The organism is Polaromonas sp., assembly GCF_030680935.1.
In the GTDB taxonomy this organism is placed as follows: domain Bacteria; phylum Pseudomonadota; class Gammaproteobacteria; order Burkholderiales; family Burkholderiaceae_C; genus Polaromonas.
Genome location: NZ_JAUXUP010000047.1, coordinates 56711 through 113724, shown reverse-complemented (window position 1 = coordinate 113724; position 57014 = coordinate 56711). Strand labels below are relative to the sequence as shown.

Sequence of the window (57014 nt, the reverse complement as noted above, 5' to 3'; positions counted from 1 at the left end):
CAGGCGCCAGGTATTGGCACTGAAGCAGTTTTTTGCCAGCCGCGCATGCACCGTGATGATGTTGGACGATCGCACGGCTGCCGGTATCGATTTACAGGTCCGGAGCATCGCGCATGGTGTGATCACACTGGAGCAATCGGTCAAGGAATATGGGGCGGAACGGCGCAGGGTGCGTGTCGTGAAGTACCGCGGCGCCGCTTTTCGCGGCGGCATGCATGACTACGACATCCACTATGGGGGGCTCTGTGTTTACCCGCGGCTGGTGGCAGCCGAGTCGCGGGTTATGGAAAAGCGGGAACAGCTTAGAAGCGGCCTGGCAGCGCTTGATTCGCTGCTGGGCGGGGGGCTGGAGGAGGGAACCAGTACGCTGATTGCCGGTCCGCCTGGCACCGGAAAGTCCTCGCTGGCCGCCCAATTTGTTGCCGCCGCTGCAGAGCGCGGCCAGAGCAGCGCCATGTTCCTGTTCGAGGAAGCTGCCAACAACCTGCTGAATCGGGCCGATGGGCTTGCCATGCGCGTGCGTGATCCCTACAACGAGGGCTTGTTGACCATCCAGCAGATTGATCCTGCCGAGTTGTCGCCCGGAGAGTTTGCAACCGCTGTGTGTGCGGCGGCCGACATGGGTGCAAAGGTGATTGTGATTGACAGCATCAACGGCTACCTCAACGCCATGCCGGACGAACGCTTTTTGACCACCCACCTGCACGAGCTGCTGACCTACCTTGGCCAGCGCGGCGTGGTCACCATTCTGGTGGGCGTCCAGCAGGGCATGTTGGGCGGCAACATGTCCACCACGGTGGACGCCAGCTACCTGGCCGACAACGTCCTGATGCTGCGTTATTTTGAGCACGACGGGGAGGTCAAGCAGGCGGTCTCGGTATTCAAGAAACGGGGCAGCCTGCACGAGCGGACGATTCGCCAGTTTTCAATATCCGCCAGGGGCATCCAGGTGGGCGAGGTGTTGCGCGGTTTCCGTGGCATTCTGACCGGTGTGCCGGTCTATCTGGGTTCTACCGATAGAGCTGGCACCGAATCCGAGGTGAGGTAAGTGGAACGGCGCATTGTCATCTGTACCCCCACGGGGCAGGATGCGGACCTGACTTCCAGGGTTTTTCACTCCGTGAACATCGGCAGCATGGTGTGTCGAGACGCCGGTGAGTTGGTGGAGCAGTTGCCCCGCGGCGCAGGTGCCCTGCTGCTGGCCGAGGAAGTGATCAGCGGCTCCGCGATGCTGCCGCTGGCGGAGTATGTTGCCAGGCAGCCCACGTGGTCGGACATACCGATTCTTCTTTTGACCCGCAGTGGTGCTGACTCACTGGACGTGCGGCGGGCCGTGGGCCGTTTGGGCAATGTCACCTTGATGGAGCGGCCAGTGCGCACGACGGCACTTATCTCCGCAGCGCGTTCGGCGATCCGGGCGCGTGAGCGCCAGTACCAGGTCAGGGATGCGGATCGGCGCAAAGATGAATTTCTGGCCACACTGGCGCATGAACTGCGCAATCCGCTGGCGCCCATCCGTACATCCATGGGCATTCTCAAAAACCTGCACTCTGATTCGGACCCGGTGACAAGGCTGCGCAATGTGGTGGACCGGCAGGTGACACACCTCACCCGGCTGGTGGACGATCTGCTCGATGTGGCACGCATTACCAGCGGCAAGGTGGTGCTCAAGAAGAACCGAATCACCCTGCGTTCGGTGGTCAACCATGCCGTGGAGATATCCAGTTCAGCCATGGAAGTCAAAAAGCACCGGCTCGATGTGAACGAACTGGAAAGCGACTACCTGCTCGACGCGGATCACGCGCGGCTGGTCCAGAGCGTGGCAAACCTGCTGGTCAATGCAGCCAAGTTCACGCCAACCGAAGGTCACATTGTTCTGGGTATCCATGTGGAGGGCGATACCGTGAAATTCAGTGTGCGGGACAACGGCATTGGGCTGGAGCCGTCCTCACTGAGCCGGATCTTTGACCTGTTCGCGCAGACGCCCGTGCCGGGAGAGGTGCCGAGTGGTTTGGGCATCGGCTTGAGCCTGGCCAGGCAGTTTGCAGAAATGCACGGTGGCAATCTGCGCGCCTTCAGCGACGGCCTCGGTCGTGGCAGTGAATTTGTATTGACCCTGCCTGTGGTGGTCGAGCAAAAAGAAAGCCCGCCGCGCAAAGAGGTGGCGGTCACACCGCCAGCGGTCTGCGGGCGTTTTAGAAAAGTCCTGGTGGTTGACGACAACGTCGACGCGGCTGACACCCTGGAGGCGCTGTTGGGCATGGATGGTTTTGCCGTGACCACCGTCTATAACGGCGTGGCGGCTGTGGACCAGGTCAAGGTCGCCACGCCCGATGTGGTTGTGATGGATATCGGCATGCCCGGCATGGATGGTTATGACGCCGCGCGCCTGATCCGCCAGCACCCGGGCGGAGAAAAAATCCTGCTCATCGCCCTGACGGGCTGGGGCCAGTTCAACGACAGGAAACGCGCCAGCGAGGCCGGCTTTGACCACCATCTGGTCAAGCCCGTCGACTATGACATGCTGATGAGGTGCCTGCAACCGACCTCTGAGGAGCGTGTAGGGCAACGTGCGTGAAGAGCGGGCGGGGATAAGTGCTCCGACGCCCCACCACCCTTCACACTGCGAGGTTTTTTATTTCAGAACTGCTGCAGCGCGAAGGGCTGCAGCCTTGTCTGTTTTGCATCTTCAGCACGGGCCTTTGCCCTTGACTTCGCTTTGCGAAGTGAGCCTGCGCTGAAAGCCTGGCAAGCCCTCCTCGCTTGGGGCCTTACAGGCCCGCAGCCGCGCGCAGCGCAGCTGCCTTGTCTGTCTTTTCCCACGTGAATTCCGGCTCGTCGCGGCCGAAGTGGCCGTAGGCGGCGGTTTTCTCGTAGATCGGACGTAACAGGTCCAGCATCTGGATGATGCCCTTCGGACGCAGGTCGAAATGTTCGTTGACCAAGGCCGAGAGTTTTTCGTCGGACATCACGCCGGTGCCTTCGGTGTACACCGTCACGTTCATCGGGTGGGCCACCCCGATGGCGTAGGCCACCTGAATCTGGCACTGCTTGGCGAGGCCGGCGGCCACGATGTTTTTCGCGACATAACGTGCGGCGTAAGCGGCTGAACGGTCCACTTTCGAAGGGTCCTTGCCGCTGAACGCGCCGCCGCCGTGCGGGCAGGCGCCGCCGTAGGTGTCCACAATGATCTTGCGGCCGGTCAGGCCGCAATCGCCCTGCGGGCCACCGATGACAAAACGGCCGGTCGGGTTGATCAAATACTTGGTGTCCTTGGTCAGCATGCCTTTTGGCAGCACCGGCTTGATGATCTCCTCGATGATGGCCTCCACAAACGAAGCCTTCATCTTGTGCTGGGTTTCGCTCTGGTCAGGGCTGTGCTGCGTGGACAACACCACCGTGTCGATGCTGTGCGGCTTGCCGTCCACGTAGCGCATGGTGACCTGGCTCTTGGCGTCCGGGCGCAGGAAAGGCAGGCGGCCATCTTTACGCAACTGGGCCTGGCGCTCGACCAAGCGGTGGGCGTAATAAATTGGCGCGGGCATCAGCTCGGGTGTCTCGTCGCAGGCATAGCCGAACATCAGGCCCTGGTCGCCGGCGCCAGTGTTCAGGTGGTCGTCGGACGCATGGTCCACGCCCTGGGCAATGTCATTGGACTGCTTGTCGTAACAAACCATGACGGCGCAACCCTTGTAGTCGATGCCGTATTCGGTGTTGTCGTAACCAATACGCTTGATGGTGTCGCGCGCGACCTGGATGTAATCCACGTGGGCGTTGGTGGTGATCTCACCCGCTAGCACAACCAGGCCGGTGTTGGTCAGGGTTTCGGCCGCGACGCGGGACAGCGGGTCCTGCTTGAAGATGGCATCGAGGATGGCATCGGAAATCTGGTCGGCAACCTTGTCAGGATGGCCTTCGGAGACGGATTCGGAAGTAAAGAGAAAATCGTTCGCCATTGCGTACACTCCATGAAGTTAGTCGGCGCGTTGCCGGCTTGGGGTGCCTCGGCGAACGCTTTAGCAGTTTGGTTTAATGTCGCCCTGCAAGTTGTTCAGTAACTCGGCGACAACTGGCATTATATCGCTTCCATCTGTCCTCGCTGTCCGCTGTCCTTTTCCCCCTTTCTTCTTCATGATTTTCCTGTTCCGTTTCCTTTCCCATTGGCCGTTGCGCGCCCTGCATGGTGTGGGCGCTGCCCTGGGCTGGTTGGTCTGGTGCTTGAGCCCGGCCTACCGGGCACACTTTCGGGCCAACGTGGCGCAGGCAGGTCTGGCCTTTGAGGTGGCGCGCCCCGCAATTGCCGAGGCCGGGCGCTTTGTGGCCGAGTTGCCAAAACTCTGGATGCGACCGCCTTCGGTTTCCTGTTTGGGCAACGTCAGGGTTGAGGGCCAGGAACACGTTGAGCGGGCATTGGCGCTGGGACGGGGGCTTGTTTTTTTTGGCCCCCACTGCGGTAGTTTTGAATTGGGGCCGCAGGCATTGGCCGAGTTGTACGGCCCGATCACCGCAATTTACCGCCCGGCCCGCAAAACCTGGCTGGCCCGGCTGGAGCGTATTGCCCGCGACCGTGCGAATCTGACGGTGGTGCCCGCGTCTCTCAGCGGTATCCGCCTGTTGCACAAGACGCTGAAGGCCAATCAGGCTGTGGCCTTGTTGACCGATCAGGTTCCCCCTGAAGGGCTGGGGGTCTGGGCGCCTTTCTTTGGAAAACCGGCCTACACCATGACCTTGGCTGCCCGCCTGGCGCTGCAAAGTGGCGCCACCCTGTTGCCGGTCAGTTGTGAGCGGCTGGCCCGGGGCCAGGGCTATTTCCTGAAAATATGGCCGGCGGTGCAGGGGCTGGAAGCGGCCGGAAAGTCTGACCTGCTGCAGGCGGTCACGCAGATCAACCGGGCGATTGAGGCGATTGTGCTGAGCCAGCCCGGCCAATATCTGTGGGGCTATGCGCGCTACAAGACGCCGCGCGAGGACGCACTTTGAGGACGCCGCGCCAGCTGCTTGGTCGCATCGTCACCCGGTCAGGCATCGCTTTCATGCAGTCGCTGGCGCTCTTGCCGCTGCGCTGGACGCGCGCGCTGGGCGTGCTGCTGGGCTTCTTGTTGTACTTGCTGGTGGGTTCCCGCCGGCGTGTGGTCCAGACCAATCTGGCGCTGTGTTTTCCCGAGCTTCCCGAGGCCGGGCGCAACCAGCTGACGCGCCAGACCTTTGTCTATTTCGCCCAGGCCTGGCTGGACCGCGCCTGGTTGTGGCATGCGCCCAGGGCGTGGGTGCAGCGGCGGGTACAACTGACCGGCTCGCTGGATGAACTGGTGGGCGACGACCCCACCGTGATTTTTTTGCCGCATTTTGTCGGGCTGGATGCCGCATGGGCCGGCGTAGCCTTGCAGATGCCCCGGCCCTCCACCACGATTTATACCGACCAGTCGAACAAGCTTGTCGACCGTTGGATACTGCGGGGCCGCAGGCGTTTTGGCAACCTGCGCCTGTTTGGGCGGGCAGAAGGCGTCAAACCCATCGTCACCGCTTTGCGCGAGGGGCAGCCACTGTACCTGTTGCCAGACATGGACTTTGGCCCTGACGACTCGGTGTTTGTGCCGTTTTACGGTACACCTGCCGCCACAGTCGCCTCGCTGTCACGTTTTGCCCGGCTGGGACGCGCCAAAATTGTGCCCTTGCTGCCGCGCCTGACAGCGACGGGTTACACCGTCGAAGTGTTGCCGGCCTGGCCCAATTTTCCGAGCGATGACCCGGTGGCCGACACCGCGCTGATGAACACGCGCCTGCAGGAGTACATCCGCACCATGCCGGCGCAGTACTACTGGGTGCACAAACGATTTAAAACCCGGCCAGAAGGTGAGCCCTCGCTTTATTGAACGATGCATGGGGCGTTTTGTGCCTCCAGCCCTTATGCAGTATACGTACGCAGCTATAAAAAAAATAGCTATTCGGCTTGACCCAGAAAATCGCGCAGGTAGCCAATGACACGTTCCGGCTGCTCATGCACGATCCAGTGGGTGGCACCAGCGACGGTTTGCAGCTGCATGGCCGGCACGTAGTCGGCCAGGCCGTCTATCAATGCCGGCGGCAGGGCGATATCGTCCAGCGCCCACACCACCAGGGTAGGCAGCAGCACCGTCAGCCGCTCGCGTGCCAAGCTGACTCCTGCGGCGGCGGGATCTTCGGGCCGTGGCGGGCGCAGCGGAGAGGCGCGGTACAGGTTGCAACCGCCGGTCAGCCCGGCGCGCCAGACTTCCCGATATTGGTTTTTGACGCTCTCGGTCAGCCAGGCAGGCTGGCCGTTGCTGCCGTTGGTCAAAAACTGCCACAGACGGCGGAAATCGTCGGCCGCCAGCAGCGCCTCGGCGTCCGGACGGATCAGGAAATTCATGTAGGCGCTGGCGGCCTGCTGCGCCGGTGAGTGCTGCAGCTCGCGCAAAAAAGTACCGGGATGTGGGGAATTGACGATGGCCAGCTTTTTCATCAGCTGCGGCATCGCCGCCGCGAGGTTCCAGGCAATTGCGCCGCCCCAGTCGTGGGCCACCAAACATTCCAACTGCGGGGAGGCGCCCGGGGGACAGACCGCGGCACTCAGCGCCGAGATGTCCTGCATCAGGTGTTTGGGCCGGTAGGCGTCGGGGTCGGTGGGCGCGCTCGACTGCTCAAAGCCGCGCAGGTTGGGTGCAATGCAAAAATAACCACCGTTTTCAGGCCGGGCGAAATGCGCCAGCAGGGTGTCCCAGACAAAAGCCGCCTCCGGAAAGCCGTGCAGAAACATCAGCACTGGCCTGCCAGCCTGGCCCGCCATGCGGCAGGACAGGGTGATGCCGTGGGGCAGTTTGATCAGGTGGGTCTCAATCATTTGCTATACATTCAGGAGCTGCTTGCGCCCGTCGTATTAGGGCTGCAGGCAGATTTGGCTTCATAAAATGCACAAGCGGCAGAGATCGGCTCGGTCTGCCACAAAAGACTCAGGGCGCGCCGGAGTCCTTTTCGGCTGGTGCTGCGGCGGTTGCCTTGACCGGCTTTTCAGGCTTGACCGGCGGATGTGCCCATTGCCACAAATGCTGGGCGACTTCCTCCACCCCCTGCCGTTTGAGCGCTGAAAAGAGTTTGACATCCCCGCCTCCGGCCTGCAGTCGCACAATGGACAGTGCCTTGGCGGCCTCGGTCTTGTTGAGCTTGTCGGATTTGGTCAGCAAGACCAGAAACTTCAGGCCTTCCTCGACCCGCGGACGGATCACGTCGAGCAATATTTCGTCGAGTTCGGTCAAGCCCAGGCGCGGGTCGCACAGCAGCACCACGCCCTTGAGGTTGTCGCGTGTTTGCAGGTAGTTGCCCATCACCTGTTGCCAGCGGTACTTGGCTGCTTTGGGCACGGCCGCATAACCATAACCCGGCAGGTCGGCCAGCACCGCGTCGGTGATACCCTGTTTGCCCAACGAGAACAAATTGATGCTTTGCGTGCGTCCCGGAGTTTTGGAGGCAAACGCCAGCCGGTTGATCTGGGTCAGTGTGTTGATGCAGGTGGACTTGCCGGCATTGGAGCGGCCGACAAAGGCAATCTCCGGAAACTCCATCATCGGCAGGTGCTTGAGCTCGGGCGCCGTGGTCAAAAACTTGGCTGTGTGCAACCAGCCCATGGCAATTTTGGCCTCTGCCGACTGGGGCGGCTGGGCGGCCAGTGCTGCCGCCATGTTAGCCGCCGCTATTTTGGGCGGGGCTCGTTTGGCAGTCGGCTTCTGGGTTTTAACGGGGGTGGATCGCGGGGATATGCTCATATATTGGGATTGTCCCCCAAGCCATTGTAAAATCGTGGAGTTTTGCGTGAAGTAGTGCTCAGGCGGGCTGCACAAGCAGCTGAAGTCTTTGCGCCTGGCGCCTTGTCCACCTTAGAGTCAACCATTAAACCCCCGATATGAAGCTTGTTTCCACTTCGTTGATGTCCTATTTGCTGGCTGCTGTTCTGGCCGTGCCCCTTGTTTCGCAGGCAGCCGGCGAGGCCGCACCTGCCAAGGCGGCCAAGCCCGACCTGGTTCGCGGCGAAAAGAGTTTCGCCGTCTGCGTTGCCTGCCATGCAGCCGACGGCAATTCGGGCACCCCGGTCAACCCCAAACTGGCCCAGCAGCATCCCGAATACCTGGTCAAGCAGTTGCAGGAGTTCAAGTCGGGCAAGCGCAAAAATGCCGTCATGCAGGGCTTCGCAGCAGCACTGTCTGAAGACGACATGAAAAACATCGCCTTCTGGGTCAGCAGCCAGAAATCCAAACCCGGTTTTGCCAAAGACAAAGAGCTGGTGACCCTGGGTGAGCGGATTTACCGCGGCGGCATCGCCGACCGCCAGGTGCCCGCCTGTGCTGGTTGCCACAACCCGACCGGCGCCGGTATTCCTGCGCAGTACCCGCGCCTGGGTGGTCAGCATGCCGAGTACACCGCCTCCCAATTGACGGGTTTTCGTGACGGCGTGCGTGGCAATAGCCTGCAAATGAGCCAGGTGGCTGCCAAATTGAATGACCGGGAGATCCGCGCGGTAGCCGACTACATTGCCGGATTGCGCTGATTACCCTGAAAACCTGAGGCTTGAAGGGGCTTGGTCTGTGATCAGGCAGATTGTGGGGAAAATGCAGCGGCCAACCCGATTTGTAGGGAACCCCTGCCAAATTCAGCACTCCATACAGGGCGGGTCTTCAAGAAGACCCGCCTTTTTTTTGTTGCCTCTCTCAACCAGCACCACGCATGACCGTTACCAGCCACGCAGTTTCCACCCACGGGCTTCGGCTCAAGTCGGGTTCGCATGCTTTGCGATCGGTGGTGGAGTTGCTGTCGTCGATGCGGTTTTCTATTTCGCTGTTGACCGTCATCTGTATCGCTTCGGTGATCGGAACCGTTCTCAAGCAGCAGGAGCCGTTTGGCAACTACGTCAACCAGTTCGGCCCGTTCTGGGCGCAGGTGTTTGCCGCGGTAAGCCTGTACACCGTGTACAGCGCCTGGTGGTTCATGCTGATTCTGGCGTTTCTGGTGATCTCCACATCGCTGTGCATCAGCCGCAACACACCGAAGATCCTGGCCGATCTGAACCAGCTCAAGGAAAACATCCGTGAGCAAAGCCTCAAGGCGTTTGGGCATCGGGCCGAGCTGAGTTTGGCCGAGGCGCCGGAAGTGGCGGCAAGGCGCATCGGGCAGACACTGGTCAAGAGCGGCTGGAAAGTGAAGTTGCAGCAACGAAACACTGCGGGCGGTACCGGCTGGATGGTCGCTGCCAAGGCGGGTGCGGCCAACAAGCTGGGCTACATTGCCACGCACAGCGCGATTGTGCTGGTGTGCGTGGGGGGCCTGCTTGATGGCGACTTGATGGTGCGGGCCCAGACCTGGTTCAACAACAAGACCATCTATACCGGTGGCGGGCTGATTGCCGATGTGCCGGCGCAGCACCGCCTGAGCGAACGCAACCCGACTTTCCGTGCCAATTTGCTGGTGGCAGAAGGCACGCAGTCCAGCACGGCCATCCTGAACCAGCCGGGCGGCGTCTTGCTGCAGGACCTGCCTTTTGCCGTGGAACTGAAAAAATTCATTGTGGAGTACTACTCGACCGGCATGCCCAAGCTGTTTGCCAGCGAGATCGTTATTCACGACAAGGAAACCGGCGAAAAAATTCCGGCCCGTGTTGAAGTGAACCACCCGGCGCGTCACAAAGGCATAGAGATTTACCAGTCCAGCTTTGACGATGGCGGCTCCAGCGTCACTCTCCAGGCGGTTTCCATGGCGGTCGGCGCTCAAGTGCCCAGCAAGCCGTTTGAGCTTCAGGGCACGATCGGGGGCTCCAGCAGCCTGAGCAGCGGGCGGGGTGAAGGCGCAGAAAAGATGACGCTGGAATACACCGCGTTGCGTGTCATCAACGTTGAAAATTTTTCCAGCTCTGGCAGCATGGGCGCTACCTCGGGGGCGGATGTGCGTAAAGTTGACTTGCGTCAGGCCATCGATTCGCGTCTGGGTGCAGCCAACAAAACGCGGGAGAATAAAGAGCTGCGCAACGTCGGCCCCAGTGTCACCTACAAGTTGCGCGACGCCGCTGGCCAGGCCAGGGAGTTTCACAACTACATGCTGCCAGTCAAGATGGATTCGGCCGAGTCCAGCCCGGCGCTTTTCCTGCTGGGCGTGCGTGAGACCACTTCCGGTCCTTTCCAGTACCTGCGTATTCCTGCTGACGATCAGGGCAGCATGGACGGATTCCTGCGCCTGCGCCGCGCACTGGCAGACCCGGCGCAGCGCGAACGTGCTGTGAAGCGTTATGTGCGCCAGGCCATTGCCGCAGACCGTCCTGAGTTGGCGCAGCAGTTGTCGGCTTCTGCATCGCAGGCTCTGGCGCTTTTTGCCGGTCCCGACCAGGCCCCGGACGGCGCCCAGGCTACAGCACCGGCGGGCCTTCAAGCAGTGTCCGACTTCATAGAGGCCAGGGTGCCTGAGGCCGAACGCGACCGCGCGGGCGAGGTGCTGGTGCGTATTCTCAACGGAGTTCTGTTTGAGCTGGCCCAGTTGACGCGCGAACAGGCGGGCTTGGCGCCCATGCCCAGCGACGGCGCCACTCAGGCTTACATGGCCCAGTCGGTGCTGTCGCTCAGTGATGCCCACTTTTACCCGGCGCCAATGGCATTTAAACTGAAAGACTTCACCCAGCTGCAGGCGAGTGTGTTCCAGGTGGCACGCACGCCCGGAAAAAACATTGTTTACCTCGGCTGCGCTTTGCTGATTCTGGGTATCTTTGCGATGCTCTATGTGCGGGAGCGTCGTTTGTGGGTGTGGCTGGCGCCGGGTGCCGGGCAGGATCCGGAATCGGGCGAAAAATCAGAAACGGGCAGCCGCGCCACCATGGCCATGTCAACCAACCGCCAGACCATGGACGGCGGGCAGGAGTTTGAAATGCTGAAGACAAAACTTTTACAGGCGCCACGATGAACACCACAACCCTGAATTCCAGCGGCACGGACGCGGCCACCATCAGCCTGCACGAAGGCTATTTTGCAAAACGCAATCTGTTCGACTGGATTTTTGCGGCCCTGGTTTTGGGTGGAGGCTTGTATGCCTTTTTCCAGTACAGCGGGTTTATGGACGTTTATGAAAAAGGCATCTTGCTGGGGGCCATTCCTGCCGTGGTCGCAATGGCCTGGTTCTGGCGGCCATTGCGCGTGCTGGGGCTGCTGGTGGCGGGTTTTTCGTTGCTCGGCATCGTTGCCTATCAGGGTGATCTGGCGCGGGCCGAGCAGGTGTTCTGGCTCAAGTACTTCCTGTCCAGCCAGTCCGCGATTCTCTGGATGAGCATGCTGTTTTTCATGAGCACCGTGTTTTACTGGCTCGGCATGTTCATCAAGGGGCAGGGCGACACGATGGAGTCCCTGGGTTCCAGAATTGCGTGGGTGGCGGTCGGCATGGCACTCGTGGGTACCATGGTGCGCTGGTACGAAAGTTACCTGATTGGCGCCGATGTGGGGCACATTCCGGTCAGCAACCTCTACGAAGTGTTTGTGCTGTTCAGCTGGATGACAGCGGCGTTTTATCTTTACTTCGAAGACCAGTACAAAACCCGTGCCATGGGGGCATTTGTCATGCTGGTGGTCAGCGCGGCGGTGGGTTTTCTGCTGTGGTACACGGTCGTGCGTGGGGCGCATGAAATCCAGCCTCTGGTGCCAGCCCTCAAAAGCTGGTGGATGAAGCTGCATGTGCCGGCCAACTTCATTGGTTATGGCATGTTTTCACTGGCAGCCATGGTGTCTCTGGCCTACCTGATCAAACAACAGGCACTGGAAACCCGTTGGTACAAACTGACACCGTTGTGGCTGCTGGGCGTTGTGCTTTGTTTTGTGCCGATCGTGTTCCGGAAATCTTCCGAGGTCGGCAGCAGCGGCTACTGGCTCGGATATCTGGCGGTGTCGGGCCTGATCGCCGCCGGCATTTTGCTGGGCCGCAAGCGAATTGCCGCGCGGCTGCCCAGCGCGGAAGTGCTCGACGACGTGATGTACAAGGCGATTGCGGTGGGGTTTGCATTTTTCACCATCGCCACGGTGCTCGGCGCGCTGTGGGCGGCCGAGGCCTGGGGCGGCTACTGGAGCTGGGACCCGAAGGAGACCTGGGCATTGATCGTCTGGCTGAATTACGCGGCCTGGCTGCACATGCGCCTCATGAAGGGCTTGCGCGGTACGGTGGCCGCCTGGTGGGCACTGGTGGGGCTGGCCGTGACCACCTTCGCTTTTCTGGGTGTCAACATGTTCCTGTCGGGGTTGCACAGCTACGGCACCTTGTAATGTGTTTTGAATCCTTGTAAGAACCTGCTGCGTACTCAGACTAACTTCCAACGACCCAGCTTCAAGGACACAACATGTTGATCAAAACCGGTAACAGCGGCTTTACGCACTCCATTCCCAGCGACATCACGCCGCAGGGTGTTTACCAGCAGCGGCGCGAGCTGATGAAGTTGCTGGCAGGTGGCGCGGCTGGTGCTGCCCTTGCTTCCTGGGCTGGCCGTGAGGCCCTGGCCCAGGGCGCCGGCAAACCGGGCAAGCTGGCGGCCTTACCCGGCGCGAAATCGGCCGTGGCTGGCGCTGTGACCATGGAGAAAGTCACAGATTACAAAGACGCCTCGACGTACAACAACTTTTATGAGTTTGGCACCGACAAGGGCGACCCCGCAAAAAATGCCCACACGCTGGTCACCAAGCCGTGGACCGTGGCAGTTGAAGGTCTGGTCAAGCAGCCAAGAACCTATGCGATTGAGGATTTGATCAAGCTCAGCGCCCAGGAAGAGCGTATCTACCGGCTGCGCTGTGTGGAAGGCTGGTCCATGGTCATCCCTTGGGTCGGCTATTCGCTGGCTGATCTGATCAAGAAGGTAGAGCCCCTGGGCAATGCAAAATACGTGGAGTTCATCACCCAGGCCGATCCGAAGACCATGCCATTTGTCGGCTCGCGTGTGCTGGATTGGCCTTATGTCGAAGCGCTGCGCATGGACGAAGCGATGAACCCGCTGACACTGCTGACCTTTGGCATGTATGGCGAAGTGCTGCCAAATCAGAGCGGCGCACCGGTGCGGCTTGTGGTGCCCTGGAAGTACGGGTTCAAAAGCGGCAAAAGTATCGTCAAGATACGCTTCACCGACAAGGAACCGCGTACCGCGTGGAACAAGGCGGCGGCCAACGAGTACGGCTTTTACTCGAACGTCAATCCGGCTGTGGACCATCCGCGATGGAGCCAAGCCACCGAGCGCCGTATTGGCGAAGACGGCTTGTTCGCCAAGAAGCGCAAAACCCTGATGTTCAACGGGTATGAGGCGCAGGTCGGCCAGTTGTATGCGGGGATGGATCTCAAAAAGTTCTTTTGATGGCCTCGCGCCAAAACTTGCTGCTGCACCCGGCGGCCAAGCCCCTCCTGTTTGCCTGCTGCCTGCTGCCTTTTGTCTGGCTGTTCTACGGCGCGCTGACGAACCAGCTGGGTGCCAATCCGGCCGAGGCGCTGATACGCGCAACCGGCGACTGGACTTTGCGCTTTCTCTGTATTGTGCTGGCAATCACGCCGCTGCGGGTCATCAGCAATACCCCGGCACTGGCGCGTTTCAGGCGCATGCTGGGCCTGTTTGTCTATTTTTACGTGGTCATTCACCTGCTGAGCTACAGCTGGTTTGACATGGGTTTTGATGTGCCGGAAATCGTCAAGGACATCATCAAGCGGCCATTCATCCTGGTGGGCTTTTCCGCATTCTTGCTGTTGACCCCGCTGGCGGCAACCTCGTTCAACGCGGCCATCAAGAAACTCGGCGCGCGGCGCTGGCAGCTGTTGCACAAGCTGGTGTATGTGATTGCCGGGCTGGGGCTGCTGCACTTTTTCTGGATGCGGTCTGGTAAAAACGATTTTGCCGAAGTCTTTGTATACGCGGCCATCATTGCCGTGCTGCTGGGCTGGCGCTTGCAGAAGTTGTTCAGTAAAAAGCGGCTTCAACCCATGCCGGTCGTGCGTAAGCAGCTATAAGAAAAGTAGCAAACGAGGAGAACAAACGCCTGCGGCGGATCAGCTCGCAAGCAGTCGTTCGTTGCGCATCTGGTCGGCTGGCGTTTCCCGACTGCGAATCAGCTGCGCATGCTGTCCATCGACCAGCACTTCCGCCGCGCGGCCGCGCGTGTTGTAGTTGCTGGCCATGCTCATGCAATATGCGCCCGCAGACAACACCGCCAGACGATCGCCGCTTTGCACGGCCAGCGCGCGGTCGCGGCCAATCCAGTCACCACTTTCGCAGACAGGACCGACCACGTCGTAGTTCACCGCCGGTAGATCTCGTCCTTTGGCAAGCGGCACGATGGCGTGAAAGGCCTGGTACATCGCCGGTCGAGGCAAATCGTTCATGGCCGCGTCAATCACGCAGAAGTTCTTTTGCTCGCCCGGTTTGAGATAAAGCACCTCGGTCAGGCAGACCCCTGCATTGCCGATCAGCGAGCGACCGGGTTCCAGCATGATTTTTCTGTTGCCGTAGCCGCGCGCATCCAGTTTGGCGAGCAGGGCACGCCACAGGGCGTCAGCAGCGGGGGGCGTGTCGTGGTTGTAGTCGATACCCAGTCCGCCGCCAAAATCAATGTGTTCAATCGGAATGCCCGCAGTTTCAATGCTGGCCACGAGGTCCAGCACCCGGTCCATGGCGTCGAGGTAGGGGGTGGTGTCGGTGATTTGCGAGCCGATGTGGCAATCGATGCCGACCACCCGCAAGCCAGGCAGGGTTGCCGCATGGCGGTAGATGCGCAGCGCATCCTCATGTGCCACGCCGAACTTGTTGCCCTTCAGCCCGGTGGAAATATAGGGGTGGGTTTTGGCGTCCACATTGGGGTTGACACGTATGCTCACCGGCGCGATCAGCTGCATCCCTGCGGCGATACCGGACAACACGTCGAGCTCTGCCTCGCTTTCCACATTGAAACAGGCAATGCCGGCCAGAAGCGCCTGGCGCATCTCAGTGCGGGTTTTACCGACGCCCGAAAAAATCACTTTGCGCACATCGCCACCGGCGGCAATCACGCGGTCAAGCTCCCCGCCAGAGACGATGTCGAAACCACAACCGGCTTGTGCAAAAACCTGAAGCACGCCGAGCGATGAATTGGCTTTCATGGCGTAACAAATCTGCGCATCGCGCCCGGCCAGGCCAGACTGGTAAGCGGCGAGCGCGGCCAGCATGGCAGCTTTGGAATAGACAAACAGCGGGGTGCCGTACCGGTCGGCCAGTTGATCAAGTGCAACTTCCTCCAGCTGCAGGTTTTCCTCGCGGTAGGCCAGATGCGGCGCGCCGGGGAGGGGAAATGAAGCAGTAGCGATCATGTCGGCGCGCTCATCGCGGAAGCAAGATGGCAGGCCCCGAGGCCGGAGGTGGTTCCGGAAGATTGCCGGTGGTCGCTGAGCTTGCCGGCGCGCTGGCCGGCCGAGCCGGTGCGCCAGCAGCCTGGCCAGTGGCTGGCACCCGGGGCGGAGGTGGCAGGAACAGAGGGCCTTTCTGGCCACAGCCAGCCAGGCTTGCCAGACCGACGGCACCGATTGCAGCCAGTGCCAGGCCGGAAAGGCCACGCAGGCAGGAGATATGGGCGGAGCGGCCTAAAATTCGAAGCGACATTTGAATTCGTGCAAACATGGTGGGATTGTAATGACCGAGCTTGACTATCTGGACAAGGCCGAGGCTGCGCTCAGTGCCATAGAAGTGGCGTGTGACCGGATCAATGATGCGACCGACGCAGATGTAGACAACCAGCGGACGGGCGGCATGATCACGCTGACATTTGCCAATCGCAGCCAGATCATCGTCAATCTGCAAAAACCGCTACAGGAAATCTGGCTGGCTGCGCGGGCGGGTGGCTTTCACTACCGGCTCTCACAAGGGCAGTGGACGGACACCAAAGACGGCAGCGAGTTGTTTGCGTGTTTGTCGCGTTGTGCCAGCGAGCAGGCGGGGCAGGCGCTGGTGTTCAATCCACTTTAAGGCCTGCGGGCCGTCGTTCCCCTTGGCGGCGGGCCTTCTTCAGTTCTTGAAGAGGTCCAGAATCCGTCGTCGCTCGTCTCCGGGTGGTGGAGTTTGAACCGTGGCGCCTGGCGGTACCGGTTGTCCACTAACAGGGTTGTCGGCAACTGCGCCTGCTGCGGGCCGATCAGCCAACCCCACGCTGCTGACCCCAGAGCCCCTCGCGTACTCGTCGTAAAACCACTCGCCGCCAATGTTCACGATTCCTTCCGGCGTCGGGTACTCACTGACCGGCACACCTTTGAGCGCGTACTCCATGAAGTTGATCCAGATGGGCAGGCTCAGACCACCGCCGGTTTCACGGTCCCCCAGTTTTTTGGGCGTGTCGTAACCCATCCAGACGGCTGCCGTCAGTGTTGGCTGATAGCCGACGAACCAGGTGTCAATCGAGTCGTTGGTTGTACCGGTTTTGCCGTACAGGTCGTTGCGTTTCAGGGTGGCCTGGGCCTTGGCTGCCGTACCACTGCGCGTGACCTCCTGCAAAAGGCTGGACATGATGAAGGCGTTGCGCGCGGCAATGCCGCGCGAGGACTCATCGAGTCCGGGCACCGGACTTTCAACCACAGTCTTGCCCTTCTGGTCGGTGATGCGGGTAATCAGATAGGGGTTGATGCGGTAGCCACCGTTTGCGAACACCGAATAGCCAATGGCCATTTGCAGGGGGGTCACCGAACCGGCGCCCAGCGCCATGGTCAGGTAGGCGGGGTGTTTCTCGGCATCGAAACCAAAATGAGTGACCCATTCCTGCGCATTTTTGACGCCCACTGCCTGCAAAATACGAATGGAAATCATGTTTTTGGACTTGGCCAGCCCACGGCGCAGGCTCATGGGGCCGTCAAACGTGCCGTCGTAATTTTTCGGTTCCCAGGGCTGACCGCCGGTCACGCCTGCGTCGAAAAAAAGTGGCGCGTCGTTGACGACCGTGGCCGGAGTAAAACCTTTTTCCAGCGCTGCCGAATATATAAAGGGCTTGAAGCTGGAGCCGGGTTGCCGCCAGGCTTGCGTCACATGGTTGAACTTGTTTTTCTCATAATCAAACCCCCCTACCAGTGCCCTTATCGCGCCATTTCGCGGGTCCAGCGCGACAAACGCGCCCTCCACTTCCGGCAGTTGCGTGATTTCCCAGGTGTTTTTGGGTGTTTTGGTGACCCGGATCAAGGCGCCACGGCGCAGTCTGATGTTGGGGGCCGCTTTGTCCGATAAACCTGACTGCGCTGGCTTGAGACCGTCGCCGGTGATCTCTATGGTTTCGCTGTTTTGCCGAACCGCCACGATTTTTTTGGGCCCGGCTTCCAGTACCACGGCCGACATGACGTCGTCGTTGTCCGGGCTTTCGGCGAGGGCATCGTCAATGGCATCTTCCGCGTCCTTTGCATCGCTGGGCAGGTCGATGAAACGCTCAGGACCGCGGTAGATCTGCCGACGCTCATAGTCCATGATTCCCTTGCGAAGTGCCTTGTAAGCCACCGTCTGGTCGGTCGCGCGCAAGGTGGTGAAAACATTGAGGCCGCGGGTATACGTCTCATCGCCATATTGGCTGAAGACCAGCTGACGCACGGTTTCAGCCACAAATTCCGCGTGTACCCGGCTGGAGTCTGGCCCCGATTTGACCTTGAGCTGTTCATTTTTGGCGTCCACCGCCTGTGCCGCCGTGATGAAGCCGTTCTCTTCCATGCGCTCGATGATGTGAAGTTGCCTTGCTCTGGCGCGTTTGGGGTTGCTGACCGGGTTGTAGGCAGAGGGCGCCTTGGGCAGCCCCGCCAACATGGCGGCCTCTGCAATGCTGACGTCTTTCAGGGGTTTGCCGAAATAGGCCTCAGAAGCGGCAGCAAAACCGTATGCGCGCTGACCCAGAAAGATCTGATTCATGTAGATCTCCAGAATCTGATCCTTGGTGAGCAGGTGTTCCAGTTTGAAAGTCAGCAAGATTTCGTAGATTTTGCGGGTATAACTTTTTTCGGCGGACAGATAGACATTGCGCGCCACCTGCATGGTGATGGTGGAGGCTCCCTGGCTTTTGGCGCGGCCCACATTGGCCAGCCCGGCCCGAATGACCCCGATGTAGTCCACACCGCCGTGCGAAAAAAACCGGGCATCCTCAATCGCCAGGACCGCGTCCTTCATCACCTGCGGGATGTTGCGTATGGGCGTCAGGTTGCGTCGTTCTTCGCCGAACTCGCCAATCAGCACTGCGTCGGCGGAGTACACCCGTAGCGGCAGCTTGGGGCGATAGTCGAGCAGGTCGGATATATCCGGCAGATTGGGATATGCCACCGCCAGCGCCACGGCGACCAACAGCAAAATCGAGAGCAGTCCGGCCAGTGCCAGGCCCCCAACCCAGGCTGCGGCCTTGAAGAGCATGGGTAACCAGGTCGGTCCGCCAGTCAATGGACTGTGGGATTCGGGAGAATTTGACGGCATGGGGTTCATCCTAAGTTCGCGCCAGCATTGTGAAAAACCGCTTTTGCGCGAAGACCTGTCAACTTGTGAAGGATTTCACATTTTGCATTTATTGCCAGGGCGACAGGCTGACGCCGATTCGGGCACGCGCCTGAAAGCGTCGGCTTTTGACAACGGTGATGGTAAGCGAAAATAGAAAAATCCTTTGTCGTACAACGGTCTTACTGATAGCATTGAAGTGATTTCTTAAGTTTGCAGGGCTACATATTAGCCATCATCTGGGGACCGTCTTGATCTCTTTGGGATCGTTATTCAGCCGTCAATCGTCGGCATTGCTCGGTCTGGACATCAGTTCGTCCAGCGTCAAGCTGGTCGAGTTAAGCCGAGACAAGGCTGGCAACCTCGTGCTTGACAGGTGCGCGATCGAGCCCCTGGAGCGGGGGTGGATCACGGACGGCAATGTGGAAAAGTTCGATGAGGTCGCAGAGGCGGTGCGTCGTCTGGTCAAAAAAAGTGGAACCCGTACTAAAAATGTCGCCATGGCGCTGCCCGCTTCGGCAGTGATCACCAAAAAAATCATACTCCCAGGCGGTTTGAGCGAGCAGGAGCTTGAAATTCAGGTGGAAGCGGAAGCCAATCAGTACATCCCCTTTTCGCTGGATGAAGTCAGTCTGGATTTTTGTGTGGTTGGCCCCAGTACCAGCTCTGTGGGCGATGTGGAGGTGTTGATTGCAGCATCGCGCAGGGAAAAGGTCAACGACAGGCAGGGGCTGGCAGAGGCTGCAGGGCTCAAGCCAGTGGTGATTGATGTTGAATCCTATGCCTCGCGCCTGGCCACAGCCCGGCTGATCGAAGGCCTTCCAAACCAGGGCCTGGACACGATGGTGGCGCTTTTCGAGGTCGGAGCGCTGACCACCAGCATGCAGGTGATCAAGAACGATGAGGTGCTGTATGAGCGTGACCAGGCTTTCGGCGGCGCACAGCTGACCCAGCTGATCGTGCGTCAATACGGGTTTTCGCCGGAAGAGGCGGAAAGCAAAAAACGCAGCGGTGAATTGCCCGATGACTACGAGGCCAGCGTGCTAAAACCCTTTGTGGACAGCATGGCGCAGGAAATTGGACGCGCGCTGCAGTTCTTTTTCACGAGCACACCCCATAACAAGGTTGATTACGTGATGTTGGCGGGCGGCTCATCGGCACTGCCGGGGCTGACGGACGCGGTGACCCAGCAGACCTCTTTTGCGAGCATGGTGGCCAATCCTTTTGAAGGCATGACGCTTGGCAGCGATGTTCGCGAGAAAAAGATGAAGCGCGAGGCTGCTTCATACCTGACCTCCTGTGGTCTGGCACTTCGGAGATTTCTCCAGTGATTCTGGTCAACCTACTTCCTCACCGCGAGGCGGCGCGTAAACGCAGGCGTGAAGCTTTTTTTGTTGCCCTGGGGATTGCGGTCATGATAGGCGGCCTGATGGGCGGCGCGGTCTTTTCCTGGTATCAGGCTCAAATTTCGGAGCAGCAAGGGAAGAACAGTTTTCTCACGGTCGAAATCAAGCGTCTGGAAAGTCAAATCAAGGAAATTGCTGGCCTGCAGCAGGAGATTACCGCTCTGCGAGCCCGCCAGAATGCGGTGGAAGACTTGCAGGGCAATCGCAATTTACCCGTCTATCTACTGGACGAATTGGTCAAGCAATTACCCGATGGCGTGTACATCACCAGCATGAAGCAGGACAACCAGGTGGTGCTGATCAGCGGCGTGGCCCAATCCAACGAGCGGGTTTCAGAGTTGCTGCGTAATTTGGGCAATAACAGCCCTTGGCTGACTCGTCCGGAACTGATAGAGATCACGGGAAAATCCATCACTCTTGGTGCCAGAGACCAGCGACGGGTGTCCAATTTCTCCATGCGCGTGGCGCTCAGGCGTGCCACCGATGTGCAAAAGGCGGCTTCAACAACCTCTGGCAAGCCTGTCTCCGGGGTGAAACCCCCTGCTGCGGCAAAGAGCTGATATCCGGGTACCGAACAGGCACTGACCATGGCAAGTATCGCGACTTTCAAACCAGATTTTCCCGCACTTCTACAAGCGCTCAAGGGGCAGTTTGTCGGGCTCAATCCCAACGACCCGCCGTCCTGGCCAGCGTTTCCGCGGTACGTCTTGTGCATGTGTGTGACCGCCGTCGTTGTCGTGGCGCTCTGGTTTGTATGGTTGAGCTCATCAGACGATGAACTTAAGGCCGAACAAGCCAAGGAATTGCAGCTGCGCGAGGATTACAAGAAAAAATTGACGCAGGCGGTTAGCCTGGATGCCCTGAAAAAGCAGCGCGAGCAGGTACAGCAGTATGTAACCCAGCTGGAAAAGCAGCTGCCCAGCAAGGCCGAGATGGACGCTTTGTTGTCGGATATCAATCAGGCTGGCTTGGGTCGCAGCCTGCAGTTTGAACTGTTCAGACCAGGTCAGGTCAGCGTGAGGGAGTATTACGCCGAATTGCCGATATCCATCAAGGTGACAGGGCGCTACCACGACATGGGCGCCTTTGCCGCAGACATCGCGAATCTCTCGCGCATCGTGACGCTGAACAACATCTCGATTGCCCCGGTCAAGGATGGCTCGATGAGCATGGAGACTACCGCTAAAACTTTCCGGTACCTCGATCCTGAGGAAGTCATCCTGCAGCGCAAAACCACAGCGCCCGGGAAAGAGGCCAAGAAATGACTTCCCTTTGCTTCGGTCCGTTGCGGGCATTTATTTTGGCGACCGGCTTGTGCGCGGGGTTGGCGGCTTGCGGTTCTGGCGAGCAGGCAGAGCTGCAGCAGTGGATGACTGAGCAACGCGCGCAGACAAAAGCACGTATCGAGCCGTTGCCCGAGCCCACCAAATTTTCCCCTCAAGCCTATACGCAGGAGGGCGCGATAGAGCCGTTCAGTAGCCAGAAACTCACCCAGGCGCTGAGCCGCGACTCCAATAAGGCCACTGCCAATGCGGCACTGATTGCGCCCGAGTTGAATCGGCGCAAAGAGGCGCTGGAGGCCATGCCCCTGGACGCGGTGTCCATGGTGGGGAGCCTTGTTAAACAGGGGCAACCGGTGGCATTGGTGAGGGTGGACAATTTGCTGTATCAGGTGCGTGTTGGCAACTATCTGGGTCAAAACTATGGCCGGATTACCAAAATATCTGAAACTGAGGTCGCGCTGCGTGAAATCGTGCAGGACGCTGGGGGCGAGTGGTTAGAGCGAGCGGTGACGATACAGCTTCAAGAAGGGTCGAAATGAACAAGAATCCATGGATGATGCATGCGGGCCCCGTTGACTGGGTATCGCCGTTGACCTCGGCTTGCAGGACCCTGGTGGCTGCCCTGCTGACCGCGGCGCTGGCCTTGCCCACCTGGGCGCAGACGCCGAATGCCATCGAGTCGGTTACCGGGTCTGTTCAAGGCGGCTCGGAAGTGATCCGCATTGACCTCAAAGAGGCATTGACGGCGGTTCCTACCGGATTCACGATTCAAACGCCAGCAAGAATAGCGCTTGATTTTCCGGGGGTCAGCAATTCCATGGGGCGTTCCGCACTGGAGTTGAATCTGGGCAATCTCCGGTCCGCCAATGTGGTCCAGGCGGGCGAAAGGACGCGAGTGGTCTTGAACCTCAAGGCATCAACCGCTTACACCGCGCAGATCCAGGGCAAGTCCTTGTTGATTACGCTGGAGCCGGTTGCGGTCGCTGCACCTTCTCCCGTCGCAGCCCCGGTTTTTGCGGAAAATCGCAACCGCGACACCCTGCCTTTGAAGGACATCGATTTTCGCCGTGGCATAGATGCTTCCGGACGGATCGTTGTTGATCTGGCGAACAACCAGGTCGGCGTTGACATCCGGCAGCAAGGGCAGACCCTGGTCGTGGAGTTTCTGAAAACCGCGCTTCCCGAAGGTTTGCGTCGGCGGCTCGACGTCTCCGACTTTGGCACCCCGGTGCAGAGTGTGAGCACCTCTCAGATAGGCGACAAGGTGCGTATGGTGATTGAGCCCAAGGGCGCATGGGAGCACAGTGCTTATCAGAGCGACAACCAGTTTGTGCTGGAGGTGCGCCAGCAAAAAATCGACGAGTCCAAGCTGTCGCAAGGCCCAGGGTATACCGGCGAAAAGCTGTCACTGAATTTCCAGAATATCGAAACGCGGTCCTTGCTGCAGGTGATTGCGGACTTCACCAACTTCAATATCGTGACTTCTGACAGTGTCACGGGTGCAGTCACCCTGAGGCTGAAGGATGTGCCGTGGGATCAGGCACTGGACATCATTTTGCAGGCCAAAGGTCTGGGCATGCGTAAAACCGGCAATGTGCTGCTGATCGCGCCCAAAGATGAGTTGGCCGCCAAGGACAAGCTCGATCTTGAATCGCGCAACGCCATTCAAACGCTGGAATCGGTACGCACGCAATCCTTCCAGATCAATTACGCCAAAGCTGCGGAGATCGCCGCCCAAATCACAGCCGGTGGTACCGGCCCAACCAGCGCCCGGATATTGTCGAATCGAGGCAGCGCAATTGCCGAGGCCAGGACCAACCAGTTGTTTGTGACCGATATTCCGTCCAAGCTGGAGCAGGTTCAGAGCTTTATTGCAAAGATTGACATTCCGGTACGGCAGGTGTTGATTGAAGCGCGCATCGTGGAGGCCTCTGACACTTTTGGCAAGTCGTTGGGTGTGCGACTGGGAGGGCGACCGTTTTCCCTCGATGGGGGGCGTAATGTCTCGTTCGGGCCGACCTATATCAATCCGCCAACCACACCCGCAGCTCCAGTGCTGGGCAGTAATTTTGGAACGACAACTGGAGACTTCATCAATTTGCCTGGTGTCGGTCAAAACGGGTTTCAGGCAGGTACTTTTGCAATTTCCCTATTTACCTCCTCGGTGACAAGGCTTCTGAATCTTGAAATTTCAGCCATGGAAGCCGATGGAAAGGGCAAAATTGTGTCCAGTCCCCGCATTGTGACGGCCGACCAGGTCAAGGCTCTGATTGAGCAGGGCACCGAGTTGCCCTATCAGCAGGCAACCTCCAGTGGCGCCACATCGATCGCTTTCCGCAAGGCCAACCTCAAGCTCGAAGTGACGCCGCAGATCACGCCAGAGGGCAATATCATTCTCCAGGTGGACGTGAACAAAGACAGCGTCGGCAGGGCAACGGCCAATGGATTTGCAATCGACACCAAACATATCCAGACCCAGGTTCTGGTTGAAAACGGGGGCACGGTAGTGATAGGGGGAATTTTTGAGCAGAACGAGCGCGAGGATGTGACCAAAGTGCCCTTGCTTGGTGACTTGCCCGCCGTAGGCAACTTGTTCAAGACCCGTACCCGCACGGCCAACAAGTCGGAGTTGCTGGTTTTCATTTCGCCGAAAATGATTTCCAACGGAGCTGCCCTGCGTTGAGTACCGGCGCGTTAGCGCTGGATGCTTGTCCTGCGTCCGCTCCTGTGAGTTTTTTGTGACGCCTGCCCATATCGCGTTTGTCGGACTACCCGGTTCGGGAAAGTCCACCGTGGGTCGGCACTTGGCCAGACGCCTGGACCGTCCCTTCGTCGACAGCGATCAGGTGATCGAAAGGCGCATCGGGGCGTCCATCCGGGAATTTTTTGAGCAAAACGGCGAAGAGGCTTTTCGCGACCTGGAACAGGATGTCATCAACGAGTTGACGCTGGGAGAGCCCTGTGTGTTGGCCAGCGGTGGCGGGGCCGTGTTGCGCTTGGCCAATCGACAGCATTTCCAGCAGCGTACCCAGGGGATTTACCTCCATTCCGCGCCGGAAGAGGTTTTTCGGCGCCTGCGGCATGACAGAAATCGACCCCTTCTGCAGGTAGCTGATCCCCTCGGTCGCTTGCGCGAGCTGTATGCGTTGCGCGACCCTTTGTACCGCGAGAGTGCAAGATTCACCGTGGAAACCGGGAAACCGTCGGTCGCGGCGCTGGTAAATGCCGTGGTCCTCCTGCTTGAGCAGGGCGGTGTTGTTTCGCTCACGGAGGCGAGGCCGATAGTGGCTGCTGGCCCCAGCGCCGCCTGATCGACACCGCTGCGTTCACGCCCCCTTCGTCAGGAGATCGACGCTGCGGGCCAGCCAGTGAAGCCTCTACACTTGGGTCCCATGCGAGCACACACACCCCAAGCGGCGCAACAGGTACATATCGACCTGGGCGTACGCAGTTACCCCATTGTCATAGGCGCAGGTTTGCTGGGAGATCCAGCAAGTTATGGAGGGCTGCCGTCTGCCAGCACCGCACTGATTGTTTCCAATACCCGGGTGGCGCCGCTGTATGGGCCGACCTTGCGGCGGGCCCTTGAAGCGCACTATCAAAGAGTCATGCTGGTGGTTTTGCCCGATGGGGAAGTCCACAAGGACTGGGCCACGCTGCAGCTCATTTTTGACGCTTTACTGGCCAAGGCCTGCGACCGCAAAACCGTGTTGTATGCACTGGGCGGTGGGGTGATTGGCGACATGACGGGGTTTGCCGCGGCCTGCTACATGCGGGGAGTGCCTTTTGTGCAGATTCCCACGACGCTGCTCGCCCAAGTGGATTCGTCGGTGGGGGGAAAAACCGCCATCAATCACCCATTGGGGAAAAACATGGTGGGAGCTTTCTACCAGCCGCAGCGCGTGATCTGCGATCTCGACGTGCTTCAGAGTCTTGCACCGCGCGAGCTCAGCGCTGGTCTGGCAGAGGTCATCAAATACGGCCCCATCGCCGACATGGCATTTTTCGAGTGGATAGAAGACAACCTGGACGCCTTGCTGGCACGCGCGCCTGACGCTCTGGCGCACGCGATCCGGCGCAGCTGCGAGATCAAGGCGGCAGTGGTCAGCCAGGACGAACGCGAAACCGGTCTGCGCGCCATATTGAATTTTGGACATACCTTTGGCCATGCCATCGAGTCAGGGCTGGGTTATGGGCAGTGGCTGCACGGTGAGGGGGTTGGCTGTGGCATGGTGATGGCGGCGCGCCTGTCGCACCGCCTGGGGCTCGTAGATGGCGCTTTTGTCGAACGCTTGCGAGCACTCGTCGCGCGCGCCGGGTTGCCGGTCACCGGACCGCGGCTGTCACCGACCGACAGTGCCGGGCGTTACCTGGAACTGATGCGCGTGGACAAAAAAGCGGAAGCTGGCGAAATTAAATTCGTGGTGATTGATACACCGGGCAGTGCCGTGGTTCGCGGTGCCCCGGACGCACTGGTGCGCGAAGTCATTGATGCCAGTTGCGACTGAAAGCGATTCACGATCGCTATCGAAATAATAGCTTCATGCGCTTGTTGGTTATGGGCTGGAGGCCGATTTAATGCATAGACCATGACCATGCTGGCCTCCTGCGCCTGCGACCCTGCCGACTCCCGTGGCCGACGCCATCCGGAGCCAGACGCCCCCACGCGCTCCGCATTTCAGCGTGATCGCGACCGCATTGTGCATTCCACCGCGTTCCGCCGGCTGGTCTACAAGACCCAGGTGTTCCTGAACCACGAAGGCGACCTGTTCCGCACCCGCCTGACGCATTCGCTCGAAGTTGCCCAGCTCGGCCGCTCCATTGCCCGTACCTTGCGCCTGAACGAGGATCTGGTTGAAGCGATTGCGCTGGCGCATGACCTGGGGCACACGCCTTTTGGCCATGCCGGGCAGGATGCGCTCAATGCCTGCCTCAAAACCCACAACCCTGACAGCGCCGGTTTTGAGCACAACCTGCAGAGCCTGCGCGTGGTGGACACGCTGGAGGAGCGGTACCCCGACTACAACGGCTTGAACCTGTCATTTGAAACAAGAGAAGGGATCCTCAAGCACTGCTCTCGCCGAAACGCCAGACGCATCGAAGCGCGCGAGCCCGGCGGTGTGGCGCGGCGCTTTCTGGCTGCGGACCAGGGGCAGCCGGCGCAGCAGCCCAGCCTGGAGGCCCAGCTCGCCAACCTGGCCGACGAGATCGCCTACAACGCCCATGACATCGACGACGGCGTGCGCTCTGGCTTGCTGAGTCTGGAGCAACTGGCGGAAGTGCCACTTTTTGACCAGCATTGCCGCGAAACGCAGGCGCAGTATCCCGGTCTTCAGGGGCGCCGGCTGCTGTTTGAAACCATACGCCGCATGCTCAGCGCCCAGGTGTATGACGTGATGGATGCCACGCGCGCCGCACTGGCCGCCGCCGCCGTGGACAGCGTGCAGGCCGCGCGGCTGAGTCCGCCCCTCGTCTGTTTCAGCAAAGACATGGCTGCGAGGTCCTCTTCCCTCAAGCGCTTTCTGCTGCAAAACCTGTACCGTCATCCGCAGGTTGTCGAGACCACACAAACAGCGCAGCAGGTGGTGCGGGAGCTGTTTGCGGCCTACATGGCCGATCCAGCTGAAATGCCGCAGGCGCACGCCGACAGGTTTGATCGGCTGGAAAGCAGCCCGCCGGCCGGTGCCGCAACGCCGGCCAAGCCCGAACGTGTGGTGGCCGATTACATTGCCGGCATGACGGACCGTTTTGCTGCCAGGGAACATGAACGCCTGATCGGCCGCGTGGCCTTCCCCGCGTGAAGTTGCTGCATCCCGCCGGGTGTGTGATTGCCGCTGGGGTGGTGGCTGCGCTGCATGTTGCCAAGTTGCCGCCGGCGCTGCCGGTTTTGCAGCAGGCCATGGGGGTGTCGCTGCTTCAGGCGGGGTTTTTACTTTCGCTGGTGCAACTCGCGGGCATGGCGTTGGGCCTGCCTGCCGGCTTGCTGATCCAGCGCTGGGGCCCGCGGCGAAGTGTGCTGACCGGCTTGCTGGTGCTCGCCGGGGCCAGCGCGCTGGGCGGCGCCGCGCAGACCGCCGCCGCCTTGCTGTTGTCTCGTTCACTGGAGGGTCTTGGTTTTTTGTGCGTGGTATTACCCGCGCCCGGATTGCTGCGCGTGCTGGTGCCCGCCGGGCAGTTGAGCCGGGTGCTCGGCGGATGGGGTGCTTACATGCCGCTGGGTGCGGCGCTGGCCTTGCTGACCGGCCCTGCAGTGATGTCGCTGGCCGATGCTGCTTGGGGCTGGCGTTTGTGGTGGTGGGGCCTGTCCGCTCTGGCGGTGGTGCTGGCGGCCCTGGTCTTTTTGCGGGTGCCAGCCGATAGGCAGGCGCCGGGTCTGCCAGCGGGCCCGCCGTTGAGGGCAGAGACGTCCCCGTGGCGCGCCTTGCTCATGCTGACCTTGCGATCGCGCGGTGCCTGGCTGGTGGCCCTGAGTTTTGCGATGTATTCGGGGCAATGGATGGCTGTGGTCGGATTTCTTCCGTCTATCTACGCGCAGGCCGGCGTGGCGGCGGGCGCCACGGCCTGGCTCACGGCGTTGGCCGCAGGCGTCAACATCATCGGCAACCTGGCCGCAGGCCGCCTGTTGCACCGCGGCACGGCGCCTGTCGCCTTGCTGGCAACGGGTTTTGTGGCGATGGCTCTTGGTACCCTGGTCGCTTTCGGCGTCGCGGCCCATCCGAAAATACAGTACCTCGCCGTGCTGGTGTTTTCCATGTTCGGCGGCCTGATTCCCGGAACGCTGTTCAGTCTCGCGGTTCGGCTCGCGCCGGGCGCGCAAGCAGTGCCGACCACCGTCGGCTGGGTGCAGCAATGGTCAGCACTGGGGCAATTCTTCGGGCCACCGCTGGTGGCGGGTGTGGCCGCGCAGGCCGGTCACTGGCAATGGACTTGGGTGGTGACCGGGGCCTGCTCAGTGGCCGGGCTATTGTTGGCTTGGCGCATCCAGATGCTACTCAGACGGGCTTGAGTATCCATTTACCGTCCGCTGGCAGCCGCAGGCCGGCATAACCTTATAACGTGTTGGCATCCGGCGCCCCGCTATTCGAGGGGTGAAAGAATTAACCTTCACCATTGTTCAATTTCTTACAAAAGCTGATCCGCTCCGGGGGCGGCATCCATCTTGCGTAAGCAGCGGAAACTCTCGCAAAGGCTTGTATGAAAATCCATCGTCGTGCACTCATCGTGAGCGCTTTGTCTGCTGGTGCAGCAGTTTTCAGTCCTGCGGTCTGGTCTCAGACAGGGAAGGGTGGCCGCAAACTGGTGATCGGGCAATCGGTCCCTTTGACCGGTGCGGCCGACCAGATTGGCCTGGCCTACCTGAACGGTGCCAAGCTCTATTTCGATGCGATCAACGCCAAAAATGGTGCGGCCGGTTACCGGATTGAGGTCAAGGCGCTCGACGATGGTTACAACCCGGCAAAGGCTGCGGACAACGCCAAACAACTGATCGATGAGGACGTCGATGCCTTGTTCGGTTTTGTCGGAACGGCGAGCTGTGATGCGGCCTTCGCCATTGCCAAATCCGCAAACGCCCTGTTTTTTGCGCCTTTTGCAGCGTCCGACGCTTTGCGCGATGCTTCCCTGCGCAATGCATTCCATATCCGGCCGGCGTTGGCCGATGAGGCCTACAAGATGGTGCGCCACTGCGCGACGCTCAACCAGAGTCGCATTGCAGTGTTTGCTGAAGACGACGCCATGGGTCGCGCCGGGCTCGCGGCGGTCAACCAGGCGCTGGTGGACCTGAAGCTGCCGCCGTTGGTAGCAAGTGCTTTTTCTCCAGTCAACAGTGACAAGGTGGATGCGGCGGTAGCCTTGCTGGCCAAGTCCAATGCCCAGGCCATCATCCAGGTCAGCCTGTTCAATACCTCCGCCGCCTTTATCCGCGCCATGCGAAAAACCGGTTTCGCCGGTCAGTTCCTGAACTTTTCCGTGGTCGGAATCGATCCGCTGTTCACGGCACTAGGCAAGGAGATTGGCGGCGTTGTCATCTCCCAGGTGGTGCCGTCGCCGCGCAGTGCGGGGACGCCCATCATCAAGGAATACCTGGACGTATTGAATCAGACCGACCAGAACCCGAGTTATGAAAGTGTCGAGGGCTACATCGCCGCCCGCACGTTTGCGGAAGGCGTGAGGCGCAGCGCCGCAGGTGGCAAGGTGGACCGGGCAGCGCTCCAGAAAGCGTTTGAGTCCATCACCGACTACGACGTCGGCGGTTATCGCGTCAATCTGCGCGCCAAAAAATACGAATCCGTGCGCTTGGTGGATCTGGTCACCATCACGCCTGACGGCAAGGTGGTTCGCTAATCGGGGACAGATCCGCTTTATGATGCGCTGCACCTCAGCGCATCACCCCATGGCCCGTCTTCCCCGTCTCACCCTTCCCGGCTATCCGCAGCATGTCATCCAGCGCGGCAACAACCGGCAGGCCATTGCCACGTCCGCAGCCGACTACCAGACCTTGCTGGCGTTGATTGACGAGAGCGCCAGAAAGTTCGCTGTGTCCCTTCACGCCTATGTGCTGATGGACAACCACTTCCATTTGCTGGCGACGCCGGAAACCACAGGGGCTGTGCCGCAGATGATGCAGGCCATAGGCCGGCGTTACGTGCGCTATTTCAACGACAGCCAGGGTCGGACCGGCACCTTGTGGGAAGGGCGCTATCGATCCACCGTGATCCAGCCCGAAACTTACCTGTTGCCGTGCATGATCTACATCGACCTCAATCCCGTGCGCCATGGACTGGTGGCCCAGGCGCGCGACTACCCGTGGTCCAGCCATGGCCACTACGCCGGCCTGCGGGTGGACAGGCTGGTGACGCCGCATCCGCTGTTCTGGACGCTCGGCAACACGCCATTTGCACGTGAGGCCGCCTACGCAGAAATGGTGCATGGCGGGGTGTCGGCTGATCGGCAAGTGGCGCTGACGCAATCCACCTTGAATGGCTGGGCCTTGGGTGATGCTGCTTTTGTCGCCGATTTGCAAACACGCACGGCACGAAGAGTGAGCAAAAATACGGCAGGTCGTCCAGCGCGTGAAGCGCGACCTTGAGTCTCGTGGCTTGATTTGATTGAGAAATTCCCATTTTTTAACATGTCCCCAATTAATTGTTGACAGATTTCCAGCGAAATCAATAAGAATCTGACCCTAATTGTTTGGCTTGGCATTGTTGTTGCACTGCACTATGCTGTCTATCCAGCGAAAATTTATGAAACCAGGCAGGACAGGGTCGGCTGTGCATTCTTTGCCACCGCCGCCGTCCACCCATCGACCAGGAGTGCGCCATGACCACGGCTGCTGAAATCAGGCATTTTGAAGAAAACGGTCTCTACAGTCCGGCCAACGAACACGATGCCTGTGGCGTCGGTTTTGTGGCGCACATCAAGGGCCATAAAAGCCATGCAATTGTCCAGCAGGGTCTGAAGATTCTTGAAAACCTGGACCACCGCGGCGCGGTCGGCGCCGACAAGCTGATGGGCGACGGCGCCGGCATCCTGATCCAGCTCCCGGACGCGCTGTACCGCGAGGAAATGACCAAGCAGGGCGTCACCTTGCCGCCGCCCGGCGAATACGGCGTCGGCATGGTGTTCCTGCCCAAGGAGCATGCCTCGCGCCTGGCCTGTGAACAGGCGCTCGAACGTGCGGTGCGTGTTGAAGGCCAGGTCCTGCTGGGCTGGCGCGACGTGCCGGTGAATCGCGACATGCCGATGTCGCCGACGGTGCGCAAGAAGGAACCCATCCTGCGCCAGATTTTCATTGGCCGTGGCAACGATGTGATCGTGCAGGACGCACTGGAGCGCAAGCTGTATGTGATTCGCAAAACAGCCAGCGCTGCCATCCAGCGTCTGAAACTCACGCACAGCAAAGAGTATTACGTGCCCAGCATGTCCAGCCGCACAGTGGTCTACAAGGGCCTGTTGCTTGCCGACCAGGTCGGCACCTACTACATGGACCTGACCGACCCGCGCTGCGTGTCGGCCCTGGGCCTGGTGCACCAGCGTTTTTCGACCAACACCTTTCCCGAGTGGCCGCTGGCGCATCCCTACCGCTATGTCGCTCACAACGGCGAGATCAACACCGTCAAGGTCAACTACAACTGGATGAAGGCGCGTGAAGGCGTGATGTCTTCGCCGGTACTGGGCGCCGATTTGCAAAAGCTGTATCCGATCAGTTTTGCTGACCAGTCCGACACCGCGACGTTTGACAACTGCCTGGAACTGTTGACCATGGCCGGTTACCCGATCAGCCAGGCCGTGATGATGATGATCCCAGAGCCCTGGGAGCAGCACACCACCATGGATGAGCGCCGCAAGGCCTTCTACGAATACCACGCCGCGATGCTGGAACCGTGGGACGGCCCGGCTTCCATCGTGTTCACCGACGGCCGCCAGATCGGCGCCACGCTGGACCGCAACGGCCTGCGGCCCTCGCGTTATTGTGTCACCGACGACGACCTGGTCATCATGGCGTCGGAGTCCGGTGTGTTGCCCATTCCCGAAAACAAGATCGTGCGCAAGTGGCGGCTGCAGCCCGGCAAGATGTTCCTGATTGATCTGGAACAGGGTCGCATGGTCGATGACGAAGAGATCAAGGCCACGCTGGCGCACAGCAAACCCTACAAGCAGTGGATTGAAAACCTGCGTATCCGTCTGGATGATGTTCAGGCCACCAACGTTCCTGCGCCCACGGACGGAACGAAGATGGGCAGTGACGAAGCCAGTGCCACCTCGGCATCGAGCTCGGGCCTGACCGAGTCGCACTCGCTGCTGGATCGCCAGCAGGCTTTTGGCTACACCCAGGAGGACATCAAGTTCCTGATGTCGCCGATGGCCGTCAATGGCGAAGAGGGCACTGGCTCCATGGGCAACGACAGCCCGCTGGCGGTGTTGTCGAGCAAGAACAAATCTCTCTACAACTACTTCAAGCAGTTGTTCGCCCAGGTCACCAACCCGCCTATTGACCCGATTCGCGAAGCCATCGTGATGTCGCTGGTGTCCTTTATCGGCCCCAAACCGAACCTGCTGGACATCAACCAGGTGAATCCGCCGATGCGGCTGGAAGTCAGTCAGCCGGTCCTCAATGTCGCCGACATGCGCAAGCTGCGCGACATCGAAACCTACACGCAGGGCAAGTTCCGAAGCTACACGCTGGATATCACCTACCCGCTGTCCTGGGGCCGCGAAGGTGTGGAGGCCAAGCTGGCGTCCCTGTGCGCTGAAGCGGTCGATGCGATCAAGAGCGGCAAGAACATCCTGATCATCAGCGACCGTGGTATCAAACCCGCGCAGGTGGCGATTCCGGCGCTGCTGGCGCTGTCGGCGATTCATCAGCACCTGGTCAAGGAGGGCCTGCGTACTACTGCGGGTCTGGTGGTCGAGACGGGCTCGGCTCGCGAAGTCCACCACTTTGCGGTGCTCGCCGGTTACGGCGCCGAAGCGGTCCATCCTTACCTGGCGATGGAAACCCTGGGCGAGCTGTCGAAAAACCTGCCGGGCGAGCTGAGCACCGACAAGGCGGTCTACAACTATGTCAAGGCGATTGGCAAGGGTCTGTCCAAGATCATGTCCAAGATGGGCGTGTCGACCTACATGAGTTATTGCGGCGCCCAGTTGTTTGAGGCCATCGGCCTGAACCGCGTGACCATTGAGAAGTTCTTCACTGGCACCGCCAGCCAGGTCGAAGGCATGGGCGTCTTCGAGATTGCCGAAGAAGCCCTGCGCATGCACAAGGCCGCCTTTGGCGGCGACCCGGTGCTGGCCAATATGCTGGACGCCGGCGGCGAGTACGCCTGGCGTGTGCGTGGCGAAGACCACATGTGGACGCCCGACGCGATTGCCAAACTGCAACATGCCACGCGCGCCAACAACTGGAGCACCTACAAGGAATACGCCCAGCTCATCAACGATCAGAACCGCCGCCACATGACCCTGCGCGGCCTGTTCGAGTTCCGCATCGATCCGTCCAAAGCCATCCCGATCGACGAAGTCGAACCTGCCAAGGAGATCGTCAAGCGTTTCGCCACTGGCGCCATGTCTCTGGGCTCGATCAGTACCGAAGCCCATGCCACACTGGCCGTGGCCATGAACCGCATCGGCGGCAAGAGCAACACCGGTGAAGGTGGCGAAGACCCGAACCGTTACCGCCAGGAGCTCAAGGGCATCCCGATCAAGCAGGGCGAGACGCTCAAGAGTGTGATTGGTGAGGGTGTGGTCGAAGTTGATTTGCCGCTGCAAGACGGCGACTCGCTGCGCTCACGCATCAAGCAGGTGGCTTCGGGCCGATTCGGAGTCACCGCCGAATACCTGGTGTCGGCCGACCAGATCCAGATCAAGATGGCGCAGGGTGCCAAGCCCGGTGAGGGCGGGCAGTTGCCGGGCGGCAAGGTCAGTGAATACATCGGCCAGCTGCGTTATTCGGTGCCCGGCGTCGGCCTGATCTCGCCGCCGCCGCACCACGACATTTATTCGATCGAGGACCTGGCCCAACTGATCCACGATCTGAAAAACGTCAACCCGCGTGCGAGTATCAGCGTCAAGCTGGTCAGCGAAGTCGGCGTCGGCACGATTGCTGCCGGCGTGGCCAAGGCCAAGTCGGATCACGTGGTGATTGCCGGCCACGACGGCGGCACCGGCGCGTCGCCCTGGTCATCGATCAAACATGCGGGCTCGCCGTGGGAAATCGGCCTGGCCGAAACCCAGCAGACGTTGGTGCTGAACCGCCTGCGCGGTCGTATCCGTGTGCAGGCTGATGGCCAGATGAAAACCGGCCGCGACGTCGTGATCGGCGCGCTGCTGGGTGCCGATGAGTTCGGTTTTGCGACCGCGCCGCTGGTGGTCGAGGGCTGCATCATGATGCGCAAATGCCATCTGAACACGTGCCCGGTGGGTGTGGCCACGCAGGATCCGGTGCTGCGTCAGAAATTCAGCGGCAAGCCCGAACATGTCGTCAACTACTTCTTCTTCGTCGCCGAAGAGGCGCGCCAGTTGATGGCGCAGCTTGGCATTCGCTCGTTCGACGAATTGATTGGCCGCGCCGATCTGCTCGACACCCAGAAGGGCATTGAGCACTGGAAAGCCGGCGGTCTTGATTTTTCGCGCCTGTTCTACCAGCCCAACGTCCCGGCCGATGTGCCGAGGCTGCATGTCATGGACCAGGACCATGCGCTGGGAAAAGCGCTCGATGTGCGCTTGATCGAAAAATCGAAAGCGGCCCTCGAAAAGGGCGAAAAAGTCCAGTTCATCGAGGTTGCTCGCAACGTCAACCGCACCGTCGGTGCCATGCTGTCGGGCGAATTGACGCGGCGCCATCCGGAGGGCCTGCCGGACGACACCCTGCGCATCCAGCTTGAGGGCACAGGCGGCCAGTCTTTCGGCGCTTTCCTGGCCAAAGGCATCACCCTGTACCTGATTGGCGATGCCAACGACTACACCGGCAAGGGCTTGTCGGGCGGGCGTATTGTGGTGCGTCCCAGCATTGACTTCCGGGGTGACGCGGTCAAGAACACCATCGTCGGCAACACCGTGCTCTACGGTGCAACCACCGGCGAGGCCTTCTTCAGCGGCGTGGCGGGCGAGCGTTTTGCCGTGCGCCTCTCCGGTGCCACGGCGGTCGTCGAAGGCACGGGTGACCATGGCTGCGAATACATGACCGGTGGCACCGTCGCCGTGCTGGGCAAAACCGGGCGCAACTTCGCAGCCGGCATGAGCGGCGGGATTGCTTATGTGTATGACGAGGACGGCCAGTTTGCCAAGCGTTGCAACACCGCCATGGTGTCGCTGGAAAAGGTCCAGCCGGTAGCCCAGCAGGAAGCTGGCGGCGAGCAGGCGCTCTGGCACGGCGGCCAGACGGACGAAGCCCAGTTGCGCAAGCTGCTGGAAGACCACAACCGCTGGACCGGCAGCAAGCGCGCCCGCGAACTGCTGGACAACTGGGCCGAGGCCAGAGGCAAATTCGTCAAGGTGTTTCCGCTGGAATACAAGCGCGCGCTCGGCGAAATGGCCGCCAAAAAGGCGGCCCCCGTCTCCGTCAAAGCGGCCAGCAAGCCAGCGCCAAAAGCCGCCAAAACCGCGGCCTGAACAAAAAGTATCTGGAGTAGCCACATGGGTAAAGTCACCGGTTTCATGGAATACGAACGCATCGAGGAGGGCTACAAGCCTGTTCCCGAGCGCCTGAAAAACTACAAGGAGTTCGTGATCGGCCTCGATGACGCGCAGGCCAACAAGCAGGCCGCGCGCTGCATGGACTGCGGTACGCCGTTTTGCAACAGCGGTTGCCCGGTCAACAACATCATTCCCGACTTCAACGACATGGTGTTCCGCGCCGACTGGAAAAGCGCGATTGACACCCTGCACAGCACCAACAATTTCCCGGAGTTCACCGGTCGCATCTGCCCGGCACCCTGCGAGGCAGCCTGCACGCTCAACGTGAATGACGACGCGGTGGGCATCAAGTCCATCGAACACGCCATCATCGACCGCGCCTGGGCCGAGGGCTGGGTCGAGCCGCAGCCTCCGCAGCACAAGACAGGCAAAAAAGTGGCTGTGGTCGGCTCCGGCCCCGCTGGCATGGCCGCTGCGCAGCAACTGGCACGCGTGGGCCATGACGTGACCCTGTTTGAAAAGAACGACCGTGTTGGCGGCCTGCTGCGTTACGGCATTCCCGATTTCAAGATGGAAAAAATCCATATCGACCGGCGTGTGACGCAGATGCAGGCCGAAGGCGTGACCTTCCGCACCGGCGTCATGGTGGGCGCTGCCAAAGACCCGCTTGGCAAGGACTCCAGAGTCACCAACTGGGCCAAGGAAACCATCACCCCCGAGCAGTTGCAAAAGGATTTTGATGCCGTGCTGCTGACCGGCGGTGCCGAGCAGTCGCGCGATTTGCCGGTGCCCGGACGTGATTTGAATGGCATCCATTTCGCGATGGAATTTTTGCCGCAGCAAAACAAGGTCAATGCCGGTGACAAGGTCAAGGACCAGCTGCGTGCCGATGGCAAACACGTGATCGTCATTGGCGGCGGCGACACCGGCTCCGACTGTGTGGGGACCAGCAACCGCCACGGCGCGGCCAGCGTCACGCAGTTCGAGCTGATGCCGGAGCCTCCGGAAGAGGAAAACCGCCCCATGACCTGGCCTTACTGGCCGATCAAGCTGCGCACCTCGTCCTCGCACGAAGAGGGCTGTGACCGCGAATTTGCCATTTCCACCAAGGAACTGCTCGGGGAAAACGGTAAAGTCACTGGCCTGAAGACAGTGCGCGTCGAGTGGAAAGACGGGAAGATGGTCGAGCTGGCTGGCTCTGAACAGACGCTCAAGGCCGACCTGGTGCTGCTGGCCATGGGCTTTGTGGCCCCGGTATCCGCCGTGCTCGATGCGTTTGGCATCGAAAAAGACGGGCGCGGCAATGCCAAAGCCAGCACCGACTTCATTGGCGGTTACGCGACCAACGTACCCAAGGTGTTTGCGGCGGGTGATATCCGGCGTGGACAAAGCCTGGTGGTGTGGGCCATCAGGGAAGGCCGTCAGGCCGCGCGTTCTGTGGACGAATTCCTGATGGGATACAGCGACCTGCCACGATGAGCGAGTGGTGCCGGGGGACCTGCGCTTCGTGTTTGAAGTCAAATATGCTATGAAAATAGCAGCTGCTTACGCTCTTCGTATAAGGGCTACAGCCAGAATTTCCATAAATTTCGGCTGAAACAGGGCTTCAAATGCGGGGCACGGCGTGCTCCGGCGCCGGGCTGATCCCATGTTCATGGGGGCGGATCCGAAGGGAATGGCAGGGCTTTTTGCCGCCTGCACGGCGTAAACCTTTATGATTGAGCCCATTGCCAGCAGGCTCGGTCCACCGCCTGAAATTTTCTGCCCCATGCCCGATAGCGCCCCTTCTTCCCTGGTCGAATTCAAACACCTGACATTTGCTTATCCAGGTGTGCAGGGCGAGCGCGTAATACTCGATGACATTTCACTGTCGGTGCCCCGTGGCAAGGTGACTGCACTGATGGGGGCTTCAGGGGGCGGCAAAACAACCATCTTGCGGCTCATTGGCGGCCAGATCCGGGCCCAGCGCGGCGAATTGCTGTTTGATGGCCAGGATGTCACTCGCATGGACCAGGAGCAGATCTACGCGGCGCGGCGCCGCATGGGCATGCTTTTCCAGTTTGGCGCGCTGTTTGCCGATTTGAGCGTTTACGAAAATGTGGCTTTTCCGCTGCACGAACACACGGATCTGCCCGAGGCCTTGATTCGCGACATCGTGCTCATGAAGCTCAACGCGGTCGGCCTGCGTGGTGCGCGCGATCTCATGCCCAGCGAGGTGTCCGGCGGCATGGCGCGGCGAATCGCGCTGGCACGCGCCATCGCCCTGGACCCCGAACTGGTGATGTACGACGAGCCATTTTCCGGTCTGGACCCGATCTCGCTGGGAACGGCGGCGCGGCTGATCCGGCATTTGAACGACGCCATGGGGCTGACCAGTATTTTTGTCTCTCACGAGCTGGAGCAGACCTTTGCCGTGGCCGACCACGTGATCATCCTGGCCAACGGAAAAATTGCAACCGAGGGAACGCCCGAGCAGGTCCGCAAAAGCACCGATCCGCTGGTCTACCAGTATGTCAATGCGCTGCCCGACGGTCCGGTTCAGTTCCACTACCCTGGCGTGTCGGTGGAGGATGACTTTGGCCCCCTTCCCAAGGCCGCCCGGCAGCGAGGTGCCGTCTCATGAGTTGGTACAAACCGTCGGATGTCGGCTTTGCCACCCGCAGCAAACTCGCAGACGTGGGTCTGGGTGCACGTCTTTTCCTGCGGCTTCTCCTTTCCCTGCCTTCGACCTTCCGGCGTTTTGGCTTGGTGCGCGACCAGATCCATTTCCTGGGCAACTATTCGCTGGTCATCATCGCGGTATCCGGACTGTTTGTCGGGTTTGTGTTTGGCCTGCAGGGGTACTACACGCTGCAGCGGTTTGGCTCGTCGGATGCGCTTGGCCTGCTGGTCACACTGACGCTGGTGCGCGAACTCGGGCCGGTGGTGACGGCCTTGCTGTTCGCGGGTCGGGCCGGCACTTCGCTGACAGCCGAAATTGGCCTCATGAAGGCCGGCGAGCAGATCAGCGTCATGGAAATGATGGCCGTCGACCCGGTGCAACGCATCCTGGCGCCCCGTTTCTGGGCTGGCGTGATTGTCATGCCCTTGCTGGCGGGTGTGTTCAGCGCGATGGGTGTGATTGGCGGATGGGCGGTTGGTGTGGTCATGATTGGTGTCGATGCCGGGTCTTTCTGGAGTCAGATCCAGGGCGGCGTCGATGTCTGGAAAGATGTTGGCAACGGAGTGATCAAGAGTGTGGTTTTCGGCTTCACCGTCACTTTTATTGCGCTGCTTCAGGGTTTTGAGGCGCAACCCACGCCAGAAGGCGTGGCCAGCGCCACGACGCGTACGGTGGTGGTGGCTTCGCTGGCGGTTCTGGGTCTGGATTTCATCCTGACCGCGATGATGTTTACTTGAGGAGGGTGTTGTGCAACGCTCAAAAAATGATGTGTGGGTCGGCGTTTTTGTCCTGATCGGCGCTGCTGCCATCCTGTTTTTGGCGCTCCAGGCCGCCAATTTGCTGAACTTGAGCTTCCAGTCCACTTACCGGGTCACCGCCAAGTTTGACAATGTCGGGGGGCTCAAGCCCAAAGGTGCAGTGCGCAGCGGCGGTGTTGTGGTCGGCCGCGTCGAGTCGCTGGTGTTTGACGATAAGTCGTTCCAGGCGCGTGTCACGCTGGCGATGGAAAGCCGGTACTCCTTTCCAAAAGACAGCTCCCTGAAAATACTGACCAGTGGTTTGCTCGGTGAGCAGTACATTGGCATCGAGGCCGGATCCAGCGAGAAGAATCTGGCGACCGGCGACACCATCTCCAGCACGCAATCCGCGGTTGTGCTGGAAAATCTCATCAGCCAGTTCTTGTACAGCAAGGCGGCGGACAGCAGTTCTGGCTCGGTGGCTGCACCGCCCACAGGGAGTAATGAAAAAAAATGAAAAAACGAATCACTTTGAAACGCCCCGGCCTGTGGGCCGGGCTGCTGGTGCTCGCACTGCTGCAAGGCTGTGCCACCGGCCCCAACCCACGGGACCCCTTCGAACCTTTCAACCGCAGCGTGACCCGCTTCAACGACGGCCTTGACGAAGCCATCGTCAAACCGGTGGCGCAGGCTTACCAGAATACGGTGCCGTCTCCGGTGCGAACCGGTGTTGGCAACTTTTTCGGCAATTTGTCGGATGTCTGGTCCTTTGTGAACAACGTTCTACAGGCCAAGCCGCAGGCGGCTGTGGACAGCTTCATGCGGGTCAGCGTGAATACGCTGATCGGGCTGGGCGGCGTGCTGGATTGGGCCACCTTGATGGGGATTGAACGGCACCGCGAAGACTTCGGCAATACGCTCGGGCGCTGGGGCGTGGCCACTGGCCCCTACCTCGTTCTGCCGGTGCTCGGGCCGTCCACCGTGCGTGATGCCGCCGCCCGGGTGGTCGACTCCAAAGGCGATCTGGTGATGCAGATTGACAATGTCGCCACGCGCAACTCGCTGTATGTGCTGCGTGCGGTGGACTTGCGCGCCAGTCTGCTGCGCGCCGGTGAGGTTCTGGACCAGGCAGCGCTCGACAAATACGCTTTCACGCGCGATGCCTACCTGCAGCGCCGTGGCGTCGTTCTTGAGACCAACGGCGATACCGAAGAACGTTATGATTTGCCTGAAAAGGCTGCACCAGCGCCCGCCAGGTAAAGAATACTTACATGCCCGGCCAGAACTTCACCCAATGTGCGTGAACCATGGCGGTCAGACCCTGTCCAATCAACTACATGGCCTGAGCATTGGCTGACCAGCTGCGGAGACTCCCCGGCCCGGCAGATACTCTTGGCGATATGAAGGAACACAATGAACCGTCGATTTTTTAGTCATTTTGTGGGTGCATCGCTGGCCCTGGCCCTGCTTGTGGCAGCCCCGCTGACCCGCGCCTCGGGTGAGGCGCCAGACGCACTCATCAAACGCACCTCTACAGAGGTGCTGGACAGCATCAAGTCGGACAAGGCGATTCAAGGTGGTGATGTCGGGAAAATCATTGCGTTGGTGGACAGCAAAGTCATGCCCAATGTGAACTTCACCCGCATGACAGCTGCAGCCGTAGGCCGGAACTGGCGCCAGGCCACACCTGAGCAGCAAAAGCGCTTGCAGGACGAGTTCAAGATTCTGCTGGTGCGTACCTATTCCGGCGCGCTTGCCCAGGTCAAGGACCAGACCATCAGCGTCAAGCCGCTGCGGGCTGCGCCAACGGACAACGAAGTGATCGTGCGCACCGAAGTGATAGGCCGCAGCGAACCGATCCAGCTCGATTACCGCATGGAAAAAACGTCTACAGGCTGGAAGATCTATGATTTGAACGTGCTTGGTATCTGGATGGTGGAAACCTACCGCACCCAGTTTGCGCAGGAAATTTCGACCAAGGGCGTCGATGGGCTGATCGCGGCACTGTCCCAGCGCAACAAGACAAACGCGGACGAGAAAAAGTCCTGATCGAAAAGCTTGCTATGCTGACACTTCCTCCGGTCCTGACCCACGCCGTGGCGGCTGGTTTTGCCCGCAGCTTGAAGCCCGAGCTTTTTTCCGGGTCCGCAGAAGTGGTGGCTGATGCCAGTGCGCTTCAGCAGTTTGACTCCTCCGCGCTGGCGGTCCTGCTCGAGTGCCGTCGCCATGCGCTGGCATCAGGCAATCGTTTTTCGGTGCAATCAGCGCCCCAGCGCCTGCTGGAATTGGCCGTTCTTTATGGCGTGGCCGACTTGATTCCGGCAACGACCGCCGCCCCAACCTGAGGCGCTCGGGCAAGCGACCGACAGGTCCTTGCGCCGGCGCAGCCGGTCTGGCAGTCTGGAGCCCGTAAAATGGTGGGCTCATGCCAGCCATCTCATTTCAGTCTGTCTCCAAAACCTACCCATCGACTCGAAGCCAGACCGGTCCCGGTGTTCGGGCGCTGGAAGCCGTCAGTTTTGACATAGAGCCCGGCGAGTTTTTTGGCCTGCTCGGCCCCAATGGCGCCGGAAAAACCTCCCTGATCAGCATCCTGGCAGGCCTCTCGCGGGCCAGCTCCGGCCGGGTGCTGGTGCACGGATGCGATGTGGTGACAGACTATGCCGACGCCAGGCGCATGCTCGGTATCGTGCCGCAAGAGCTGGTGTTCGATCCCTTTTTCACGGTGCGCGAGGCGCTGCGCATCCAGTCCGGTTATTTTGGCGTCAAAAACAACGACGACTGGATCGATGAATTGCTGGCCAGCCTGGGCCTGACCGACAAGGCCCACGCGAACATGCGCCAGCTCTCGGGCGGCATGAAACGCCGCATGCTGGTGGCGCAGGCACTGGTGCACAAACCCAGGGTCATCGTGCTCGACGAGCCCACAGCAGGGGTGGATGTGGAATTGCGCCAGACCCTGTGGCAATTCATCGCCAAACTCAACAAGCAGGGCAGCACGGTGCTGCTGACCACCCACTATCTGGAGGAGGCAGAAGCCCTGTGCAGCCGCATCGCCATGCTCAAACAGGGGCGTGTCGTGGCGCTGGCGCAGACATCGGAACTGCTCAAGGCCGCATCGTCGAACGTGTTGCGTTTCAAGATCGACAGCGAACTGCCCAAAGCGCTCGCCGAGAAGGCGCGCATCACCGGCCGCATTGTGCAATTGCCAGCGCACAACGCGCATGAGATCGAGCACTACCTCAGCGCCATTCGCGAGGCTGGGCTGGTGGCGGAAGATGTGGAGATCCGCAAGGCCGACCTCGAAGACGTATTTCTTGAGGTCATGGCCGAAAAAATCGGGGTGACGGCATGAACGGCTGGCAAACCCTCTTTTACAAAGAAGTTCTGCGATTCTGGAAAGTCGGTTTTCAGACGGTTGGCGCGCCCATACTCACCGCCGTCATGTACATGCTGATTTTTGGCCATGTGCTGGAGGACAAGGTGCAGGTGTACGGCAGCATCCGCTACACCGCCTTTCTGGTCCCGGGCCTGGTCATGATGAGTGTGCTGCAAAACGCGTTCGCCAACAGTTCATCTTCACTGATCCAGAGCAAGATCATGGGCAGCCTGGTGTTTGTGCTGCTCAGCCCGCTGTCGCATTGGCACTGGTTTTTTGCCTATGTCGGCTCGTCGATTGTGCGCGGCCTGGCCGTCGGCCTGGGCGTGTTTGCAGTGACGGTCTATTTTGGTCAGCCGGGTTTTGTGGCGCCGTTGTGGATTGTGCTGTTCGCGCTGCTGGGGGCCGCGCTGTTGGGCGCGCTGGGGCTGATTGCCGGCTTGTGGTCGGAGAAGTTTGACCAGATGGCGGTCTTCCAGAATTTTGTGATCATGCCCATGACATTTCTCAGTGGCGTTTTCTACTCCATCCATTCCCTGCCGCCGTTCTGGCAGACCGTCAGCCATCTGAATCCGTTTTTCTACATGATCGACGGTTTTCGCTATGGGTTTTTCGGTGTCAGCGACGTGTCACCATGGCTCAGCTTGGCAATTGTTGGCAGCTCTTTGCTGGTCGTCAGCGGCATTGCAGTCAATTTACTGCGAATCGGCTACAAAATCAGGCACTAGACAGGACCCCCGCGCTTGTCCCCTCGTGTACTGCGCGGCCCCACCTTGAATGAACTCAGCTCCTTAATCAATAAATCATGACCAGCGAAGAACTCCAAACCATTATTGCCGCGGGCCTGCCCTGTGAGCACCTGGACGTGACCGGTGATGGGCGCCACTGGTATGCCACCATCGTGTCCAGCGCTTTTGCCGGCCAGCGATTGATCCAGCGGCACCAGCGTGTGTACGCCACACTGGGTGGGCGTATGCAGACCGACGAAGTGCATGCCCTGTCGATGAAAACCTACACCCCTGCCGAATGGGCAAGCAGCAACGCGGAAGAATAGACAAGCACCATGGACAAATTACTCATCAGGGGCGGGCGTCAGCTGGCCGGCACGGTCGATATTTCAGGCGCAAAAAATGCCGCGCTGCCGGAACTTTGCGCAGCGCTGCTGACCGCGGACACGGTCACGCTGCAAAATGTGCCGCGTTTGCAGGACGTCGCGACCATGCTCAAGCTGATCCGTAATATGGGGGTCAGTGCCGAGCGCACTGAAGCGGCGCCGGGTACCGTCACCATCAATGCGGGCGGGTTGAGTTCGCCGGAAGCGCCCTACGAGCTGGTCAAGACCATGCGCGCCTCGGTGCTGGCGTTGGGCCCTTTGCTGGCCCGGTTTGGCGAAGCCACAGTGTCGCTGCCCGGCGGTTGCGCCATCGGCTCGCGCCCGGTGGACCAGCACATCAAGGGCATGCAGGCCATGGGCGCCGATATAGTGGTTGAACACGGCTACATGATTGCCAAACTACCACTCAAACCCAACGGACAACGCGGCCGTCTCAAGGGCTGCAGCATCACGACCGACATGGTCACGGTCACCGGTACCGAAAACTTTCTGATGGCCGCCAGCCTGGCCGAGGGCGAAACCATCCTCGAAAATGCGGCGCAGGAGCCCGAGATTGGCGACCTGGCCGAAATGCTCATCAAGATGGGCGCAAAGATCGAGGGCCACGGCAGCAGCCGGATCCGTATCGAGGGCGTGGAGCGCCTGCACGGCTGCACACACCAGGTGGTGGCTGACAGGATTGAAACCGGTACTTTTTTGTGCGCCGTGGCGGCCACCGGTGGCGACGTGGTGCTGCGCCACGGCCGCGCCGATCATCTCGATGCGGTGATAGATCTGCTGCGCGCCGCCGGTGCCACAGTCACGGCGGGGGACGGTTTTATCCGCATCCAGGCGCAGGGCCGCATGCAGGCGCAGTCGTTTCGCACCACCGAATACCCGGGTTTCCCGACAGACATGCAGGCCCAGTTCATGGCGCTCAATGCGATTGCCGAGGGTCCGGCCAAGGTGACCGAAACGATTTTTGAGAACCGCTTCATGCATGTCAACGAAATGGTGCGGCTCGGCGCCAGGATAGAAATTGACGGAAAATTTGCGATCATTGACGGTGTTGAAAAACTGTCGGGCGCCACGGTGATGGCCACCGATCTCCGGGCGTCTGCCAGCCTGGTGATTGCCGGACTGGTGGCCGAAGGCGAAACCCTGGTTGAGCGCATTTACCATCTTGATCGCGGTTATGACCAGATGGAAGCCAAGTTGCGCGGCATAGGCGCCGACATCGAAAGGATCAAGTCGTGATAACGCTCGCCCTGTCCAAAGGCCGCATCTTCGACGAAACCCTGCCGCTTCTTAAAGCCGCCGGCATTGAAGTGCTGGAAGACCCGGAACAATCACGCAAGCTGATTTTGACTACCAACCAGCCCGGCGTGCGTGTGGTGCTGGTGCGCGCCACGGACGTGCCCACTTATGTGCAATATGGCGGTGCCGATATTGGCGTGACCGGCAAGGACACGCTGATCGAACATGGCGGCCAGGGCCTGTACCAGCCGCTGGATCTGCAGATTGCCAAATGCCGCATGAGTGTGGCGGTGCGTGACGGGTTTGACTACGAGGCGGCGGTCAGGCAGGGCTCGCGCCTCAAGGTGGCGACCAAGTTTGTCAGCATTGCGCGCGACTTTTTTGCCACCAAGGGCGTGCATGTGGACCTGATCAAGCTTTACGGCAGCATGGAGCTGGCGCCGCTGACCGGCCTGGCCGACGCGATTGTGGACCTGGTAAGCAGTGGCAACACGCTCAAGGCCAATCACCTGGTGGAGGTTGAGCGCATCATGGACATCAGTTCACATCTCGTGGTCAACCAGGTCGCGCTCAAGCTCAAACAGGCGCCGATTCGCGCCATCATTGACGCTTTTGCGTCCGCCATAACCAAACCCGCAAGCTGAAAACGCCATGAATTTAGTAGCTGCTCCCGCACGGCTGTCAACGGCTGACAGCACATTTGAGGCCGAATTCAAGGCCCGGCTGCACTGGTCGGCAGATACCGACGCGGCCATTGAGCAGCGAGTGGCCGACATCCTGGCGGATGTGAAGCAGCGCGGTGATGCGGCGGTGCTTGAGTACACCGCGCGTTTCGACGGGCTGTCGGCAGCCAGTGTGGCCGGCCTTGAACTGACGCAGGCCGATTTCAAGGCTGCGTTTGATGCCATCCCGGCCGCGCAGCGCGCTGCCCTGCAGGCCGCAGCCGCGCGCATTCGCAGCTACCACGAGGCGCAAAAAAAGGCATCTGGCGAAAGCTGGAGCTACCGCGACGAAGAGGGCAGCTTGCTGGGGCAAAAAGTCACGCCGCTGGATCGGGTGGGCATCTATGTACCAGGTGGCAAGGCGGCTTATCCGTCCAGCCTGCTCATGAATGCCATTCCGGCGCATGTGGCTGGCGTGGAAGAAATCATCATGGTGGTGCCGACCCCGGTACGTGGCAGTCTGGCTACGGGCGGCTCGGGCGAGCAGGCTGCGTCGAGCAAAGGCGAGCGCAATGAGCTCGTGTTGGCTGCCGCCTATGTAGCCGGTGTCACGCGGGCCTTCACCATTGGTGGAGCGCAGGCGGTGGCCGCCCTGGCTTACGGCACAGCCACGATTCCCGCAGTGGACAAGATCACGGGCCCCGGCAACGCCTACGTGGCTGCCGCCAAGCGCCGGGTTTTCGGCAGCGTTGGTATCGACATGATTGCCGGCCCCAGTGAAATTCTGGTGTTGGCCGATGGCAGCACACCGGCCGACTGGGTGGCCATGGATTTGTTCAGCCAGGCCGAGCATGACGAACTGGCGCAAAGTATTTTGCTGTGTCCGGATGCAGCTTATATCGATGCGGTTCAGGCCGCCATCAACCGCCTGCTGCCCGGCATGCCGCGTGCAGACATCATTGCCAAATCGCTCACAGGCCGGGGCGCGCTGATCCAGACGCGCAGCATGGAAGAAGCCTGCGCTATCAGCAACCGTATTGCACCCGAACACCTGGAAGTCTCCAGCCGCGACCCGCACAAGTGGGAGCCGCTGCTCAAACACGCTGGCGCGATATTTCTCGGTGCCTACACCAGCGAATCGCTGGGCGACTACTGCGCCGGCCCGAATCACGTGTTGCCCACCAGCGGCACCGCGCGTTTCTCCAGCCCGCTGGGTGTGTACGATTTCCAGAAACGCAGCAGCCTCATCGAGGTCAGCGCAGCCGGTGCGCAAACCCTGGGCAAAATTGCCGCCGAACTGGCTTACGGCGAAGGCTTGCAGGCCCATGCCCAGGCTGCTGAAATGAGAATGAAAAAATGAGCGCAAGCGAACGGGTTAATCTCAAAAAATTGATCAGACAGGACGTGCAGTCCATGCACGCCTACGCGATTCAGGACTCCGCTGGCATGGTCAAGCTCGACGCCATGGAAAACCCGCACCGGTTACCTGCGGCGCTGCAAGCCCATCTGGGCCAGCGCCTGGGCGCACTGGCGCTGAACCGCTACCCGGACGGTCGCGTCAACGATCTGCGAACCGCGCTGGCCGAACATGCGCAGATGCCCGAAGGTTTTGACATCATGCTGGGCAACGGCTCGGACGAATTGATCTCGCTGCTGGCCATGGCCTGCGATGTCCCCGGCGCTTCCATTCTTTCGCCGCTGCCTGGCTTTGTGATGTATGGCATGAGCGCACAGTTGCAGGGCCTGAAGTTCATCGGTGTGCCACTGACTCCGGATTTTGAGCTTGACGAGGCTGCCATGCTGGCCGCGATTGCCGAGCACCAGCCCTCCATCATCTACATCGCTTACCCGAACAACCCGACGGCCAATCTGTGGGACGACGCGGTGATTGAAAAGATCATCGAGGCCGCCCCCGGTCTGGTGGTGATGGACGAGGCCTACCAGCCGTTTTCGAGCAAAAGTTATATCGACCGCATCGCCCGGCACAGCCATGTGCTGCTGATGCGTACCATGAGCAAGTTTGGCCTGGCCGGCGTGCGTATCGGCTACATGATGGGCCCCAAGGCGCTGATTGCCGAAATCGACAAGGTGCGTCCGCCCTACAACATCAGTGTGCTGAACTACGAATGCGCGCTGTTTGCACTCGAACATGCCGAGGTATTTGCGGCGCAAGCCCAGGAGCTGCGGGCCCAGCGCGCCATTGTTTTTGCAGCACTGCAGGCCCTGCCAGGTGTCAAGGCCTGGAAAAGCGACGCCAACATGATCCTTGTGCGCGTGCCCGAAGCGGCCAAAACCTTTGACGGAATGCGGGCGCGCAAGGTTCTGGTCAAAAACGTTTCTAAAATGCATCCACTGCTGACCAATTGCCTGCGCTTGACTGTTGGCAACGCTGACGAAAACCTGCAAATGCTGGCAGCCCTTAAAGAATCACTATGACTACCCCCACTGCCTTGGCGCCCCTTGCCCCCAGAACGGCTGAAGTTTCCCGCAATACCGCCGAGACCCAGATCACCGTCAAGGTCAATCTTGACGGTACCGGCAAGGCCAGCCTGTCCACCGGCATCGGCTTTTTCGACCACATGCTGGACCAGATCGCCCGCCACGGCCTGATCGATCTGGATATTCAGGCCAAAGGTGATCTGCACATTGATGGCCACCACACGGTGGAAGACGTGGGTATCACCTTGGGGCAGGCGGTGGCGCAGGCAGTGGGCGACAAAAAAGGACTGCGTCGCTACGGCCACGCCTATGTGCCGCTGGACGAGGCGCTGTCGCGCGTGGTGGTCGATTTCTCGGGGCGCCCCGGGCTGGACATGCATGTGCCTTTCAAGAGCGGCATGATTGGCAGCTTCGACAGCCAGCTGGCTTACGAGTTTTTCCAGGGTTTTGTGAACCACGCTTTTGTCACCCTGCACATCGACAACCTCAAGGGCGACAACGCCCACCATCAGGCTGAAACCGTCTTCAAGGCCTTTGCCCGGGCCTTGCGCATGGCGCTGGAGATCGACCCCCGCGCCGCCGGCGTGATTCCCTCGACCAAGGGCTCGCTCTAGCCGAATCAGATATGCTTTTGGCATCCAGCCCTTGCTGTATGGTCGTAAGCAGCTATCAAAATAGTAGCAAATTTCCTCCTGATGGCAAAACTTAAAACAGTCGCGGTGGTGGATTACGGCATGGGCAATCTGCGCTCGGTGTCGCAAGGGGTCAAACACGTTGCGGCCAACAGCGGTTTCGATGTGCGTGTCACCTCCAGCGCCCAGCAGGTGTTGGACGCCGATCGCGTCGTGTTGCCCGGTCAGGGCGGGATTGCCGACTGCATGCAAGAGCTGCAGGCATCCGGCATGCTGGAAGCAGTGTTACACGCTGCGGCCACCAAGCCCTTGTTCGGCGTGTGTGTTGGCATGCAAATGTTGTTGGACCACAGCTCGGAAGGGCGGGGTTCCGACGGCACGCGCGGCCTGGGTTTGATACCGGGTGAGGTGCTCAAGTTTGATCTGGCCGGCAAGATCCAGCCTGACGGCAGCCGTTACAAGGTGCCGCAAATGGGCTGGAATCAGGTTTACCAGACCGCACCGGTGCACCCGGTCTGGTCCGGTGTGCCGGACGGCGCCTACTTCTATTTTGTGCACAGCTTCTACGCCCGCCCGTCGGATGCACGCCACACTGCGGGCGAGGCCGACTACGGCGCACGCTTTACCGCGGCGGTTGCGCGCGATAATATTTTCGCCACGCAGTTTCACCCTGAAAAAAGCGCCGAACACGGGCTGGCCCTGTACCGCAATTTTCTGCACTGGAACCCTTGACCCTCCGCTGCCGGCACCAGCCGCCAAATTCCACTTCACCGCTTCAGCCCACTGCCCATGTTACTTATCCCCGCGATTGACTTGAAAGACGGCCAATGCGTGCGCCTCAAACAGGGCGACATGGACCAGTCCACCATCTTCAGCGAAGACCCGGCCGCCATGGCGCGCAACTGGGTGGACAAAGGCGCGCGCCGCCTGCACCTGGTGGATTTGAACGGCGCGTTTGCCGGCAAGCCTAAAAATGAAGCAGCCATTCGCAAAATCCTGGCGGAGGTCGGTAGTGAAATCGACGTGCAGCTGGGCGGCGGCATTCGCGACCTTGACACCATCGAGCGCTACCTGGATTCCGGCCTGCGTTACGTCATCATCGGCACGGCCGCGGTTAAAAACCCCGGCTTCCTGCAAGACGCCTGTACCGCGTTTGGCGGCCACATCATCGTCGGACTGGATGCCAAGGATGGCAAAGTCGCCACCGACGGCTGGAGCAAGATGACCGGCCACGAAGTGATTGACCTCGGCAAAAAATTCCAGGATTACGGTGTCGAGTCCATCATCTACACCGACATAGGCCGCGACGGCATGCTCAGCGGCATCAATATCGAAGCCACCGTCAAGCTGGCCCAGGCGTTGACCATTCCCGTGATCGCATCCGGTGGGCTGTCCAACATGGCCGACATCGATGCCCTGTGTGCGGTCGAAGACGAGGGCGTCGAAGGTGTGATCTGCGGCCGCTCGATTTACAGCGGCGACCTCGATTTTGAGAAGGCGCAGGCCCGCGCAGACGAATTGAATGGATAACTGGTGCTCGCTAAACGGATCATTCCCTGCCTCGATGTCACCGGCGGACGGGTCGTCAAGGGCGTCAATTTTGTCGAACTGCGTGACGCCGGCGACCCGGTCGAGATTGCCGCACGCTACAACGACCAGGGTGCGGACGAGCTGACGTTTCTCGACATCACCGCCACCAGCGATGGACGCGACCTGATCCTGCACATCATCGAGGCCGTGGCCTCGCAGGTGTTCATCCCCCTCACGGTAGGCGGCGGCGTGCGCACGGTTGAAGACGTACGCCGCCTGCTCAATGCCGGCGCCGACAAGACCAGCTTCAATTCAGCCGCGCTGGCCAACCCGCAGGTGATTGAAGACGCCTCGGCCAAATATGGTGCGCAATGTATTGTGGTGGCGATAGACGCCAAGCGCCGCTCTGATGAAGAGGCGCTGACGCGAGGCCAGGGCTGGGACGTTTACAGCCACGGCGGGCGCAAAAACACCGGGCTGGATGCGGTGGCCTGGGCCAGCGAGATGGCCCTGCGCGGCGCTGGCGAGATTTTGCTGACCAGCATGGACCGCGACGGCACGAAGGCGGGCTTTGACCTGGCGCTGACCCGCGCTGTCAGCGACGCGGTCAGCGTGCCAGTGATTGCCTCCGGCGGTGTTGGCAACCTGGACCACCTGGCCGACGGCATCCAGCTGGGCGGCGCCGATGCCGTGCTGGCCGCCAGCATCTTTCATTACGGCGAATACACGGTGCAGCAGGCCAAGGCCCACATGGCCGCACGCGGCATTCCGGTCCGTCTGTAGTTTCTTTCAAGTCTTTTTGGCCTCCAGCCCTTTTGTGATGGGCGTAAGCAGCTATAAATTTGATAGTAAAAATTGGCTGGCGACAATCACGGACAATATGAAGCATGAAATGGCTAGACAACATCCAGTGGGACGACAGAGGTCTGATCCCGGTCATCACGCAGGAGGCCTCCAGCGGCGATGTACTGATGTTTGCCTGGATGAACCGCGAGGCGCTGGAAAAAACCGCTGAGCTCGGCCAGGCCGTGTATTACAGCCGCTCACGTGGGCGGCTGTGGCACAAGGGCGAGGAGTCCGGCCATCTGCAGACGGTGCACGAGATCCGCATGGACTGCGACAACGACGTGCTCCTGCTCAAGGTGACGCAACTTGGCCACACACCGGGGATCGCCTGCCACACGGGTCGGCATAGCTGCTTTTTCAGCCTTTACAAAGACGGTCAGTGGGTGGTGACCGAGCCGGTCTTGAAAGACCCCGAAAACATCTATAAGTAGAGATCATGACGTCCAACGATTCCCTGCAGCGCCTTGCGCGCATCATCGAGAGCCGCAAGCCGGCCCAGGGCGGCGACCCGCAAACCAGTTATGTGGCGAGGCTGCTGCACCAAGGCCCGGATGCCTTCCTGAAAAAAATTGGTGAAGAAGCCACCGAAACCGTCATGGCGGCCAAAGACATCGACCATGGCGGCCCGACCCCCGAGCTGAATGCGAAACTGGTGGGTGAAGTCGCCGATTTATGGTTTCACAGCCTGATCGCGCTGGCGCACTACGGCTTGTCCCCGGCGGACGTGATTGCCGAGCTGGAGCGCCGCGAGGGCACCAGCGGCATTGAGGAAAAAGCCCTGCGCAAGGTGCAGGACCGAGAAGCCGCCGAGAAATAGTGCCCCATTCAAGGAAGCCCCCAATGAGCGAAACCGATCTGGCCGAATTTGATTCGAAGAGCCCCAATGACCGCATCGTCATGCACGTGTTGTACGGTCTGCACACGCTGGCCTGGTTCAGCGGCGGCATTTTTGCGGTCATTGCGCTCATCGTGAACTACGTTCGCCGCGCCGAGGAGTCCGATTCTCTGTACATTGACCACCACAACTACATGATCCAGACCTTCTGGTGGACGCTGATGTGGCTGGTGCTGCTGTCGCCTCTGTGGCTGCTGTTGTTTTTGCCGGGCGCTATTGCCTATTTCATCGTCTGGCTCTGGTATCTGTACCGCTGCGTGCGCGGCTGGATGCGGTTTAACAGCCACCGCTTCGCCCGACCCCCATCGCCCCTGTGACCCACCAGGACTTCGCACTGGTTTTTTTGACCTTTTTGTAACCATGAGCCAGCCCGTCACCCACGCGCCCGACAACTGCCTGTTCTGCAAAATCGCTGCGGGCCAGATTCCCAGCCGCAAGGTGTATGAGGACGACGAGATATTTGCCTTCCATGACATTCACCCCTGGGCGCCGGTGCACTTTCTGATGATTCCCAAGGTGCATATCGCGTCCATGGCCCAGGCCGGCGCCGAACACGCGGCGCTGCTGGGCCGCATGATGGTGTTGGCCCCTCAGCTTGCCTTGGCGCAGGGTTGCAACCCCTACCCTGCAGGCGGCTTTCGCATCGTCACCAACACTGGCGCCGAAGGCGGGCAGGAAGTGCACCACCTTCACATCCATGTGATGGGCGGGCCACGGCCCTGGCTCAAGGGTTAATCCCTGCTTGCAAGGCGGGCTGGGCGCCCCAGCTAAACGCATGTCGGCAGGGTAAGCAATGCAGGGCTATTGCGTGCCAGCAAGCGCCAAGCCTTTAGAATGGTTGCATTGTTGTGCAAGCCTGCATATTAAGGACTAGGAGAGAAACATGGGTTCATTTTCCATTTGGCACTGGTTGATTGTCTTGTTGATTGTGGTGATGGTGTTCGGCACCAAAAAACTGCGCAACATGGGTGGCGACCTGGGTGGTGCGGTCAAGGGCTTCAAGGACGGCATGAAGGACGGCGGCAAGACCGACGAAGAAAAAGCCGCTGCAGCTGCGCCCGCCGGTCAGGTCAGCCATGCGCAGACCGCCGACAAAACCACGATCGACGTGGAAGCCAAGCAAAAGTCCTGATTGGGCGCTTTTCTGTTTTTGATGCCTTACCGGTCTGACCAGCTGTGATCGACATCGGCCTTTCCAAGATGATGCTGATAGGCGCAGTTGCGCTGATTGTCATCGGCCCCGAAAAGTTGCCGCGTCTGGCACGCACCATAGGTACGATGCTGGGCAAGGCGCAGCGCTATGTTGCTGATGTCAAGCAGGAGGTCAACCGCTCGATGGAGCTGGACGAGCTCAAGAAGATGAAAGAGTCGATGGAGGGCGCAGCCCGAGATGTCGAAAATTCCATCCAGACCAATGCCAGTGACTTTGAAAAATCATGGGCCGAAACCACGGGCACGGCCTCCGGTGACGAGCTTCCCGGCATGATCAGCTTTCCCGAATACAAACACCCGAAGAAAAACTTTCGCCTCAAGCAAGGCGCTACACCGCAATGGTTCAAGGCGCGCTGCGGTGTGCGCACCAAGGCCCTGTCTGGTGCAGCGAGGGTGGCGCGTTTTCGGCCCCGACCGGGGGCATCCTCCAGCACACGTGCCTGATTTTTTCACTGTGCGGCGCATGTCGGCGTCCTTTGTCACACTGCCACTTCCGCTCCTGTTTTTGATCACATTCCCGCGCACACCTTCTTCATGAGCGATTCCAACACCGACAAGCCCGACGAACTCGCGGGCACCGAGCAGCCTTTTGTGCAACACCTGCTGGAGCTGCGCGACCGCATGATCCGCGTGGTCATCGCCATCGCCATCGCTGCCGCCCTGCTGGCCATTTATCCGGGCCCGGCCGTGTTGTTTGATTTGCTGGCCGCGCCGCTGGTGGCAACGCTGCCCAAAGGCGCATCGCTTATCGCCACCTCGGTCATCTCGCCGTTTCTGGTGCCATTGAAGATTTTGCTGATGGCCGCTTTCCTGCTGGCTTTGCCGGTGGTGCTTTACCAGGTCTGGGCCTTTGTAGCGCCTGGCCTGTACACGCATGAAAAAAAGCTGGTGATGCCGCTGGTGGTGTCCAGCACACTTCTGTTTTTTGTCGGTGTGGCTTTTTGCTACTTTTTTGTCTTCGGCCAGGTTTTCAAATTCATCCAGAGTTTTGCACCCAAGTCGATTGTGGCGGCGCCCGACATCGAGGCCTACCTCGGTTTTGTGCTGAGCATGTTTCTGGCTTTCGGCATGGCCTTTGAGGTGCCGATTGCGGTGGTGGTGCTGGCACGCATGAACATTGTCAGCATTGAAAAGCTCAAGAACTTCCGCGGCTACTTCATTGTGCTGGCCTTCGTGATTGCCGCCATCGTGACGCCGCCGGACGTGGTGTCGCAGCTGGCGCTGGCCATTCCGATGTGCATTTTGTACGAGGTCGGCATCTGGGCCGCGCAGCTTTTCATCAAGCACACACAGGCGCCTGAGGACACCGAATCCGCCAAACCTTGAGGTCAAATCGGCCTGCAGCTCATTCCCGGCTTGCGTAGGCAGCTATCAAATCGATAGCATCTTGATATGCTCGAGGTTTCAGCGCTGGATCTTCGGACGCTGACGGGTTCCTGGTACCACCGCGATCTCGCTCTTTTTGTCCTTGCGCAGCACACTCAGCGGTGCCGATACACCCGGCTTCAAGCCGGCCACTGCGCTCAGCAGCTCGGTCACGGTGCGCACCGGCTTGCCTGCCACCTCAAGAATCACGTCGCCCGGCAAAATGCCGGCCTGTGCCGCCGGGCCGTTTTGCAGCACCCCGGTGAGGATCACGCCCCCAGCCTTCACCTTGTCGGGCTTGATGCCAAAAGCCTCGGCCACCTCAGGGCTCAAATCCTGTGGCTCTACCCCGATCCAGCCGCGCGTGACCTGGCCATCTTTCACAATACTTTCCAGCACCTGCTTGCCGGTAGACACCGGAATGGCAAAACCTATGCCCATGGAACCGCCGGAGCGCGAATAAATTGCCGTATTGATACCCAGCAAGCGGCCCTGCGTGTCCACCAGCGCACCGCCCGAATTGCCGGGGTTGATGGCGGCATCGGTCTGGATGAAGTTCTCAAAGGTGTTGATGCCCAGCTGGTTGCGGCCCAGCGCGCTGACAATGCCGCTGGTCACCGTCTGGCCGACGCCAAACGGGTTCCCAATGGCCAGCACTGGATCGCCTACCTGAAGCGTATCCGAGCTCCCGAGCACAATGACCGGCAGTTTGTCGAGCTCGATTTTCAGGATGGCCAGGTCGGTTTCTGGGTCGGTGCCTATGACCTTGGCCTTGGCCTTGCGCGTGTCGTTGAGAATGACCTCGATGTCATCCGCACCTTCGACGACATGGTTGTTGGTGAGGATGTAACCGTTGGGACTGACGATGACACCGCTGCCCAGTCCGACCTGCGGCGCGCTTTGTCCGCCCTGGTCCCCAAAGAAAAACTTGAACCAGGGGTCGTTCATGTTGGGGTTGCGCGCTGCGGCCTTGCTGGTGTTGATGCTGACCACGGCGGCTGAGGCGGCCTTGGCGGCTGCGGCAAAACTGCCGGCGGGTGCCGCGCCGGGGCTACCGGCCGCGGCAGGCGCCTCGATGACCGCCAGGCCCCCCGCCGACGGGCGGTTCAGCCACTGCGGCTGGAGGGTGGCCACGACAAAATAGGCGGCGAGAAGCACCGTCGCGGTTTGGGAAAACAAGAGCCAGAATTTGCGCATGGTAGGTACTGAAGAAAAAATCGCCGTCAAGACAAAAACGTCCTGAAGGGCCAATTGGGGGCCGACAGGGAATTACCAAGAGTCGCGATTTTCCCCCACTTTGCCTTTCTGTCGCGGCCGGCGGGCAACAGCCGCTTGCGGGACGGGCCATAATTTGTCGATCCCGCGCAGCAGGGCATCTGCCCGCTGCCACGCGGTCAACCCAAGGACCCCGCCATGAAAGCTTCCAGCGTTCTCGCCACCATAGGCCACACGCCGCATATCCGCATCAATCGCATCTTCGGCGCGGCCTGCCAGACGCACCACATCTACATCAAATCCGAGCGCAGCAACCCCGGTGGCTCCATCAAGGACCGGATTGCGCTGAGCATGGTCGAAGCGGCAGAAAAGTCCGGCGCCCTGCAACCCGGCGGCACCATCATCGAGCCGACCTCCGGCAACACCGGTGTCGGTCTGGCCATGGTAGCGGCGGTCAAGGGATATACGCTGGTGCTGGTCATGCCCGACAGCATGAGCATCGAGCGGCGCAGGCTGATGCTGGCCTACGGTGCCAGTTTTGATTTGACCCCGCGTGAAAAAGGCATGAACGGGGCAATTGCCCGCGCGAAGGAACTTGTGGCGCAAACCCCCGGCGCCTGGATGCCGCAGCAGTTTGAAAACCCCGCCAACATCGAGGTGCATGTGCGTACCACGGCAGAAGAAATCCTGGCTGACTTTCCGCAGGGTGTGGACTACCTGATCACCGGCGTTGGCACCGGCGGGCACTTGAGTGGGGTGGCACAGGTCCTCAAGGCCAGGTTTCCGCGCACCAAGGTGTATGCCGTAGAGCCAGCGGCCTCGCCGGTCATCAGCGGCGGCAAACCGTCACCACATCCGATTCAGGGCATAGGGGCGGGTTTTATCCCGGCCAACCTGATCACCTCTTTGCTCGACGGCGTCATCCAGGTCGAAGGCGACGCCGCCAAAGACTACGCCAGGCGCAGTGCCGCGCAGGAGGGTCTGCTGGTCGGTATTTCGTCGGGCGCCACGCTGGCCGCGATTGCGCAGAAGCTGCCCGGAATTCCTGCCGGCAGCACGGTGCTGGGTTTCAATTACGACACGGGCGAGCGTTATCTCTCTGTCGAAGGATTTTTACCGTGAGGGTGAAACGTGCGGAGTTGCTGGACGCCTTTGACAGCCTGCTGCAACCCGAACGCTTCAAGGACTACGGCCCGAACGGCCTGCAGGTGGAAGGCAAGCCTGAAATCCGCAAAATCATCTCGGGCGTGACCGCCAGCCTGGCCTTGATCGAGGCGGCGGTGGCAGCGCAGGCGGATGCTATTTTTGTGCACCACGGCCTGTTCTGGCGCGGCCAGGATGGACGGGTGACCGGCTGGATGAAGCAGCGCCTGGCGCTGCTGCTGGCCAACGACATCAACCTCTACGCCTACCATCTGCCGCTGGATGCGCATCCAGAACTGGGCAACAACGCCCAACTGGGCCTGCAACTCGGCCTGAAGGCGGAGCGTTATTTCGGTGACAACAACCTGGGATTTCTGGGGATGCGCAGCGGCGCGTCTGCGGGCTTTGACAGCGCCGAAAAGCTCGCCGAGCATGTCAAGCATGTATTGAATCGGCCTGTAGCCCTTGTCGGACCTGCGCAATCAGCTATTAAAAACATAGCGTGGTGCACGGGTGGCGCGCAAGGCTATTTTGAAGATGCGATTGCAGCCGGCGCAGACGCTTTCATCACCGGCGAGATCTCCGAGCCTCAGGCGCACCATGCGCGCGAAATGGGGGTGGCGTTTATCGCCTGCGGCCACCATGCCTCC

56 protein-coding genes (2 of these 56 running past the window's edge) are annotated in these 57014 nt (G+C 60.2%); 49 read left to right on the top strand and 7 right to left on the bottom strand.

Annotation, left to right across the window (positions count from 1 at the left end):
* Together Q8L50_RS12625 and Q8L50_RS12620 are read left to right on the top strand one after the other, a co-directional pair.
* Window positions 1-1048, top strand: partial view of an ATPase domain-containing protein gene (locus Q8L50_RS12625; RefSeq protein ID WP_305348981.1) — the 3' portion only. 455 nt of this gene lie to the left of the window's left edge; only the last 1048 of its 1503 coding nucleotides appear in the window; the start codon falls outside the window, past its left edge; it ends in the stop codon at window positions 1046-1048.
* Window positions 1049-2578, top strand: a complete 1530-nt coding sequence (locus tag Q8L50_RS12620; protein WP_305348980.1) for a response regulator — start codon at window positions 1049-1051, stop codon at window positions 2576-2578. It begins immediately after the preceding gene.
* A 193-nt stretch (window positions 2579-2771) separates the two neighbouring features.
* Here Q8L50_RS12620 and metK read toward each other — a convergent pair whose 3' ends face one another.
* Complete coding sequence (gene metK / locus Q8L50_RS12615; protein WP_305348979.1) at window positions 2772-3956, bottom strand: methionine adenosyltransferase; 1185 nt, start codon at window positions 3954-3956, stop codon at window positions 2772-2774.
* Window positions 3957-4131: 175 nt separating this feature from the next.
* Here metK and Q8L50_RS12610 point away from each other — a divergent pair, with 175 nt between their 5' ends.
* Window positions 4132-4980 (top strand): lysophospholipid acyltransferase family protein, encoded by an 849-nt coding sequence (locus Q8L50_RS12610; protein ID WP_305348978.1) that lies wholly within the window; start codon window positions 4132-4134, stop codon window positions 4978-4980.
* Window positions 4977-5873: a lysophospholipid acyltransferase family protein gene (locus Q8L50_RS12605; RefSeq protein ID WP_305348977.1), complete on the top strand. Its 897-nt coding sequence runs from the start codon at window positions 4977-4979 to the stop codon at window positions 5871-5873. Before Q8L50_RS12610 ends, Q8L50_RS12605 begins: the two co-directional genes overlap by 4 nt.
* A 68-nt stretch (window positions 5874-5941) precedes the next feature.
* Here the strand turns inward: Q8L50_RS12605 and Q8L50_RS12600 are convergent, their stop codons facing one another.
* Both Q8L50_RS12600 and yihA read right to left on the bottom strand, forming a co-directional pair.
* Window positions 5942-6859, bottom strand: a complete 918-nt coding sequence (locus Q8L50_RS12600) for an alpha/beta fold hydrolase (RefSeq protein ID WP_305348976.1) — start codon at window positions 6857-6859, stop codon at window positions 5942-5944.
* Between the two features lie 109 nt (window positions 6860-6968).
* The gene (gene yihA / locus Q8L50_RS12595; RefSeq protein ID WP_305348975.1) at window positions 6969-7694 is read right to left on the bottom strand and encodes a ribosome biogenesis GTP-binding protein YihA/YsxC; all 726 of its coding nucleotides are present in this window, start codon (window positions 7692-7694) and stop codon (window positions 6969-6971) included.
* A 221-nt stretch (window positions 7695-7915) separates the two neighbouring features.
* Here yihA and Q8L50_RS12590 point away from each other — a divergent pair, with 221 nt between their 5' ends.
* The 5 genes from Q8L50_RS12590 to Q8L50_RS12570 all read left to right on the top strand — a co-directional run bounded on the left by Q8L50_RS12590 (window position 7916) and on the right by Q8L50_RS12570 (window position 14010).
* On the top strand, window positions 7916-8557 hold the full coding sequence (locus Q8L50_RS12590) for a cytochrome c (RefSeq protein WP_305348974.1): 642 nt from the start codon (window positions 7916-7918) through the stop codon (window positions 8555-8557).
* Between the two features lie 176 nt (window positions 8558-8733).
* The gene (locus tag Q8L50_RS12585) at window positions 8734-10950 is read left to right on the top strand and encodes a cytochrome c biogenesis protein ResB (protein WP_305348973.1); all 2217 of its coding nucleotides are present in this window, start codon (window positions 8734-8736) and stop codon (window positions 10948-10950) included.
* Entirely contained in the window at window positions 10947-12293 is a 1347-nt protein-coding gene (gene ccsB / locus Q8L50_RS12580) for a c-type cytochrome biogenesis protein CcsB (protein ID WP_305348972.1), read from the top strand. Before Q8L50_RS12585 ends, ccsB begins: the two co-directional genes overlap by 4 nt.
* A gap of 74 nt (window positions 12294-12367) precedes the next feature.
* Complete coding sequence (msrP, locus tag Q8L50_RS12575) at window positions 12368-13366, top strand: protein-methionine-sulfoxide reductase catalytic subunit MsrP (RefSeq protein ID WP_305348971.1); 999 nt, start codon at window positions 12368-12370, stop codon at window positions 13364-13366.
* Window positions 13366-14010, top strand: coding sequence for a sulfite oxidase heme-binding subunit YedZ (locus tag Q8L50_RS12570; RefSeq protein WP_305348970.1), 645 nt, complete (start codon window positions 13366-13368; stop codon window positions 14008-14010). Before msrP ends, Q8L50_RS12570 begins: the two co-directional genes overlap by 1 nt.
* Before the next feature lie 39 nt (window positions 14011-14049).
* Here the strand turns inward: Q8L50_RS12570 and lysA are convergent, their stop codons facing one another.
* Window positions 14050-15342, bottom strand: a complete 1293-nt coding sequence (gene lysA / locus Q8L50_RS12565) for a diaminopimelate decarboxylase (protein WP_305348969.1) — start codon at window positions 15340-15342, stop codon at window positions 14050-14052.
* A gap of 10 nt (window positions 15343-15352) precedes the next feature.
* Window positions 15353-15631 (bottom strand): lipoprotein, encoded by a 279-nt coding sequence (locus Q8L50_RS12560; RefSeq protein WP_305348968.1) that lies wholly within the window; start codon window positions 15629-15631, stop codon window positions 15353-15355.
* Window positions 15632-15661: 30 nt separating this feature from the next.
* Between Q8L50_RS12560 and cyaY the strand changes: the two genes are divergently transcribed.
* Window positions 15662-15994 (top strand): iron donor protein CyaY, encoded by a 333-nt coding sequence (gene cyaY / locus Q8L50_RS12555; protein WP_305348967.1) that lies wholly within the window; start codon window positions 15662-15664, stop codon window positions 15992-15994.
* Window positions 15995-16033: 39 nt separating this feature from the next.
* On the opposite strand, the gene Q8L50_RS12550 is transcribed toward cyaY, so the two are convergent.
* Window positions 16034-18463, bottom strand: coding sequence for a penicillin-binding protein 1A (locus tag Q8L50_RS12550; protein WP_370869793.1), 2430 nt, complete (start codon window positions 18461-18463; stop codon window positions 16034-16036).
* Window positions 18464-18723: 260 nt separating this feature from the next.
* Between Q8L50_RS12550 and Q8L50_RS12545 the strand changes: the two genes are divergently transcribed.
* The 37 genes from Q8L50_RS12545 (at window position 18724) to tatC (ending at window position 53967) form a co-directional block, all read left to right on the top strand.
* Window positions 18724-19803: a pilus assembly protein PilM gene (locus tag Q8L50_RS12545; protein WP_305348965.1), complete on the top strand. Its 1080-nt coding sequence runs from the start codon at window positions 18724-18726 to the stop codon at window positions 19801-19803.
* Window positions 19800-20438 (top strand): PilN domain-containing protein, encoded by a 639-nt coding sequence (locus Q8L50_RS12540; RefSeq protein ID WP_305348964.1) that lies wholly within the window; start codon window positions 19800-19802, stop codon window positions 20436-20438. Before Q8L50_RS12545 ends, Q8L50_RS12540 begins: the two co-directional genes overlap by 4 nt.
* Window positions 20439-20465: 27 nt before the next feature.
* Entirely contained in the window at window positions 20466-21143 is a 678-nt protein-coding gene (locus Q8L50_RS12535) for a type 4a pilus biogenesis protein PilO (RefSeq protein ID WP_305348963.1), read from the top strand.
* A complete protein-coding gene (locus tag Q8L50_RS12530) occupies window positions 21140-21700 on the top strand; it encodes a pilus assembly protein PilP (protein WP_305348962.1) in 561 nt (186 codons plus the stop codon). The genes Q8L50_RS12535 and Q8L50_RS12530 overlap by 4 nt, the downstream gene beginning before the upstream one ends.
* A gap of 17 nt (window positions 21701-21717) precedes the next feature.
* Window positions 21718-23844: a type IV pilus secretin PilQ gene (gene pilQ, locus Q8L50_RS12525; RefSeq protein ID WP_370869796.1), complete on the top strand. Its 2127-nt coding sequence runs from the start codon at window positions 21718-21720 to the stop codon at window positions 23842-23844.
* Window positions 23845-23899: 55 nt separating this feature from the next.
* On the top strand, window positions 23900-24472 hold the full coding sequence (locus Q8L50_RS12520; RefSeq protein ID WP_305348960.1) for a shikimate kinase: 573 nt from the start codon (window positions 23900-23902) through the stop codon (window positions 24470-24472).
* A gap of 81 nt (window positions 24473-24553) precedes the next feature.
* The gene (aroB, locus tag Q8L50_RS12515; RefSeq protein WP_305348959.1) at window positions 24554-25669 is read left to right on the top strand and encodes a 3-dehydroquinate synthase; all 1116 of its coding nucleotides are present in this window, start codon (window positions 24554-24556) and stop codon (window positions 25667-25669) included.
* An 81-nt stretch (window positions 25670-25750) separates the two neighbouring features.
* Window positions 25751-26962, top strand: a complete 1212-nt coding sequence (locus Q8L50_RS12510; protein WP_305348958.1) for a deoxyguanosinetriphosphate triphosphohydrolase — start codon at window positions 25751-25753, stop codon at window positions 26960-26962.
* Window positions 26959-28167: a CynX/NimT family MFS transporter gene (locus tag Q8L50_RS12505; RefSeq protein WP_305348957.1), complete on the top strand. Its 1209-nt coding sequence runs from the start codon at window positions 26959-26961 to the stop codon at window positions 28165-28167. Before Q8L50_RS12510 ends, Q8L50_RS12505 begins: the two co-directional genes overlap by 4 nt.
* A gap of 188 nt (window positions 28168-28355) precedes the next feature.
* Complete coding sequence (locus tag Q8L50_RS12500) at window positions 28356-29504, top strand: ABC transporter substrate-binding protein (protein WP_305348956.1); 1149 nt, start codon at window positions 28356-28358, stop codon at window positions 29502-29504.
* 49 nt (window positions 29505-29553) lie between these two features.
* Window positions 29554-30249, top strand: coding sequence for a transposase (locus tag Q8L50_RS12495; protein ID WP_305348955.1), 696 nt, complete (start codon window positions 29554-29556; stop codon window positions 30247-30249).
* Between the two features lie 233 nt (window positions 30250-30482).
* Window positions 30483-35273: a glutamate synthase-related protein gene (locus tag Q8L50_RS12490; RefSeq protein WP_305348954.1), complete on the top strand. Its 4791-nt coding sequence runs from the start codon at window positions 30483-30485 to the stop codon at window positions 35271-35273.
* A gap of 24 nt (window positions 35274-35297) precedes the next feature.
* Window positions 35298-36776 (top strand): glutamate synthase subunit beta, encoded by a 1479-nt coding sequence (locus tag Q8L50_RS12485; RefSeq protein ID WP_305348953.1) that lies wholly within the window; start codon window positions 35298-35300, stop codon window positions 36774-36776.
* Window positions 36777-37065: 289 nt separating this feature from the next.
* A complete protein-coding gene (locus tag Q8L50_RS12480) occupies window positions 37066-37920 on the top strand; it encodes an ABC transporter ATP-binding protein (RefSeq protein ID WP_305348952.1) in 855 nt (284 codons plus the stop codon).
* Window positions 37917-38696 (top strand): lipid asymmetry maintenance ABC transporter permease subunit MlaE, encoded by a 780-nt coding sequence (mlaE, locus tag Q8L50_RS12475; protein WP_305348951.1) that lies wholly within the window; start codon window positions 37917-37919, stop codon window positions 38694-38696. The genes Q8L50_RS12480 and mlaE overlap by 4 nt, the downstream gene beginning before the upstream one ends.
* Before the next feature lie 10 nt (window positions 38697-38706).
* Window positions 38707-39213 (top strand): outer membrane lipid asymmetry maintenance protein MlaD, encoded by a 507-nt coding sequence (mlaD, locus tag Q8L50_RS12470; protein ID WP_305348950.1) that lies wholly within the window; start codon window positions 38707-38709, stop codon window positions 39211-39213.
* Window positions 39210-39956: a VacJ family lipoprotein gene (locus Q8L50_RS12465; protein WP_305348949.1), complete on the top strand. Its 747-nt coding sequence runs from the start codon at window positions 39210-39212 to the stop codon at window positions 39954-39956. The genes mlaD and Q8L50_RS12465 overlap by 4 nt, the downstream gene beginning before the upstream one ends.
* Window positions 39957-40109: 153 nt before the next feature.
* Window positions 40110-40745 (top strand): phospholipid-binding protein MlaC, encoded by a 636-nt coding sequence (locus Q8L50_RS12460; RefSeq protein ID WP_305348948.1) that lies wholly within the window; start codon window positions 40110-40112, stop codon window positions 40743-40745.
* 14 nt (window positions 40746-40759) lie between these two features.
* On the top strand, window positions 40760-41041 hold the full coding sequence (locus Q8L50_RS12455) for a lipid asymmetry maintenance protein MlaB (protein ID WP_305348947.1): 282 nt from the start codon (window positions 40760-40762) through the stop codon (window positions 41039-41041).
* An 80-nt stretch (window positions 41042-41121) separates the two neighbouring features.
* Complete coding sequence (locus tag Q8L50_RS12450) at window positions 41122-42051, top strand: ABC transporter ATP-binding protein (RefSeq protein WP_305348946.1); 930 nt, start codon at window positions 41122-41124, stop codon at window positions 42049-42051.
* Window positions 42048-42803, top strand: coding sequence for an ABC transporter permease (locus Q8L50_RS12445; RefSeq protein ID WP_305348945.1), 756 nt, complete (start codon window positions 42048-42050; stop codon window positions 42801-42803). Before Q8L50_RS12450 ends, Q8L50_RS12445 begins: the two co-directional genes overlap by 4 nt.
* 77 nt (window positions 42804-42880) lie before the next feature.
* Window positions 42881-43129: a BolA family protein gene (locus tag Q8L50_RS12440; RefSeq protein WP_305348944.1), complete on the top strand. Its 249-nt coding sequence runs from the start codon at window positions 42881-42883 to the stop codon at window positions 43127-43129.
* Between the two features lie 9 nt (window positions 43130-43138).
* Complete coding sequence (gene murA, locus Q8L50_RS12435) at window positions 43139-44425, top strand: UDP-N-acetylglucosamine 1-carboxyvinyltransferase (protein ID WP_305348943.1); 1287 nt, start codon at window positions 43139-43141, stop codon at window positions 44423-44425.
* The gene (gene hisG, locus Q8L50_RS12430; protein ID WP_305348942.1) at window positions 44422-45069 is read left to right on the top strand and encodes an ATP phosphoribosyltransferase; all 648 of its coding nucleotides are present in this window, start codon (window positions 44422-44424) and stop codon (window positions 45067-45069) included. The genes murA and hisG overlap by 4 nt, the downstream gene beginning before the upstream one ends.
* A 7-nt stretch (window positions 45070-45076) precedes the next feature.
* Entirely contained in the window at window positions 45077-46447 is a 1371-nt protein-coding gene (gene hisD, locus Q8L50_RS12425; RefSeq protein ID WP_305348941.1) for a histidinol dehydrogenase, read from the top strand.
* Window positions 46444-47523, top strand: coding sequence for a histidinol-phosphate transaminase (hisC, locus tag Q8L50_RS12420; RefSeq protein ID WP_305348940.1), 1080 nt, complete (start codon window positions 46444-46446; stop codon window positions 47521-47523). The genes hisD and hisC overlap by 4 nt, the downstream gene beginning before the upstream one ends.
* Window positions 47520-48140, top strand: a complete 621-nt coding sequence (hisB, locus tag Q8L50_RS12415) for an imidazoleglycerol-phosphate dehydratase HisB (RefSeq protein ID WP_305348939.1) — start codon at window positions 47520-47522, stop codon at window positions 48138-48140. Before hisC ends, hisB begins: the two co-directional genes overlap by 4 nt.
* 81 nt (window positions 48141-48221) lie before the next feature.
* On the top strand, window positions 48222-48890 hold the full coding sequence (hisH, locus tag Q8L50_RS12410; RefSeq protein WP_305348938.1) for an imidazole glycerol phosphate synthase subunit HisH: 669 nt from the start codon (window positions 48222-48224) through the stop codon (window positions 48888-48890).
* Between the two features lie 57 nt (window positions 48891-48947).
* Window positions 48948-49688 carry a 1-(5-phosphoribosyl)-5-[(5-phosphoribosylamino)methylideneamino]imidazole-4-carboxamide isomerase gene (gene hisA / locus Q8L50_RS12405; protein ID WP_305348937.1) on the top strand — a complete coding sequence of 247 codons (741 nt, stop codon included), beginning with the start codon at window positions 48948-48950 and terminating at the stop codon, window positions 49686-49688.
* A gap of 3 nt (window positions 49689-49691) precedes the next feature.
* A complete protein-coding gene (hisF, locus tag Q8L50_RS12400) occupies window positions 49692-50471 on the top strand; it encodes an imidazole glycerol phosphate synthase subunit HisF (RefSeq protein WP_305348936.1) in 780 nt (259 codons plus the stop codon).
* A gap of 104 nt (window positions 50472-50575) precedes the next feature.
* Window positions 50576-50965 (top strand): phosphoribosyl-AMP cyclohydrolase, encoded by a 390-nt coding sequence (hisI, locus tag Q8L50_RS12395; RefSeq protein WP_305348935.1) that lies wholly within the window; start codon window positions 50576-50578, stop codon window positions 50963-50965.
* 5 nt (window positions 50966-50970) lie between these two features.
* A complete protein-coding gene (locus Q8L50_RS12390) occupies window positions 50971-51351 on the top strand; it encodes a phosphoribosyl-ATP diphosphatase (RefSeq protein ID WP_305348934.1) in 381 nt (126 codons plus the stop codon).
* A 23-nt stretch (window positions 51352-51374) separates the two neighbouring features.
* Window positions 51375-51746 (top strand): hypothetical protein, encoded by a 372-nt coding sequence (locus Q8L50_RS12385; protein WP_305348933.1) that lies wholly within the window; start codon window positions 51375-51377, stop codon window positions 51744-51746.
* Between the two features lie 43 nt (window positions 51747-51789).
* Complete coding sequence (locus Q8L50_RS12380) at window positions 51790-52164, top strand: histidine triad nucleotide-binding protein (protein ID WP_305348932.1); 375 nt, start codon at window positions 51790-51792, stop codon at window positions 52162-52164.
* Window positions 52165-52312: 148 nt separating this feature from the next.
* Window positions 52313-52561 (top strand): Sec-independent protein translocase subunit TatA, encoded by a 249-nt coding sequence (tatA, locus tag Q8L50_RS12375; protein WP_305348931.1) that lies wholly within the window; start codon window positions 52313-52315, stop codon window positions 52559-52561.
* A gap of 44 nt (window positions 52562-52605) precedes the next feature.
* A complete protein-coding gene (gene tatB / locus Q8L50_RS12370) occupies window positions 52606-53085 on the top strand; it encodes a Sec-independent protein translocase protein TatB (protein ID WP_305348930.1) in 480 nt (159 codons plus the stop codon).
* Between the two features lie 90 nt (window positions 53086-53175).
* Window positions 53176-53967 carry a twin-arginine translocase subunit TatC gene (gene tatC / locus Q8L50_RS12365; protein WP_305348929.1) on the top strand — a complete coding sequence of 264 codons (792 nt, stop codon included), beginning with the start codon at window positions 53176-53178 and terminating at the stop codon, window positions 53965-53967.
* Between the two features lie 78 nt (window positions 53968-54045).
* Here tatC and Q8L50_RS12360 read toward each other — a convergent pair whose 3' ends face one another.
* Complete coding sequence (locus Q8L50_RS12360; protein ID WP_305348928.1) at window positions 54046-55203, bottom strand: S1C family serine protease; 1158 nt, start codon at window positions 55201-55203, stop codon at window positions 54046-54048.
* A gap of 216 nt (window positions 55204-55419) precedes the next feature.
* Between Q8L50_RS12360 and cysK the strand changes: the two genes are divergently transcribed.
* Window positions 55420-56343, top strand: coding sequence for a cysteine synthase A (gene cysK / locus Q8L50_RS12355; RefSeq protein WP_305348927.1), 924 nt, complete (start codon window positions 55420-55422; stop codon window positions 56341-56343).
* Window positions 56340-57014 carry the 5' portion of a Nif3-like dinuclear metal center hexameric protein gene (locus Q8L50_RS12350; RefSeq protein WP_305348926.1) on the top strand. It continues 90 nt past the right edge of the window, so 675 of the gene's 765 nt are visible here — the first part of the coding sequence; the start codon lies at window positions 56340-56342; its stop codon lies beyond the right edge, outside the window. The genes cysK and Q8L50_RS12350 overlap by 4 nt, the downstream gene beginning before the upstream one ends.

Coding starts and splice junctions, on each gene's coding strand:
- metK (WP_305348979.1), bottom strand. CDS start 3,956: ATGGCGAACGATTTTCTCTTTACTTCCGAATCCGTCTCCGAAGGCCAT.
- Q8L50_RS12610 (WP_305348978.1), top strand. CDS start 4,132: ATGATTTTCCTGTTCCGTTTCCTTTCCCATTGGCCGTTGCGCGCCCTG.
- Q8L50_RS12600 (WP_305348976.1), bottom strand. CDS start 6,859: ATGATTGAGACCCACCTGATCAAACTGCCCCACGGCATCACCCTGTCC.
- yihA (WP_305348975.1), bottom strand. CDS start 7,694: ATGGCGGCAGCACTGGCCGCCCAGCCGCCCCAGTCGGCAGAGGCCAAA.
- Q8L50_RS12590 (WP_305348974.1), top strand. CDS start 7,916: ATGAAGCTTGTTTCCACTTCGTTGATGTCCTATTTGCTGGCTGCTGTT.
- Q8L50_RS12585 (WP_305348973.1), top strand. CDS start 8,734: ATGACCGTTACCAGCCACGCAGTTTCCACCCACGGGCTTCGGCTCAAG.
- ccsB (WP_305348972.1), top strand. CDS start 10,947: ATGAACACCACAACCCTGAATTCCAGCGGCACGGACGCGGCCACCATC.
- msrP (WP_305348971.1), top strand. CDS start 12,368: ATGTTGATCAAAACCGGTAACAGCGGCTTTACGCACTCCATTCCCAGC.
- Q8L50_RS12570 (WP_305348970.1), top strand. CDS start 13,366: ATGGCCTCGCGCCAAAACTTGCTGCTGCACCCGGCGGCCAAGCCCCTC.
- lysA (WP_305348969.1), bottom strand. CDS start 15,342: ATGATCGCTACTGCTTCATTTCCCCTCCCCGGCGCGCCGCATCTGGCC.
- Q8L50_RS12560 (WP_305348968.1), bottom strand. CDS start 15,631: ATGTCGCTTCGAATTTTAGGCCGCTCCGCCCATATCTCCTGCCTGCGT.
- cyaY (WP_305348967.1), top strand. CDS start 15,662: ATGACCGAGCTTGACTATCTGGACAAGGCCGAGGCTGCGCTCAGTGCC.
- Q8L50_RS12550 (WP_370869793.1), bottom strand. CDS start 18,463: ATGAACCCCATGCCGTCAAATTCTCCCGAATCCCACAGTCCATTGACT.
- Q8L50_RS12535 (WP_305348963.1), top strand. CDS start 20,466: ATGGCAAGTATCGCGACTTTCAAACCAGATTTTCCCGCACTTCTACAA.
- Q8L50_RS12530 (WP_305348962.1), top strand. CDS start 21,140: ATGACTTCCCTTTGCTTCGGTCCGTTGCGGGCATTTATTTTGGCGACC.
- pilQ (WP_370869796.1), top strand. CDS start 21,718: ATGCATGCGGGCCCCGTTGACTGGGTATCGCCGTTGACCTCGGCTTGC.
- aroB (WP_305348959.1), top strand. CDS start 24,554: ATGCGAGCACACACACCCCAAGCGGCGCAACAGGTACATATCGACCTG.
- Q8L50_RS12510 (WP_305348958.1), top strand. CDS start 25,751: ATGACCATGCTGGCCTCCTGCGCCTGCGACCCTGCCGACTCCCGTGGC.
- Q8L50_RS12500 (WP_305348956.1), top strand. CDS start 28,356: ATGAAAATCCATCGTCGTGCACTCATCGTGAGCGCTTTGTCTGCTGGT.
- Q8L50_RS12495 (WP_305348955.1), top strand. CDS start 29,554: ATGGCCCGTCTTCCCCGTCTCACCCTTCCCGGCTATCCGCAGCATGTC.
- Q8L50_RS12490 (WP_305348954.1), top strand. CDS start 30,483: ATGACCACGGCTGCTGAAATCAGGCATTTTGAAGAAAACGGTCTCTAC.
- Q8L50_RS12485 (WP_305348953.1), top strand. CDS start 35,298: ATGGGTAAAGTCACCGGTTTCATGGAATACGAACGCATCGAGGAGGGC.
- Q8L50_RS12480 (WP_305348952.1), top strand. CDS start 37,066: ATGCCCGATAGCGCCCCTTCTTCCCTGGTCGAATTCAAACACCTGACA.
- mlaE (WP_305348951.1), top strand. CDS start 37,917: ATGAGTTGGTACAAACCGTCGGATGTCGGCTTTGCCACCCGCAGCAAA.
- Q8L50_RS12465 (WP_305348949.1), top strand. CDS start 39,210: ATGAAAAAACGAATCACTTTGAAACGCCCCGGCCTGTGGGCCGGGCTG.
- Q8L50_RS12460 (WP_305348948.1), top strand. CDS start 40,110: ATGAACCGTCGATTTTTTAGTCATTTTGTGGGTGCATCGCTGGCCCTG.
- Q8L50_RS12455 (WP_305348947.1), top strand. CDS start 40,760: ATGCTGACACTTCCTCCGGTCCTGACCCACGCCGTGGCGGCTGGTTTT.
- Q8L50_RS12450 (WP_305348946.1), top strand. CDS start 41,122: ATGCCAGCCATCTCATTTCAGTCTGTCTCCAAAACCTACCCATCGACT.
- Q8L50_RS12445 (WP_305348945.1), top strand. CDS start 42,048: ATGAACGGCTGGCAAACCCTCTTTTACAAAGAAGTTCTGCGATTCTGG.
- Q8L50_RS12440 (WP_305348944.1), top strand. CDS start 42,881: ATGACCAGCGAAGAACTCCAAACCATTATTGCCGCGGGCCTGCCCTGT.
- murA (WP_305348943.1), top strand. CDS start 43,139: ATGGACAAATTACTCATCAGGGGCGGGCGTCAGCTGGCCGGCACGGTC.
- hisD (WP_305348941.1), top strand. CDS start 45,077: ATGAATTTAGTAGCTGCTCCCGCACGGCTGTCAACGGCTGACAGCACA.
- hisC (WP_305348940.1), top strand. CDS start 46,444: ATGAGCGCAAGCGAACGGGTTAATCTCAAAAAATTGATCAGACAGGAC.
- hisB (WP_305348939.1), top strand. CDS start 47,520: ATGACTACCCCCACTGCCTTGGCGCCCCTTGCCCCCAGAACGGCTGAA.
- hisH (WP_305348938.1), top strand. CDS start 48,222: ATGGCAAAACTTAAAACAGTCGCGGTGGTGGATTACGGCATGGGCAAT.
- hisA (WP_305348937.1), top strand. CDS start 48,948: ATGTTACTTATCCCCGCGATTGACTTGAAAGACGGCCAATGCGTGCGC.
- hisI (WP_305348935.1), top strand. CDS start 50,576: ATGAAATGGCTAGACAACATCCAGTGGGACGACAGAGGTCTGATCCCG.
- Q8L50_RS12390 (WP_305348934.1), top strand. CDS start 50,971: ATGACGTCCAACGATTCCCTGCAGCGCCTTGCGCGCATCATCGAGAGC.
- Q8L50_RS12385 (WP_305348933.1), top strand. CDS start 51,375: ATGAGCGAAACCGATCTGGCCGAATTTGATTCGAAGAGCCCCAATGAC.
- Q8L50_RS12380 (WP_305348932.1), top strand. CDS start 51,790: ATGAGCCAGCCCGTCACCCACGCGCCCGACAACTGCCTGTTCTGCAAA.
- tatA (WP_305348931.1), top strand. CDS start 52,313: ATGGGTTCATTTTCCATTTGGCACTGGTTGATTGTCTTGTTGATTGTG.
- tatC (WP_305348929.1), top strand. CDS start 53,176: ATGAGCGATTCCAACACCGACAAGCCCGACGAACTCGCGGGCACCGAG.
- Q8L50_RS12360 (WP_305348928.1), bottom strand. CDS start 55,203: ATGCGCAAATTCTGGCTCTTGTTTTCCCAAACCGCGACGGTGCTTCTC.
- cysK (WP_305348927.1), top strand. CDS start 55,420: ATGAAAGCTTCCAGCGTTCTCGCCACCATAGGCCACACGCCGCATATC.